The 50,915-nt window shown below is 71.2% G+C and carries 48 protein-coding genes and 7 pseudogenes; 31 read left to right on the top strand and 24 right to left on the bottom strand.

Going from position 1 to position 50,915, the window contains the following annotated elements:
* Positions 1 to 160 precede the first annotated feature (160 nt).
* Both AMK21_RS32840 and AMK21_RS32835 read left to right on the top strand, forming a co-directional pair.
* Positions 161 to 865, top strand: a complete 705-nt coding sequence (locus tag AMK21_RS32840; RefSeq protein ID WP_073882801.1) for a TetR family transcriptional regulator — start codon at positions 161 to 163, stop codon at positions 863 to 865.
* A 169-nt stretch (positions 866 to 1,034) separates the two neighbouring features.
* A complete protein-coding gene (locus tag AMK21_RS32835; protein WP_018513521.1) occupies positions 1,035 to 1,400 on the top strand; it encodes a Zn-ribbon domain-containing OB-fold protein in 366 nt (121 codons plus the stop codon).
* A 66-nt stretch (positions 1,401 to 1,466) separates the two neighbouring features.
* Here the strand turns inward: AMK21_RS32835 and AMK21_RS32830 are convergent, their stop codons facing one another.
* Entirely contained in the window at positions 1,467 to 2,162 is a 696-nt protein-coding gene (locus AMK21_RS32830; RefSeq protein WP_073882805.1) for a type 1 glutamine amidotransferase domain-containing protein, read from the bottom strand.
* A 372-nt stretch (positions 2,163 to 2,534) separates the two neighbouring features.
* On the opposite strand from AMK21_RS32830, the gene AMK21_RS32825 reads away from it, so the two are divergent.
* The 5 genes from AMK21_RS32825 (at position 2,535) to AMK21_RS32805 (ending at position 7,638) form a co-directional block, all read left to right on the top strand.
* Positions 2,535 to 3,380, top strand: a complete 846-nt coding sequence (locus tag AMK21_RS32825) for an inositol monophosphatase family protein (protein WP_073882800.1) — start codon at positions 2,535 to 2,537, stop codon at positions 3,378 to 3,380.
* A 97-nt stretch (positions 3,381 to 3,477) separates the two neighbouring features.
* Entirely contained in the window at positions 3,478 to 4,893 is a 1,416-nt protein-coding gene (locus tag AMK21_RS32820) for a phytoene desaturase family protein (protein WP_073882799.1), read from the top strand.
* 138 nt (positions 4,894 to 5,031) lie between these two features.
* Positions 5,032 to 5,568, top strand: coding sequence for an O-acetyl-ADP-ribose deacetylase (locus AMK21_RS32815; protein WP_018513514.1), 537 nt, complete (start codon positions 5,032 to 5,034; stop codon positions 5,566 to 5,568).
* Between the two features lie 76 nt (positions 5,569 to 5,644).
* Positions 5,645 to 7,117, top strand: coding sequence for an AlkA N-terminal domain-containing protein (locus tag AMK21_RS32810; protein ID WP_073882798.1), 1,473 nt, complete (start codon positions 5,645 to 5,647; stop codon positions 7,115 to 7,117).
* 14 nt (positions 7,118 to 7,131) lie between these two features.
* Entirely contained in the window at positions 7,132 to 7,638 is a 507-nt protein-coding gene (locus AMK21_RS32805; protein WP_073882797.1) for a methylated-DNA--[protein]-cysteine S-methyltransferase, read from the top strand.
* A 54-nt stretch (positions 7,639 to 7,692) separates the two neighbouring features.
* On the opposite strand, the gene AMK21_RS32800 is transcribed toward AMK21_RS32805, so the two are convergent.
* Positions 7,693 to 8,277, bottom strand: coding sequence for a TMEM165/GDT1 family protein (locus tag AMK21_RS32800; RefSeq protein ID WP_073882796.1), 585 nt, complete (start codon positions 8,275 to 8,277; stop codon positions 7,693 to 7,695).
* 396 nt (positions 8,278 to 8,673) lie between these two features.
* On the opposite strand from AMK21_RS32800, the gene AMK21_RS32795 reads away from it, so the two are divergent.
* A complete protein-coding gene (locus AMK21_RS32795; protein WP_073882795.1) occupies positions 8,674 to 9,078 on the top strand; it encodes a (2Fe-2S) ferredoxin domain-containing protein in 405 nt (134 codons plus the stop codon).
* A gap of 18 nt (positions 9,079 to 9,096) precedes the next feature.
* Here the strand turns inward: AMK21_RS32795 and AMK21_RS32790 are convergent.
* Positions 9,097 to 9,357, bottom strand: a pseudogene (locus tag AMK21_RS32790) (NAD-dependent deacetylase); the annotation flags it as partial.
* A 64-nt stretch (positions 9,358 to 9,421) separates the two neighbouring features.
* Here AMK21_RS32790 and AMK21_RS32785 point away from each other — a divergent pair.
* Positions 9,422 to 9,622, top strand: a complete 201-nt coding sequence (locus AMK21_RS32785; RefSeq protein WP_073882793.1) for a DUF2191 domain-containing protein — start codon at positions 9,422 to 9,424, stop codon at positions 9,620 to 9,622.
* Between the two features lie 51 nt (positions 9,623 to 9,673).
* On the opposite strand, the gene AMK21_RS32780 is transcribed toward AMK21_RS32785, so the two are convergent.
* Positions 9,674 to 10,180 (bottom strand): NUDIX domain-containing protein, encoded by a 507-nt coding sequence (locus tag AMK21_RS32780; RefSeq protein ID WP_073882792.1) that lies wholly within the window; start codon positions 10,178 to 10,180, stop codon positions 9,674 to 9,676.
* Positions 10,181 to 10,329: 149 nt separating this feature from the next.
* On the opposite strand from AMK21_RS32780, the gene AMK21_RS32775 reads away from it, so the two are divergent.
* On the top strand, positions 10,330 to 11,445 hold the full coding sequence (locus AMK21_RS32775) for a glycerate kinase (protein ID WP_073882791.1): 1,116 nt from the start codon (positions 10,330 to 10,332) through the stop codon (positions 11,443 to 11,445).
* A gap of 129 nt (positions 11,446 to 11,574) precedes the next feature.
* Here the strand turns inward: AMK21_RS32775 and AMK21_RS36765 are convergent, their stop codons facing one another.
* A complete protein-coding gene (locus AMK21_RS36765; protein WP_073882790.1) occupies positions 11,575 to 12,264 on the bottom strand; it encodes a PucR family transcriptional regulator in 690 nt (229 codons plus the stop codon).
* A 260-nt stretch (positions 12,265 to 12,524) separates the two neighbouring features.
* On the opposite strand from AMK21_RS36765, the gene AMK21_RS32765 reads away from it, so the two are divergent.
* The 5 genes from AMK21_RS32765 to AMK21_RS32745 are packed head-to-tail and all read left to right on the top strand — an operon-like array spanning position 12,525 to position 17,415.
* Positions 12,525 to 13,322 (top strand): ABC transporter ATP-binding protein, encoded by a 798-nt coding sequence (locus tag AMK21_RS32765; protein WP_073882789.1) that lies wholly within the window; start codon positions 12,525 to 12,527, stop codon positions 13,320 to 13,322.
* A complete protein-coding gene (locus AMK21_RS32760; RefSeq protein ID WP_073882788.1) occupies positions 13,310 to 14,128 on the top strand; it encodes an ABC transporter ATP-binding protein in 819 nt (272 codons plus the stop codon). Before AMK21_RS32765 ends, AMK21_RS32760 begins: the two co-directional genes overlap by 13 nt.
* Complete coding sequence (locus AMK21_RS32755; RefSeq protein ID WP_073882787.1) at positions 14,125 to 15,015, top strand: branched-chain amino acid ABC transporter permease; 891 nt, start codon at positions 14,125 to 14,127, stop codon at positions 15,013 to 15,015. The genes AMK21_RS32760 and AMK21_RS32755 overlap by 4 nt, the downstream gene beginning before the upstream one ends.
* Entirely contained in the window at positions 15,008 to 16,168 is a 1,161-nt protein-coding gene (locus AMK21_RS32750; protein WP_073882786.1) for a branched-chain amino acid ABC transporter permease, read from the top strand. The genes AMK21_RS32755 and AMK21_RS32750 overlap by 8 nt, the downstream gene beginning before the upstream one ends.
* Positions 16,165 to 17,415, top strand: coding sequence for an ABC transporter substrate-binding protein (locus AMK21_RS32745; protein ID WP_073882785.1), 1,251 nt, complete (start codon positions 16,165 to 16,167; stop codon positions 17,413 to 17,415). The genes AMK21_RS32750 and AMK21_RS32745 overlap by 4 nt, the downstream gene beginning before the upstream one ends.
* Before the next feature lie 230 nt (positions 17,416 to 17,645).
* On the opposite strand, the gene AMK21_RS32740 is transcribed toward AMK21_RS32745, so the two are convergent.
* Both AMK21_RS32740 and AMK21_RS32735 read right to left on the bottom strand, forming a co-directional pair.
* Positions 17,646 to 19,820: a bifunctional serine/threonine-protein kinase/ABC transporter substrate-binding protein gene (locus AMK21_RS32740; RefSeq protein ID WP_073882784.1), complete on the bottom strand. Its 2,175-nt coding sequence runs from the start codon at positions 19,818 to 19,820 to the stop codon at positions 17,646 to 17,648.
* 68 nt (positions 19,821 to 19,888) lie between these two features.
* Positions 19,889 to 20,722 carry a hypothetical protein gene (locus AMK21_RS32735; protein WP_073882783.1) on the bottom strand — a complete coding sequence of 278 codons (834 nt, stop codon included), beginning with the start codon at positions 20,720 to 20,722 and terminating at the stop codon, positions 19,889 to 19,891.
* A 447-nt stretch (positions 20,723 to 21,169) separates the two neighbouring features.
* Between AMK21_RS32735 and AMK21_RS32730 the strand changes: the two genes are divergently transcribed.
* Genes AMK21_RS32730 through AMK21_RS32720 form a run of 3 tightly spaced genes read left to right on the top strand, consistent with a single transcriptional unit; the run spans position 21,170 to position 23,750 of the window.
* A complete protein-coding gene (locus tag AMK21_RS32730; RefSeq protein ID WP_073882782.1) occupies positions 21,170 to 22,351 on the top strand; it encodes a hypothetical protein in 1,182 nt (393 codons plus the stop codon).
* An 11-nt stretch (positions 22,352 to 22,362) separates the two neighbouring features.
* A complete protein-coding gene (locus AMK21_RS32725) occupies positions 22,363 to 22,980 on the top strand; it encodes a DUF1796 family putative cysteine peptidase (RefSeq protein ID WP_073882781.1) in 618 nt (205 codons plus the stop codon).
* Between the two features lie 29 nt (positions 22,981 to 23,009).
* The gene (locus tag AMK21_RS32720; protein WP_073882780.1) at positions 23,010 to 23,750 is read left to right on the top strand and encodes a PIG-L deacetylase family protein; all 741 of its coding nucleotides are present in this window, start codon (positions 23,010 to 23,012) and stop codon (positions 23,748 to 23,750) included.
* 72 nt (positions 23,751 to 23,822) lie between these two features.
* Here AMK21_RS32720 and pssA read toward each other — a convergent pair whose 3' ends face one another.
* The 8 genes from pssA to AMK21_RS32680 form a co-directional block, all read right to left on the bottom strand.
* Positions 23,823 to 24,650 (bottom strand): CDP-diacylglycerol--serine O-phosphatidyltransferase, encoded by an 828-nt coding sequence (gene pssA / locus AMK21_RS32715; RefSeq protein ID WP_032757026.1) that lies wholly within the window; start codon positions 24,648 to 24,650, stop codon positions 23,823 to 23,825.
* Between the two features lie 22 nt (positions 24,651 to 24,672).
* Positions 24,673 to 25,320: a phosphatidylserine decarboxylase gene (locus tag AMK21_RS32710; protein WP_015612499.1), complete on the bottom strand. Its 648-nt coding sequence runs from the start codon at positions 25,318 to 25,320 to the stop codon at positions 24,673 to 24,675.
* 180 nt (positions 25,321 to 25,500) lie between these two features.
* Positions 25,501 to 26,706 (bottom strand): acyl-CoA dehydrogenase family protein, encoded by a 1,206-nt coding sequence (locus AMK21_RS32705; RefSeq protein WP_073882779.1) that lies wholly within the window; start codon positions 26,704 to 26,706, stop codon positions 25,501 to 25,503.
* Between the two features lie 49 nt (positions 26,707 to 26,755).
* Complete coding sequence (locus AMK21_RS32700; protein WP_010058362.1) at positions 26,756 to 27,259, bottom strand: MaoC family dehydratase; 504 nt, start codon at positions 27,257 to 27,259, stop codon at positions 26,756 to 26,758.
* Between the two features lie 2 nt (positions 27,260 to 27,261).
* Positions 27,262 to 28,236: an HpcH/HpaI aldolase/citrate lyase family protein gene (locus AMK21_RS32695; RefSeq protein ID WP_018513489.1), complete on the bottom strand. Its 975-nt coding sequence runs from the start codon at positions 28,234 to 28,236 to the stop codon at positions 27,262 to 27,264.
* Positions 28,233 to 30,245, bottom strand: coding sequence for a protein meaA (locus AMK21_RS32690; RefSeq protein ID WP_073882778.1), 2,013 nt, complete (start codon positions 30,243 to 30,245; stop codon positions 28,233 to 28,235). Before AMK21_RS32690 ends, AMK21_RS32695 begins: the two co-directional genes overlap by 4 nt.
* Positions 30,246 to 30,254: 9 nt before the next feature.
* Positions 30,255 to 31,592: a crotonyl-CoA carboxylase/reductase gene (gene ccrA, locus AMK21_RS32685; RefSeq protein ID WP_073882777.1), complete on the bottom strand. Its 1,338-nt coding sequence runs from the start codon at positions 31,590 to 31,592 to the stop codon at positions 30,255 to 30,257.
* Positions 31,593 to 32,020: 428 nt separating this feature from the next.
* On the bottom strand, positions 32,021 to 32,827 hold the full coding sequence (locus AMK21_RS32680) for a GNAT family N-acetyltransferase (RefSeq protein WP_073882776.1): 807 nt from the start codon (positions 32,825 to 32,827) through the stop codon (positions 32,021 to 32,023).
* Positions 32,828 to 32,981: 154 nt separating this feature from the next.
* Between AMK21_RS32680 and AMK21_RS32675 the strand changes: the two genes are divergently transcribed.
* The gene (locus AMK21_RS32675) at positions 32,982 to 33,737 is read left to right on the top strand and encodes a restriction endonuclease (RefSeq protein ID WP_073882775.1); all 756 of its coding nucleotides are present in this window, start codon (positions 32,982 to 32,984) and stop codon (positions 33,735 to 33,737) included.
* On the opposite strand, the gene AMK21_RS32670 is transcribed toward AMK21_RS32675, so the two are convergent.
* The gene (locus AMK21_RS32670; protein WP_073882774.1) at positions 33,724 to 34,539 is read right to left on the bottom strand and encodes a TetR family transcriptional regulator; all 816 of its coding nucleotides are present in this window, start codon (positions 34,537 to 34,539) and stop codon (positions 33,724 to 33,726) included. The two genes, AMK21_RS32675 and AMK21_RS32670, sit on opposite strands and share 14 nt — an antisense overlap.
* Before the next feature lie 91 nt (positions 34,540 to 34,630).
* A complete protein-coding gene (locus AMK21_RS32665; protein ID WP_073882773.1) occupies positions 34,631 to 36,412 on the bottom strand; it encodes a 3-hydroxyacyl-CoA dehydrogenase family protein in 1,782 nt (593 codons plus the stop codon).
* Between the two features lie 358 nt (positions 36,413 to 36,770).
* Here AMK21_RS32665 and AMK21_RS32660 point away from each other — a divergent pair, with 358 nt between their 5' ends.
* Positions 36,771 to 37,337, top strand: coding sequence for an adenylosuccinate lyase (locus AMK21_RS32660; protein WP_199863334.1), 567 nt, complete (start codon positions 36,771 to 36,773; stop codon positions 37,335 to 37,337).
* A 27-nt stretch (positions 37,338 to 37,364) separates the two neighbouring features.
* Here the strand turns inward: AMK21_RS32660 and AMK21_RS32655 are convergent, their stop codons facing one another.
* Complete coding sequence (locus tag AMK21_RS32655) at positions 37,365 to 38,957, bottom strand: alpha/beta hydrolase (protein ID WP_073882804.1); 1,593 nt, start codon at positions 38,955 to 38,957, stop codon at positions 37,365 to 37,367.
* Positions 38,954 to 39,940: a radical SAM protein gene (locus AMK21_RS32650; protein ID WP_234422117.1), complete on the bottom strand. Its 987-nt coding sequence runs from the start codon at positions 39,938 to 39,940 to the stop codon at positions 38,954 to 38,956. The genes AMK21_RS32655 and AMK21_RS32650 overlap by 4 nt, the downstream gene beginning before the upstream one ends.
* On the opposite strand from AMK21_RS32650, the pseudogene AMK21_RS36500 reads away from it, so the two are divergent.
* Positions 39,930 to 40,551: pseudogene (locus AMK21_RS36500) on the top strand (transcriptional regulator); the annotation flags it as partial. The gene AMK21_RS32650 and the pseudogene AMK21_RS36500 sit on opposite strands and share 11 nt — an antisense overlap.
* On the opposite strand, the pseudogene AMK21_RS32640 reads toward AMK21_RS36500, so the two are convergent.
* Both AMK21_RS32640 and AMK21_RS32635 read right to left on the bottom strand, forming a co-directional pair.
* Positions 40,550 to 40,957 (bottom strand): annotated as a pseudogene (locus AMK21_RS32640) (serine/threonine-protein phosphatase); the annotation flags it as partial. The pseudogenes AMK21_RS36500 and AMK21_RS32640 overlap by 2 nt on opposite strands.
* A gap of 125 nt (positions 40,958 to 41,082) precedes the next feature.
* Positions 41,083 to 41,406: an STAS domain-containing protein gene (locus AMK21_RS32635; protein ID WP_079181318.1), complete on the bottom strand. Its 324-nt coding sequence runs from the start codon at positions 41,404 to 41,406 to the stop codon at positions 41,083 to 41,085.
* Between the two features lie 1,244 nt (positions 41,407 to 42,650).
* Between AMK21_RS32635 and AMK21_RS32630 the strand changes: the two genes are divergently transcribed.
* Complete coding sequence (locus tag AMK21_RS32630; RefSeq protein ID WP_073882770.1) at positions 42,651 to 42,989, top strand: MerR family transcriptional regulator; 339 nt, start codon at positions 42,651 to 42,653, stop codon at positions 42,987 to 42,989.
* Positions 42,990 to 43,355: 366 nt separating this feature from the next.
* Here AMK21_RS32630 and AMK21_RS32625 read toward each other — a convergent pair.
* Both AMK21_RS32625 and AMK21_RS32620 read right to left on the bottom strand, forming a co-directional pair.
* Positions 43,356 to 43,511 (bottom strand): annotated as a pseudogene (locus AMK21_RS32625) (ATP-binding protein); the annotation flags it as partial.
* Between the two features lie 82 nt (positions 43,512 to 43,593).
* Positions 43,594 to 44,133, bottom strand: coding sequence for a TerD family protein (locus AMK21_RS32620; RefSeq protein ID WP_073882769.1), 540 nt, complete (start codon positions 44,131 to 44,133; stop codon positions 43,594 to 43,596).
* Positions 44,134 to 44,748: 615 nt separating this feature from the next.
* Between AMK21_RS32620 and AMK21_RS32615 the strand changes: the two genes are divergently transcribed.
* From AMK21_RS32615 to AMK21_RS32590, 6 genes and pseudogenes are all read left to right on the top strand, one after another.
* Positions 44,749 to 45,081 (top strand): hypothetical protein, encoded by a 333-nt coding sequence (locus AMK21_RS32615; protein WP_073882768.1) that lies wholly within the window; start codon positions 44,749 to 44,751, stop codon positions 45,079 to 45,081.
* A 171-nt stretch (positions 45,082 to 45,252) separates the two neighbouring features.
* Positions 45,253 to 45,579, top strand: a complete 327-nt coding sequence (locus AMK21_RS32610) for a hypothetical protein (RefSeq protein ID WP_143194912.1) — start codon at positions 45,253 to 45,255, stop codon at positions 45,577 to 45,579.
* 298 nt (positions 45,580 to 45,877) lie between these two features.
* A pseudogene (locus AMK21_RS36495) lies at positions 45,878 to 46,000 on the top strand (ribonuclease BN); the annotation flags it as partial.
* A gap of 186 nt (positions 46,001 to 46,186) precedes the next feature.
* The gene (locus AMK21_RS32600) at positions 46,187 to 46,696 is read left to right on the top strand and encodes a VanZ family protein (RefSeq protein WP_234422116.1); all 510 of its coding nucleotides are present in this window, start codon (positions 46,187 to 46,189) and stop codon (positions 46,694 to 46,696) included.
* Positions 46,697 to 46,721: 25 nt separating this feature from the next.
* Positions 46,722 to 47,075, top strand: a complete 354-nt coding sequence (locus AMK21_RS32595; RefSeq protein ID WP_079181317.1) for a hypothetical protein — start codon at positions 46,722 to 46,724, stop codon at positions 47,073 to 47,075.
* 120 nt (positions 47,076 to 47,195) lie between these two features.
* A pseudogene (locus AMK21_RS32590) lies at positions 47,196 to 47,549 on the top strand (transcriptional regulator); the annotation flags it as partial.
* 689 nt (positions 47,550 to 48,238) lie between these two features.
* Here the strand turns inward: AMK21_RS32590 and AMK21_RS32585 are convergent.
* Positions 48,239 to 49,047, bottom strand: a protein-coding gene (locus tag AMK21_RS32585; RefSeq protein ID WP_199863333.1) for an IS5 family transposase whose coding sequence is annotated in 2 segments (ribosomal slippage) — positions 48,239 to 48,708 and positions 48,708 to 49,047 — 810 coding nt in all. Because the reading frame shifts where the segments join, the coding sequence is not laid out codon by codon here.
* A 126-nt stretch (positions 49,048 to 49,173) separates the two neighbouring features.
* Here AMK21_RS32585 and AMK21_RS32575 point away from each other — a divergent pair.
* The 3 genes and pseudogenes from AMK21_RS32575 to AMK21_RS32565 all read left to right on the top strand — a co-directional run.
* Positions 49,174 to 49,947, top strand: a pseudogene (locus AMK21_RS32575) (ISAzo13 family transposase); the annotation flags it as partial.
* A gap of 38 nt (positions 49,948 to 49,985) precedes the next feature.
* Positions 49,986 to 50,291, top strand: a complete 306-nt coding sequence (locus AMK21_RS32570; protein WP_199863332.1) for a transposase — start codon at positions 49,986 to 49,988, stop codon at positions 50,289 to 50,291.
* The coding region (locus AMK21_RS32565) for an IS3 family transposase (RefSeq protein WP_073882762.1) at positions 50,288 to 50,915 on the top strand (628 nt) is incomplete at its 3' end. The genes AMK21_RS32570 and AMK21_RS32565, both read left to right, overlap by 4 nt.

Here is a 50,915-nt window from a genome sequence, read left to right as displayed (position 1 = left end):
TCAAGCTCACGCCGGCTCTCCTGCCTACCTGGGTGTGGTTTCTAAGAGTGACTTTATGGCACTGAGTACCCTCTGTAAAGGTACTCAGTGCCAAAATCCGCCTTCCGGTGCTACGTTTCGCCGCATGAGCGAGGCACGCGGACCCGAGAAGAAGGCACCCATGCGGGAGGTGCTCGCCCAGGCGGCCTTCCAGCTCTTCCTGGAGCGGGGCTTCGAGCGGACGACGGTCGACGACATCGTGGCGCGGGCCGGGGTGGGGCGGCGCTCCTTCTTCCGGTACTTCCCCTCCAAGGAAGATGTGGTCTTCCCGGATCATGAGCGCTGCCTCGCCGAGATGACGGAGTTCCTCGCCGCCGTGGACGACGGTGATCCGGTGGGCGCGGTGTGCGACGCGGCTCGGATCGTGCTGCGGATGTACGCGGCCGACCCCGAGTTCTCCGTACAGCGCTACCGGCTCACCCGGGAGGTGCCCGGACTGCGGACGTACGAACTCTCCGTGGTGCGCCGCTACGAGCAGACGCTCGCCGGTCACCTCCGGGGCCGCTTCGGAGCGGACGGTGACGGGGAGCTGCGTGCCGAGGTGATCGCCGCCTCCGTGGTCGCCGCGCACAACAACGGGCTGCGGCTGTGGCTGCGCTCGGGCGGGGCGGGGGATCCCGAGGCGGCCGTGGACCACGCCCTCGACCTGGTGCGGGACGTGTGGGGGCGGCCCGCCGAGCCCTCGCCCCCGCTGGGGGAACCGGTGCCGGCCGGCGGCATCACCACCGGATCCGGCGACAACGAGGTCATCGTCATGGTGGCCGCTAAAGGCACCCCCATGTGGCGCGTCGTGCAGCAGGTCGAGGCGGCCGTCGGCGAGAGCTGAGCGGTACCGGCGGGCGGACCGAGCCGCGTCTGCGGCAAGAACTGGGTAATAATCGGCACTCAGTGCCTTTACTCTCCGGCACTCAGTGCCATATGGTGCGGACGCGCCGTCAGCCAGGTGCGGCGCGTCCGAGTCGAGCGCAGGGGGTCGATCCGTGTCTCAGGCAGGAATGGGCACCGTCCAGAAGGCGCACGAGGAGTGCGGCCTCTCCTACAACCGCTGCCGCTGGTGCGGCACCGCCTCCTTCCGGCGGTTGCTCTGCCCGGTGTGCGCGTCCAGCGAACTGGAACCGGAACGCACCACGGGCCACGGGGTGGTCGTACGGACCGCCGTGGTCCACCGCTACACCGAGGCGGCGCGCAACGAATCCCTGGTCCGCTTCCCCGAGGGCTTCGTCTTCCGCTGCCAGGTCGTCGGCGCCGCACCGCAGATGGTGACGGTCGGCGCCCGCGTGAAGCCCCTCGCGGGGGAGGAGCCGGACTCGGGGGCCGTGGTCCTGGAGCTCTGCGAGCCGCCGGGGCAGCGGGACTGGTGACGCCCGCGTACGTGGCCCTACCAGCCGCACCGGGGCCGGGGCGCGGGCGTCACGGGGGCGTCCCGGTCAGCCGATCCGCTTGAGCAACTCCTCGGCCAGCGGTGCGGAGGACGCCGGGTTCTGACCGGTCACCAGGTTCCGGTCGGTGATCACGAACGGCGCCCAGGGCTCACCCTCCTGGAAGTCCGCGCCGAGCGCCACCAGCCGGTCCTGGAGCAGCCACTTCGCCTTCTCCGCCAGGCCCGCCTGGGTCTCCTCGGCGTTGGTGAAGCCCGTCAGCCGGTATCCGGCGAACGCGTTGGCGCCGTCCGGGCCCGTGGCGGCGAGCAGCGCCGCCGGGGCGTGGCAGACGACGCCGAGCGGCTTGCCCGACGCCAGGGTCTCGGTGAGCAGGCGCCCGGAGACCGGGTCCACCGCGAGGTCCTCCATCGGGCCGTGGCCGCCCGGGTAGAAGACGGCGTCGTACGCGTCCAGGTCCACGTCCTCCAGCGCGAGGGGCCGCCGCAGCTCCTCGAACGCCTCCAGCCCCGCCGCCACCTTGTCGGCGCCCTCCTGGCCACCGTTGACGTCGGGGGCCAGGCTGCCGCGGTCCACGGTCGGGACGACGCCGCCCGGGGTGGCGACGACCACCTCGTGACCGGCGCCGGTGAACACCTGGTACGGGGCCACGGCCTCCTCGGCCCAGAAGCCCGTCGGATGGGCCGTGCCGTCCGCCAGGGTCCAGTGGTCCGCGCCGGTCACCACGAAAAGGATCTTTGCCATGTCGTACATCTCCGTTGGTCAAGGTGGCTGACCAGGCCGACGGTAGGCCCGGTCCGGCCAGGATCCGCGCCCCGCCGACGTGTGCCGGAAAGAGGCTTCCGACGGGTCGGCGGCGATCGGCCGTCCGGCGGATCGCCTGCCCCCGGCGGCCCGTCCGAATCATCCGGGGACGACCGGCGCGCCTCGGCGCCCCCCGCAGGGTCAGGGCGTGGTCCGCCGGGCCCCCCGGCGAGCTTCAGCTCGGAAGAGGGTGTGCGAGAGCGGCATATGAGCACTGTCGCCGCAGCTCACCCGCTGCAACGGATCGCTCACCCCCCGTGGCCCGAATGCTCCGGTCCGAAGGGCCCCGGCCGACCGTGCTTAGCTGGAGCCATGATCGATGACTTCCTGTACGGAACCGCCGGGCACACCGGACCGCTCGCCGAGGTCGAGGCGGCCGTGCGCGCCGCGGCCGCGGCCGAGATCATGCCGCGCCACCGGAAGCTCGCCGCCCACGAGATCATCGAGAAGAGCGGCCCGCACGACCTGGTCACCGCCGCGGACCGGCTGGCCGAGGAGCACCTCACCGCCGCCCTCACCGAGCTGCTGCCCGGCTCGGTCGTCGTCGGCGAGGAGGCCGTCCACGCCGACCCGGCGGTCTACGACGCCCTCGGCGGCGACGCCCCCGTCTGGATCGTCGACCCGGTCGACGGCACCCGGCAGTTCGTCCGGGGTGAGGCCGGTTTCTGCACCCTGGTCGCCCTGGCCCTGCACGGCGAGGTCCACGCCTCCTGGACGTACGCACCGGTCCTGGGCGAGATGGCCGTCGCCGTACGCGGCAGGGGCGCCACGCTGAACGGCACGCCGGTGCGCTCCGGCGTGCCCGCCCCCGGCGCCGTACTCAACGTGGCGATGTCGCATCCCGACTACACCACCGAGGCGCAGAAGCGGGCCCTGCTCGGCCTGCGCACCGAAGGCATCGCCCCCCGCCCCTGCGGCTCGGCCGGGCTCGAGTACCTCGCGGTCGCCCGCGGTGCCCAGGACGCCGTCGCCTTCAACTGGGAGCTCGCCTGGGATCACGCGGCGGGCCTGCTCCTGGTCACCGAGGCGGGCGGCGCCCAGGCGACCCTGTCCGGCGCCCCGTACCGGATCGCGGGCGGCAACGACCTGCCGTTCACGGCGGCCCGCGACGAGACCACCGCCCAGCGCGTCCTGGCCGCCCTGAGGGCGGGCGGCTGACCCACCCCGGGCCGGGCCCCGGGGTCCCCGCGTCCACGCTGTCGGTGCGCCCGAATACCCTGGGGGTCCGCCTGCCGGCCGACGAAGGAGTCCCAAGGTGCCGTCGATGCTCGATGCGGTCGTCGTGGGGGCCGGGCCCAACGGGCTGACCGCCGCCGCCGAACTGGCCCGCAGGGGCTTCGCCGTGGAGGTCCACGAGGCGCACGACACCGTCGGCGGAGGCGCCCGTACCGAGGAGCTGACGCTGCCGGGGTTCCGGCACGACCCCTGCTCCGCCGTGCACCCGCTCGGCATCGGCTCGCCCGCGTTCCGGGCGATGCCCCTGGCCCGGCACGGCCTTGAGTGGCTGCACCCCGAGGTCGACCTCGCCCACCCCTTCCCGGACGGCACCGCCGCCGCGCTCACCCGCTCCGTCGGCGAGAGCGCGATGACGCTGGGCCCCGCCGACGCGGGCGCCTACCGCCGCCTCGTCGCCCCCTTCGTCGGCCGCTGGGACACCCTGGCCGCCGACTTCCTGCGCACCCCCTGGGACGGCCTGCCCCGCGACCCCTACCGGCTGGCCCGCTTCGGCCTGCTCGGCCTCCAGCCCGCCACCTGGGTCTCCCGGCGCTTCCAGGGCGAGAAGGCCCGCGGCCTCTTCGCCGGGCTCGCCGCCCACGCCATAGCTCCCACCAGCGGCTTCGCCACCTCGGCGATCGCCCTCGTCTTCGCGCTCGCCGCCCACGAGAACGGCTGGCCGGTGCCGCGCGGCGGCTCGCAGGCCATCGCGGACGCCCTCGCCTCCTACCTCCGGGAACAGGGCGGCGCCATCCGCACCGGCAGCGAGGTCAAGCGGCTTGACGAACTCCCGCCCGCCCGCGCCTACATCTTCGACACCTCACCCTCCGCGCTCGCCCGCATCGCCGGCCTCGGCTCCGCCTACAGCCACTACCGCTACGGCGCCTCTGCCTTCAAGATCGACTACGCGCTCTCCGGCCCCGTCCCCTGGACCGCCGAGGCCGCCCGCCGCGCCGGCACCGTCCACATCGGCCCCGACGCCCGCACCATCGACACCGCGCTGAAGGCCGCCGTCGAGGGCCGCGACCCCTCCGTCCCCTTCCTCATCACCGCCCAGCCGAGCCTCACCGACCCGACCCGCGCCCCCGAAGGACACCACGTCTTCTGGGTGTACGGGCACGTCCCGGCCGGCTGGGAGGGCGACGCCACCGAGGTCATCGAACGCCAACTGGAGCGCTTCGCCCCCGGGTTCCGCGACCTGGTCCTCGCCCGCGCCGTCTCCGGACCGCCCCAACTGGCCGAGCGCAACGCCAACTACGTCGGCGGCGACATCGCCTGCGGAGCCTTCTCCGGCCTCCAGACCCTGATCCGCCCCAAACTCGCCCGCGTCCCCTACGCGACCGCGCACCCGGCGGTCTTCCTCTGCTCCTCGGCCGCCCCGCCCGGACCCGGTGTGCACGGCATGTCCGGCCACCACGCCGCCAAGGCCGTATGGCGACAGCTGCGCGCCGCCTGACTCAGCCGCCGAGCCAGTTACGGGAGGCCGGATCCCAACGCCGCTGCGCCGCACCGCCGACCGGGCCCGGCGCCGTCCCGCGGGCCCGGTCGGCGAGAGCGGGCGGCGCGGGCGTGCGGAGCGCGGCATGATGTCCGCATGAGCACCTCCGTCACCCCCGCGGTCCGCCTGGTCCGCGGTGACATCACCGACCAGTCCGTCGACGTCATCGTCAACGCCGCGAACTCCTCGCTCCTCGGCGGCGGCGGGGTCGACGGGGCCATCCACCGGCGCGGCGGCCCCGAGATCCTCGCCGCCTGCCGGGAGCTGCGCGCCTCGCAGTACGGCAAGGGCCTGGCCACCGGCCGCGCCGTCGCCACCACCGCCGGACGCCTGGCCGCCCGCTGGGTGGTCCACACGGTCGGGCCGGTCTTCTCCGGAGCCCAGGACCGCTCCGCACTGCTCGCCTCGTGCTACCGCGAATCCCTGCATCTGGCCGCCGAGTTGGGCGCCAGGACCGTCGCGTTCCCGGCGATCTCGACGGGTATCTACGGCTGGCCGATGGACGACGGCGCGCGGATCGCCGTGCGCACGGTGCTCGCGGAGACCGTGGCCCCGGTCGAGGAGGTACGGTTCGTGCTCTTCGACGCGCACGCCTACGTGGAGTTCGAGGAAGTCCTCGCGATGCGCGGCTGAGTCCCGGCGGGAGGGGCGAGGTGCGTGTCGGATTTCCGCCAGCCAGGCCCCTGACCGGTGACCCATTCTTGGAACCATGCACACCGACACCGAGCGCTGCGTGCGGGCCGTCCAGTCCAAGGACGCCCGCTTCGACGGCTGGTTCTTCACCGCGGTCCTCACCACCCGGATCTACTGCCGCCCCAGCTGCCCCGTCGTACCACCCAAGGTCCGCAACATGACCTTCTACCCGAGCGCCGCCGCCTGCCAGCAGGCCGGGTTCCGGGCCTGCAAACGGTGCCGCCCCGACACCAGCCCCGGTTCCCCCGAGTGGAACGTCCGCGCCGACTCCGTGGCCCGCGCCATGCGGCTCATCCGGGACGGCGTCGTCGACCGCGAGGGCATCCCCGGCCTCGCCGCCCGGCTCGGCTACTCCGCCCGCCAGATCGAACGCCAGCTCCTCGCCGAGCTCGGCGCCGGACCGCTGGCCCTGGCCCGCGCCCAGCGGGCCCAGACCGCCCGCCTCCTCATCGAGACCACCACCCTGCCCCTGGCGGAGGTGGCGTTCGCCGCCGGGTTCTCCTCCGTCCGCACCTTCAACGAGACCGTCCGCGAGGTCTTCGCCCTGGCCCCTGGCGAACTGCGCACCCGCGCGGCCCGCGGCCCCCTCGCTCCCGCCACCCCCGGCGTGATCGCGCTCCGCCTCCCCTACCGGGCCCCGCTCAACCCCAGCAACCTCTTCGGCCACCTCGCCGCCACCGCAGTCCCCGGCATCGAGGAATGGCGGGACGGCGCCTACCGCCGCACGCTGACCCTCCCGTACGGCCATGGCATCGTCGCCCTCACCCCGCAGCCCGGCCACATCGCCTGCCGGCTCTCCCTCACCGACCCCCGCGACCTCACCCAGGCCATCAGCCGGTGCCGCTGGCTCCTGGACCTGGACGCGGACCCGGTCGCCGTCGACGACCGGCTGCGCACCGACCCGCTGCTCACCCCGCTGGTCCACGCCGGGCCCGGCCGCCGGGTGCCGCGTACGGTCAACGGCGCCGAGTTCGCCGTCCGCGCGGTCCTCGGCCAGCAGGTCTCCACCGCCGCCGCCCGCACCCACGCGGCCCGCCTGGTCACCGCGCACGGCGTGCCCGTCGACGACCCCGAGGGCGGGCTCACCCACCTCTTCCCGACCTCCCAGGCCCTGGCGGAGCTCGACCCGGAGTCGCTGGCCCTGCCCCGGACCCGCCGCACCACGCTCACCACCCTGGTCGCCGCCCTCGCCGACGGCACGCTCCGCCTGGGCACCGACACCGACTGGCAGCGGGCCCGCGCCGAACTCTCCGCACTCCCCGGCTTCGGCCCCTGGACGGTCGAGGTCATCGCCATGCGGGCCCTCGGCGACCCCGACGCCTTCCTCCCCACCGACCTCGGCATCCGCCGGGCGGCCGAGCGACTCGGCCTCCCGGCCACCCCCGCCGCCCTCACCGCCAGGGCCGCCGACTGGCGCCCCTGGCGCGCGTACGCCGTCCAGTACCTCTGGACCGTGGACGACCACCCCATCAACCACCTGCCCACCTGACGGAGGAAGTTTCCATGCACGCCAAGCAGCACACGGTCGTCGACAGCCCCTACGGCCCGCTGACGCTGGTCGCCACCGACGGCATCCTCTCCGCCCTCTACATGACCGACCAGCGCCACCGCCCACCCGAGGAGACCTTCGGGGTCCCGGACCCGGAACCCTTCCCCGAGGTGATCCGACAGCTCACGGCGTACTTCGCCGGGGAGCTCACCACCTTCGACCTCCCGCTCCACCTGCACGGCACCCCGTTCCAGCGGAGCGTCTGGGCGGAGCTGAGCAAGATCCCTTACGGCGAGACGCGTACGTACGGCGAACTGGCCGAGGAGCTCGGCAAGCCGGGCGCTTCGAGGGCGGTCGGCCTGGCCAACGGCAGGAACCCGGTCGGCATCATCGTGCCGTGCCACCGGGTCATCGGAGCCTCGGGCGGCCTCACCGGATACGGCGGCGGCCTGGACCGCAAGCAGCGGCTGCTCGCCTTCGAGAGCGGTGGCGGACGGGACGGGGTACAGGCACTGTTCTGAGCGGGCTCCCGGGGGGCGTACCGGCACCGGCACGCCCCCTAAGCGTCACCGCCGTCAGCCGGTGAAGATCTCCACGCCCGTCCAGATCGCCAGGCCCAACATGCAGATCCCGCCGATGCGCTGCACGGTCTTCAGCGGTACGCGCTTCGCGATGAACTTCCCCGCGAGCAGCGCCAGGGCCGAGACGGACATCAGGGCGGCGGCCGACCCGATCGCGGTGGACCAGGCCCCGTTGCTCGCGGCCAGGTTGGCGGTGGTGATCTGGGTCAGGTCGCCCCACTCGCTGATGAAGACCGCCATGAACGCGGTCGAGTAGACCGGCCAGAAGCCGGTCACGGTCTTCACCTCGGCGTCGTCATCGTCGTCACCGCCGCTGCCGCGCAGCAGGATGAACGCGCCGAACGCGAAGAGCGTGGCCGAGACGAGCTTGACGGTCCAGTCGGGCAGCAGCCCGATCAGGCTGCCCGCGCCCACGGCGATGGCGACATGCACGATGAACGCGGACGACGTGCCGAACCACACGTAGAGCGGGCGCATCCGCGTGCCCATGGCCAGCGACGCGAACATCGTCTTGTCGGGGAGCTCCGCGAGGAAGATCAGCCCGAAGGCGGTGATGATCGCCAGAGGGTCGAGGTGCATTCCGGGTGGCTTTCTGTGCGAGCCGGGCCCCGGATCTTCGCGAAGCGCCGCTCGGGCTGTTCGGAGGACCACTCGGCCCGGCATGACGGCAGCGCCCACAGGGCGTGGACGTGTCATACAGAACCGAAGGTCTCGCCCGCCCGTGAGAAACCCTGTCCAGGTCTCACGGGCCCGGCCACCGGGAACCCGAGGGCTCCAGTGTGTCGACGACCGGTTCGCGGGGCTACTCCCCTTCGCAGCCATCAACATTACCCCACCGGGTCGGCCGGAGGTACGGGTGCTCGAAGCGGGGGAGCCTCGGTAGAGTCGCGGTGATCACGCGTGGCCTCCGCTGCCAAGCGGTGGTCGCCACGCTCGTCTTCCCTCTTCCCCCTCCCGCCGACCGGAAGTGCCCGCATGAGCCGCCGCCCCCGCAAGGACGTGCCCGCCCGGAACGTCCCCCGGCCCACCGTGAGCGTCTGCCGGGGCTGCTGCTGCGGCACCCAGAAGATCCCGGGCGTCGACCACGCCGCCCAGCTGGCCCGGCTCCGCGCCGGCCTGGAGGGCGCCGCCACCGTGCGGGCCGTGGAGTGCCTGGACGCCTGCGAGCAGGGCAACGTGATCGTCGTCCAGCCCTCCGCGGACGGCCGCCGCGCCGGGGGCCGTCCGGTCTGGCTGGGCCTGGTCAACGACGAGCACGCGGAGCAGGACGTCATCACCTGGGCGACGGCCGGCGGCCCGGGACTCGCGGACGCCCCCGACATCCTCGACCTTTACGTGTTCCAGCCCTCGCGCCGGGTCCGGGCGGGGCTGGACGGCTGAGGACTCAGGTGGGCCGGCTCAGCCCGCGGCCAGATCCGCCAGCGGCTTCGGCAGTGCCGTACCGATCGGTTCCCGGACGACCTCGTCCGCGAGTGCGTCGTACGGGGTCGGCTCCGCGTTCACCACGATCAGCCGCGCCCCGTGCTCGGCCGCGATCCCGGCGAGCGAGGCGGCGGGCTGCACCTGGAGCGTCGAGCCCACCGCCACGAAGACCTCGCACGCCCTGGTGACCGCCATCGCGTCGGCCAGCACCCGCGGGTCCAGCCGTTCGCGGGTCATGCGCCGAGCCTACGGATGCCAAAACGCCCCCCGCGAACGCGTTTCGCCGGGGTACAGTCCGGTCATGGCCAAGGTGAGCGTCAGTCTGGACGCCGAACTCGTCGTCGAAGTCATGGTCCTCGCGGGTGTGGGCAGCCCGCAGGACGCGGTGGAACTCGTGGTGCGCGACTTCATCGCCCGCGGCCACCGCACCGAGGCGCTGGTGGCCGAACGCGAGGAGTCGGCGCGGGACGTGGAGATCAAGCCCGAGGCCCAGCAGGGCTGACGCCTCCTGCCCGAGCCTCGGGCCCCGGTGGGGCTGCGGCCTCCACGCCTTCTACATCCCCTCCACGACCGGCTTCCCGTCCTCCAGCTCCACCGTGCCGGCACCGGAATCCAGCACGTCCAGGGCCGCCCGCACCCGCCCCTCCAGCTGCCCGAGCAGGTGGACGGGCAGCTCGTCCCGGGCGACCAGCTTCCAGGAGAGCAGCTCCTCCTCCTGGAGCCGGATCGCTGCGAACTGCTCCGGGGTGAGCACCCCGCCGTCGTACAGGTACGCCACGATCGGCGGCCGGCCAGGTCCCCGCGTCCAGTCGATGGCGAGCAGCCGCCCCGGTGCCACGTCGAGCCCGATCTCCTCCACCGTCTCGCGCCGGGCGCCCTGCCGGGGGCCTTCGCCCGTCTCCGACTCGACGGTCCCGCCGGGCAGCGCCCAGCCCTTGCGGTAGTTCGGCTCGACGAGCAGGACCCGTCCCTCGGCGTCGCGGAAGAGGCACGCGGCTCCGGCCAGGACCTTGGGGAGCCCGGCGATGTACGTGGCGTAGTCGGCATCGGTAGTCGTCACGGCGGACAGCGTAGTGGGGGAGCGGGGGGAGGGGCGGGGACGGGCGGTTCCGAACGGCCATGGGCAGATCAGGGGTCGTGCGGATAGGGTCGGGGCGGCGCGACTGCCTGTTCGAAAGCAAGGGATGCAAGGTGACGGACGGAGCAGATGTGGAGACCGCCCGCGTGCTCGTCGCGGCGGACAAGTTCAAGGGCTCGCTCACGGCCGTAGAGGTCGCGGAGCGGGTGACGGCCGGGCTGCGGCGCGTCGTCCCCGGCGTACGGGTGGAGAACCTGCCCGTCGCGGACGGCGGCGACGGCACGGTCGCGGCGGCGGTGGCCGCCGGGTTCGAGCGCCGCGAGGCGCGGGTGACCGGACCCCTCGGGGACCCGGTGACGGCGGCGTACGCGCTCCGCGAAGGCACCGCCGTGGTGGAGATGGCCGAGGCCTCGGGTCTCCAGCACCTGCCCGACGGGGTGTTCGCCCCGCTCACGGCCACCACGTACGGCTCGGGCGAGCTGCTGAGGGCCGCCCTCGACGCGGGGGCGACGACCATCGTGTTCGGGGTCGGCGGCAGCGCCACCACGGACGGCGGCGCGGGCATGCTCGCCGCGCTCGGGGCCCGCTTCCTGGACGCGGACGGCAAGCCCGTCGGCCCCGGTGGCGGAGGGCTCGCCGAGCTCGCCGAGGCCGACCTCTCCGGGCTCGACCCGCGCCTCGCGGACGTCGACCTGATCCTGGCCAGCGACGTGGACAACCCGCTGACCGGGCCCAAGGGCGCCCCCGAGGTGTACGGGCGACAGAAGGGCGCGAGCGAGGAGGACATCGCGGTCCTCGACGCGGCCCTGGCGCACTACGCCTCGATCCTGGGACCGGAGACGGCGGCCCTGCCCGGCGCCGGAGCGGCCGGAGGCATCGGCTACGGGGCGCTCGTCGCCCTCGGTGCCCGCTTCAGGCCCGGCATCGAGGTCATGCTCGACGTCCTGGGCTTCGCCCCGGCTCTCGCCCGCGCCACGCTGGTCATCACCGGTGAGGGCTCGCTGGACGAGCAGACCCTGCACGGCAAGGCCCCGGCGGGGGTCGCCGCGGCGGCCCGGCAGGCCGGGATCGAGGTCGTCGCGGTCTGCGGCCGCCTCGCGCTGTCGCAGGAGGCCCTGAGCGGGGCGGGCATCGCGCGCGCCTACGCCCTGGCCGAGCTGGAACCGGACCCGGCCGTCTCGATGGCCCAGGCCGGACCGCTGCTGGAGCGGGCGGCCGAGTCGATCGCGCGGGACTTCCTGAGCTGACCAACTTCCTGAGCTGACCGCCGGATCGGGGCCGGTCGTACGGAACGAACGTATGACCGGCCCCGAATTCTCACGCGTTGCGGGCTTCCCGGCCGCCTCCTCCTGCGTTGTGGGCCTCCCGGCCGTCGCTCACGCCCGCGCCGCCGGCAGCCGCAGCGCGTCCAGCGCCAGCACCGTCTCGACCAGCTCGCGCGGGTGCGACAGTGATCGTGAGGTCAGCCGTTCCAGTCGCCGCAGCCGGTTGAACACCGTGTTCCGGTGGCACCGCAGCCGCACCGCGGCCCGCCCCACCGACCCCCCGCACTCCAGCCACGCCTCCAACGTCCCCACCAGCAGCTCCCGTTCCGCCGGAGCCAGCACCAGCAGCGGGCCGAACACCTCCGCGACCAGCCGGGCGGACAGCTCCGGCACGCTCGCCACCAGGGCCGTCGGCAACCGCTCGTCCAGCGCCACGATCTCGCGCGCCCCCGGACCGCAGGTCAGCAGCGCCGCCCCCGCCAGCCGGCGGGCGCTCCCCAGCTCCGCCAGACCGCCCACCACCGGACTGACGCCACCGGGCCCCGCCCCGGCCTCCCCGAGCCGTGCGACCGGTCCGGCGAGGCCTTCCGGGCCCAGCAGGACGACCCCCACCTCCCCGCACCAGTACCACCGCACCCCGTCCGCATCCGGGACGGCGGCGGGCGCGTCCAGCACCACCACCGCGTAACGCCCCCGCTCGGGCAGCCCGAGGCCCTGCGCCGCGCGCCGCACCTGGTGCGGCTGGGCGGCCCCGGCCAGCAGCGGGCCGAGCAGCGCCGCGGCGCCTGCGTCCCGCCGCATCCCCGCCCCCCTCCGTCGGACCGGTCTCCCCGGTGACCGACGAGGATGCCACCGGCCGCGCGGGCGGGAGCCCGCCCGTCACCTCCTCTGTGCGTGTGCACAACGAGGCCCTTCGATCGCTGGTCACCCGCATCGAGTCCGCCCCGCCCCGTGGACGCGCGCTCCGGCCGGTGCTGGTCTGTGGCACCACACCAAGCCACACCCCCACAGACGAGCACCACCCATCAGCACGACACGAGAAGGCGGAAGGAGGAGGACGCATGGCAACGCTAGAGATCCGCGCACTGTCCGTCGGCTACGGCCCGGTCCGCGCTCTGCGCGACATCTCCGTCGATGTGCCGGACGGCGCGATCACCGCCGTACTCGGCGGCAACGGCGCGGGCAAGACCACGCTGCTGCGGGCCGTATCGCGGACCCTCGGCTTCCACCGCGGTACGGGCACCGGCACCATCCGGTTCGACGGCCGTCCCCTGGAGGGGCTGCGGCCCGCCCAGGTGGTGGCAGCCGGAGTGGTCCAGGTACCGGAGGGCCGGCAGGTCTTCGCCCGGATGACGGTGGCCGACAACCTGCGCGCGGGCGCTCTCGGGGCGCGCGGCGGGCGCAAGCAGACGAGCGCCGCACTGGCCCGCGTCCACGAACTGTTCCCGGTCCTCTCCGACCGCGCGCACCAGCGGGCCGGGCTCCTCTCCGGCGGTGAGCAGCAGATGCTGGCGATGGGCCGCGCCCTGATGGCGGGGCCCCGGCTGCTCCTGCTGGACGAGCCCTCACTCGGCCTCGCCCCGCTGATGGCGGCCCGGATCGCGGAGACCGTGCAGGAGATCAACGCGAGCGGCACCTCCGTCATGCTCGTCGAGCAGAACGCGGCCATCGCGCTGCGCCTCGCCTCGACGGCGTACGTCCTGGACGTCGGCGAGGTCGCCCTGCACGGGCCGGCCGCCGAACTGGCCGCCTCCGACGAGGTGCGCCGCCGCTACCTCGGCGTGGTCGACGAGGAGGCCGCCGCCGACGGCGACGTGGAGTCCCGCAGCCGGCGCACGCTGAGCAGGTGGTCCGCGTGAAGACCGCGCCCACCACCGCCACCGGCGCCGCCACCACCGAACCGGCCGCCCTGACCGTCTCCGACGTGACCGTACGGTTCGCCGGGCTCACCGCCCTCGACAGCGTCTCCTTCACCGTGGAACCCGGCAGCGTGCACGCCGTCATCGGCCCCAACGGCGCCGGCAAGTCCACCTGCTTCAACGTCCTCTCCGGCGTCTACCGCGCCTCCGCCGGCACCGTCCACCTCGGCACCACCGAGCTCACCGGACTCCCGCCGCACACCATCGCCGCCCTCGGCGTCGCCCGCACCTTCCAGAACATCGCGCTCCCGCCGCACGCGACCGTCGCCGACAGCCTGCTGCTCGGCCGCCATCGGCTCACCCGCTCCGGGTTCCTCGCCACCGGCCTCAGGCTGCCGTCGGCCGCCCGCGAGGAGCGGCGCCATCTGGACCGGGTCCGCGAGATCGCCGGGTTCATCGGCCTGGAGGCCGCGTTGGAACGCCCGGCGGGCTCGCTCCCGTACGGGCAGCAGAAGCTCGTCGAGCTCGGCCGCGCGCTGTGCATGGAGCCCCGGGTGCTGCTTCTCGACGAGCCGATCGCGGGCATGACCGCTGACGAACGCCGCCGTACCGCGGCCGTCGTGGCCAACGTCCGCGACAGCCTCGGCATCTCCATCGTGCTGGTCGAGCACGACATGGGGGTGGTGATGCGGCTGGCGGACGCGGTGACCGTACTCGACTTCGGACGCAGGATCGCGGGCGGCACCCCCGCCGAGGTCCAGAACGACCCGGCCGTCGTCCAGGCCTACTTGGGAGCACCGGAATGACCACGTTCATCGAACTTCTCCTCGGCGGCCTGTCGATCGGTTCGGTCTACGCCCTGATCGCCCTCGGCTTCGTCGTCATCTTCAAGGCCACCGAGGTCGTCAACTTCGCCCACGCCTCACTGCTGCTGGCGGGCGGCTATGTCACCGCAGTCCTCCACGACGACATCGGGTTCTGGCCCGCGCTGCTCGTCGGGATCGCCGGGGCGGCGACCGTCGGGGCGGCCATCGAGTTCTTCGTGATGCGCCGCTACCGGGGCAGCGACCACAGTGTCCTGGCCATCGTCACCATCGGCGTCGACATCCTCCTCATCACCGAACTCACCCGCCGCATGGGCACGGACGTCCTCGCCCTCGGCGACCCGTGGGGCGACGAGGTGGTGAACATCGGCGGGATCACCCTTGCCCAGACCAGGATCGCCGCGTTCCTCGCCGCCGGGCTTCTCATCACCGTGTTCCTGCTGGCCTTCCGCTACACCTCGTGGGGTGTCTCGATGCGGGCCGCCGCCGAGAACCCGCAGACCGCCGCCCTCATGGGCATCAAGCTGGGCAGGGTCTCGCTCGCGGCCTGGGCCGTCGCCGGTGCCCTCGCGGCCGTCGCCGCCCTCTTCCTCACCGTCTTCCCGACCCCCGGCCTGGAGCGCGCCACCTCCCTCGCCGCGCTCAAGGCGTTCCCCGCCGCGATCCTCGGCGGACTCGACTCCACGACCGGGGCGCTCGTCGGCGGGCTCATCGTCGGTGTCACCGAGTCGCTCGCCACCGGCTACCAGAGCGACCTCTCCTTCCTCGGCCGGGGCATCGGCGATCTGGCGCCCTACCTGGTGATGGTCGCGGTCCTGCTGATCCGGCCCGCGGGACTCTTCGGCACGAAGGAGCTCGCCCGTGTCTGACACCACCGTCGAAGCGGCCCCCGAGGCGACGACCGCCTCCGCCCCCAAGGCCGGTGGCGCGGAGACCTTCACCGACCGGCTGCGCCGGCCCCGTACGTACGCCGTCCTCATCGCCTCCGTCCTGCTCCTCGCCCTCCCGTTCTACCTGGACCGCTTCTGGCTCCAGGCCGGACTGTTCGCGATGGCGGCGGCGATCGGTGCGATCGGGCTCAACATGCTCACCGGCGCCACCGGCCAACTCTCCATGGGCCACGCGTTCTTCCTCGCCGTCGGCGCGTACGGCTACTGCATCCTGGCGGGGGAGTCCAGCACCGAGAACGGCCACACCCTGACCGGCCTCGGGCTGCCCACCTGGCTGGCCGCGATCCTCGCCGTCCTGCTCGCAGGAGCCGCCGGCGGGCTGTTCAGCCCGATCGCCGGCCGACTGCGCGGCGCGTACCTCGGTATCGCGACCCTCGCGCTGATCTTCATCGGACAGCACGTCCTGTTCAACGCGGGCTCCCTGACCGGGGGTTACAACGGGCGGGCCGTACCGCCGCTCTCCCTCTTCGGGTTCACCTTCGACGACACCGAAGTCGTCGTCGCGGCGGTCCCGTTCGGCTCCTCGGAGAAGCTCTGGTACGTGGGCCTGGCCGCCCTGCTGCTGAGCGCCCTGTTCGCCCGCGGAGTGCTCCGGGGCAGGCCGGGCCGGGCGATGAACGCCATCCGCGACCACCGGATCGCGGCGGGCGTGATGGGCGTACCGGTGGCGCGCTACCGGGCCGGAGTCTTCGTCCTGTCCTCCATGTACGCGGGCCTGGCGGGCGTCCTGCTCGCGCTGGTCTTCCAGCGGACCGTGCCCGAGTACTTCGGCATGATCCTGTCCCTCGAATACCTCGCCATGATCGTCATCGGCGGGCTGGGCAGCGTCGCGGGAGCCGTCGTCGGCGCCTTCTTCGTCTCCCTGCTCCCGCAGGTGCTCAACCACTACAGCGACTCCCTCCCGCTGGTCTCCGCCCCCGGTACGGGCGGTCTGGCACCCGGTGAGGCGTCCCGCTACCTGTACGGCGCCGCGGTGGTCGCGGTGGTCCTGTTCCTGCCCGGCGGCCTCGCCCGCCTCGGCATCGCACTCCCGCGCGTCACCCGCCCGAAGAAATCAGGGGAGAAGAAATGAAACTCAGAGCGCTCACGGCCGTGGTCGCGGCCCTCACCGTCACCCTCGTCGGGTGCAGCGGCAAGGCGACCGAAGGGAAGGGTGACCAGCAGGACAAGGCCGGGATCAAGACCGGTCCCGGCGTCACCTCCTCGACGATCTCGCTCGGCGTCCTCACCGACATGACCGGTGTCTACGCCTCGCTCGGCAAGAGCGTGACCCAGGCCCAGCAGCTGTGGGTGAAGGAGATCAACGCCAAGGGCGGCATCTGCGACCGGAAGATCGAGCTGACCGTACGGGACCACGGCTACGACCCGCAGAAGGCCATCGCCGGCTACACCGAGCTGGAACCGAAGGTGCTCGGCTTCACCCAGTTCATCGGCTCCCCGTTCGTCGCCGCCGTCGAGCAGCGCATCGACGGCAAGGACAAGGGACTCGTCCTGCCGCAGGCCTGGTCGGCGAACCTGCTCGGCTCCCCGTACATCCGCGTCGTCGGCGCCACGTACGACGTGGAGACCATCAACCTGATCGATCACCTGCTCAAGGAGAAGCGGATCGCCGAGGGCGACAAGATCGGTCACGTGTACTTCGAGGGCGACTACGGCGAGAACGCGCTCACCGGCTCCAAGCACGCGGCCAAGGAAGCCGGGCTCACCGTCGTCGAGCAGAAGATCAAGCCGACCGACAACGACATGACGGCCCAGGTCGCCGCCCTCAAGCAGGCCGGTGTGAAGGCCGTCGTCGTCAGCGCGGGCCCGCGCCAGGCGGCCTCGCTGGTCGGCGTCGCGGCGGCCACCGGCTTCAACGTCCCCGTCGTCGGCAACAACTCGGCTTACGCGCCACAGCTGTTGAAGACCCAGGCGGGCCCGGCCCTGCTGAAGGACTACTACATCGCCTCCTCCACCCTGCCCATCGGCGACCCCGGCGACGGCCCGTCGCTGCTGGCGAAGCAGTACGCGTCGCAGTACCCGAACGACGTCCTCGACAACGGCGTCGTCGCGGGCTGGACGGCGGCCTCCATCTTCGGCGAGGCGCTGGACAAGGCGTGCGACAACAAGGACCTCACCCGCGAGGGCGTCGACAAGGCGCTGCTCACGATCAAGGGGTACGGAACCGAGTTCGGGGTCACCCACGACTTCTCCGACCCCGCGGCGCCGTCCACCCGGGAGAGCGTCATCATGAAGCCGGACGCCTCGGTCCCCGGCGGACTGAAGGTCATCAGCCCGGCGTCGGTCTCCGATGCGGCGAAGTCCTTCACGATGAAGTGACGCTCTGAGCAAGTGGACTGCCCGGCCGTGGACAGCGGCCGGGCCCACCCTCTCGCCCTGCCCGGCTGGTGTACGCCTCCACTTCGGAGAGCTGCGCGGCCGGCCGGCCGGTGTTACGGAGGTAACCCGGCCCCCTTCAGGGTGTTGTACGTGGTGTTGCCGGTGGACCCCGGCACGCTCAGGGTCCGGGTGCGTGTGGCCCAGGCGGCCGCCGGGGGCTGCCGACGTGATCAGACCTCGCGGCCGTCCATCCCGATGTAGCGGAAACGCCCCCGCTCCACGCGGTAGATGAAGACCCCGGTGCCCGCGTACATCCCGTTGGCGGGCTCGAACGCGTAGCTCTTGGACACGCCCTTGTACCGCGTCGACCGCAGCACGGGCAGCATGTCCTGCCGCGTCACGCTCTCCCGGCCCAGCCCCTCCGCACAGGCCGCGATCAGCCCGACCGCGTCGTACGCCTCGGCGGCCAGCAGCGGCGGCGCACCGTCGAAGCGCTTGCGGTACGCGGCGGCGAAGGGGTGCACGGAGGGTACGGAGGCGGGGTCGGCGGCCGTCGACACGACCAGCCACCCCGCCGCGTCCTCGCCCGCCTCCGCCAGGAACCGGGGATCGTGCACGGCCTGGGTGCCGATCTTCGGCCCCCGGAACCCCGCCTTCGTCAGCGCCCGCGCCAACCGGCCCGCGTCCCGCCACCCGCCCCCGTACACCACCGCCCCCGGCTTCCTCGCGACGATCCGCTCCGCCGCGGCGTCCAGATCACGGGTGCCCTCCCGCACCGTCTCCGCGAGGACCGTCCGGCCGTTGCCGCGCAGCCCCGCGTCCAGGAACCGCGTGGTCTGGCGGCCGTACTCGGTCCCGTCGCCGACCAGAGCCACGGCGTCGATCTCGTACGCGCCCAGGAACTGCGCCACCGGCAGCATCTGCATGTCGTTGCGCGGCCGGGCACACAGGAAGATCCGGTTCAGGTTCCGGATGTCCCCGTCCACCACACTGAGCAGCGGCAGCGCCGCCTCGTCGTAAGCGACCAACGCCTCGCGCGCCGCGTCCGCGCCGGTCGCCCCGATCGCCGCCACCAGCAGCGGATCCTCGGCGAACCGCCGTACCGCCGCCGTCGCCCGCGCCTCCACGCCGCCGTCGTCGGCCGCGACCAGGCGCAGCGTGAACGGCGCGCCCTCGCGGGCGTTGTGCTCCTCGACCGCCAGGAGCGCCGCCCGCTCCTGGCCCTTGCCGATCGCCGCCGAGTGGCCGCTGAGGTCGGCCTGCAGCCCGATGTGCAGCTCCGGCCGTCCGGTCGCCGTCCGGTCGCCGTCCCCCTTGCCGCTCCCGCCCGGGTCCTTCTCGTTCCCGAACGCGGTGGCCAGCCAGGCGGTGGTCCCGCCCGCCGCCGAGAGGACCGCGCCCCCGGTGACGTACGCGAGGAAGCGCCGGCGCCCGGGGGAGGCGGGGACGGCGGTGGTGTCCCGGCTCCCGGCGCCGGTCGCGCCCGTCTCCACCGTGGACCCGGCGTCCAGGCTCGTCGCCTCGATGTCGGGCAGGGCGAGCATCCGCGCCGAGCGCTCGGCGATGAGGTGGGTCACCGCGCCGGGCAGCCAGCTGCCGCCCGAGGTGTCCTCGGCGAACGCCCGCCGGATGTCCCCGGCCGTCGGCCGCCCCTCCGGCTCCTTCGACAGGCACCCCTCCACCACCGGCCGCAGCCCCGGCGGCAGCGCGCCGAGATCCGCCGGGTCGTGCACCGTACGGAAGAGCATCGCCTCGACCGGGCCGCTGCCGAACGGCCGCCCGCCGGTCGCCGCGTACACCAGGACACAGCCCAGCGAGAAGATGTCGCTCGGCGGGCCGATCCGCCGCCCCTGCGCCTGCTCGGGGGAGAGGAAGCCCGGCGATCCGACGATCGCGTCCGTCGCCGTGAGGACGGTGTCGTCCAGGGCCCGCGCGATTCCGAAGTCGATCAGCCGGGGACCGTCCAGACCCAGCAGAACGTTCCCGGGCTTCACGTCCCGGTGGACGAGCCCCGCCCCGTGGACGGCCTCCAGCGCCTCCGCCAGCATCGAGCCGAGCGCCCGCACGCTGCGCTCGGGCAGCGGCGCCCCGCCGCCCACGGCCTCGCTCAGGGCGGGACCCGGCACGAACCCGGTGGCCAGCCACGGCGCCGCCGCCTTGGTGTCGGCATCGACGACCGGCACCGCCCACCGGTTGCGCACCTGCCGGGCGATCGCCACCTCACGCCGGAACCGGGTGCGGAACCCCGTGTCGTCCGCGTACTCGGCCCGGATCAGCTTGATGGCCACCAGCGCGCCGCCGGGCGACCGGCCCAGCAGCACCACGCCCATGCCCCCGGCGCCGAGCCGGCCGAGGATGCGGTACCCGGCGATCCGCGCCGGGTCGGTGGAGCGGAGCGGTTCCATGAGCGGCTACATCCCTGAATCGTCTCGCGCACCCGCAGGCACTTTCTCCGACAGGACCGTTTCCGCGATCACTTCAGTTCCAGCTCCACGCGGTAGAGCACCTTGGCGCCGCCCTCGGCGGCGATCCGCAGCAGGTCCGCGTTCTGGTAGCCCTTGGCGCCCTTGACCGAGACGGCCGTGGTGACCGGCCCGATCCGGGACTTGGACCAGACGTAGTCCTGGGTCCCGCCCGAACCGGGACCGGTGTACCTGCCCGCCTCGAACAGCGAGGCGTCCGCGTTGCGCACGTCCTTCTGGTCGAACTGCAACGACATCAGCCCGCTCAGCCGCTGCCCGCCGCCCAGCTCCTGCGCCGGGCAGCGGAAGCTCTCCTGGGCGGTGTCCTTGATCTCCCGGTCCGCGCCCCCGACGGTCTTGTGCACCGTCACGGTCACCGCCCCCTGGATCCGCCCCTTGCCGTCCTGGGCCGGGATGTCCAGCCGCCGGGTGAAGGTGTCCAGCACCCCGGCGGGCAGCGCGGTCCGGCTCCAGACACAGGAATCGGCCAGCACCGGCCACGTACCGCCGCTCTCGTACGGTGTTGCCCGCACCATCCCCGCCGCCCAGTCGGCCTCCCCGAGCGCGGCGTCACGCGTCAGCCTGCGGGCATCCGCCGCCGTCCTCGGCACCCGGGCCGGGTCCGGAGTGAACTCGTACGCGCTGGGCAGCGCGCCCGGCTCCTTGGTCTCCTCCGGCTTCTCCGGGTCCGGCGACGTGGACGGCCCCCCGGCCTGCCGCACGGAGCTCGACGGTTTCGGATCCGGGTCCTCCCCGGTCTCCGCCCCCGAGCTCCCGCAACCCGCCAGAAGGACCCCCGCCGCCGCGACCGCCACCACACGTGCCCCGTCGCGCCTGTGCTTCATCGTCGGACCCCCCGTCGTCCCCCGTTCCGCGCCCCCGTCCGAGTGGTCGGGGCGTCGGGTGCGAGGCGATTCTAGAAGCCCGGCGCGCCGGGTTGACGGGAACCCCGGTACTCACGTCCCTGCCGGAACTTCTCAGCCACCGGGAGGGGTTCGCCTCTGGTGCGGGGGAGCGGGCCGTGGTATCCGCCGCCGGCTGTGATGCCCGGTGGCTGAAATCAGGCCACGGCGGGCGGACGGAACTCCTGTACGGCACGGGCGGCAGCGGGCGCTCGGGCGCCGCGTGACCACCCTGTGCGGGTTCCGTGTTCGGCGGAAAATTGGTCTGGACCACATGAGGGGCCGGTGGTTAGCTCGACTCCGGACCCGGGGCCACCGGGCTGCGGGCCGTTCCGAGTTCCGGTCCGCGTATCCGCTGCTCGCCCGCGTCCTGCTGAGGGGATCCATCCCGTGATCGACATCGTGGCCGTGCTCCGGGCCGAGGACGCCGTACTGGACTTCCTCTCCGTGCTCACCGCCCCCGAGTCCATCCACCGGCAGGACGAGGGCCATGAGGTCCATGTCCTGCTCGGCGACACGGCCGAGCACCTGGTGCTCCCGGCGGGCCTGCCGCTCGCCGAGCGCCTCGCCGCCGTCGCCCGGCACATCCGGCCCGTCGACGAGAGCGCCCTATCGCCGGGGCCCCAGGCGTTGGCCACACTGATCGAGGCCGCGGCCCGGGGAGCCGAGGCCCGGCTCTGGACCCACTCGCCCGCCGACACCCGGCGCAGCAGGGGCCGCCTCGGCCGGGACGCCGCCGCTGCCGTCGCCCCGGGCGGGCCGCCCGTACTGCACGCCGTCGGCCACTCCCCGTACCTCCAGTTCATCAGCGACCTCGACCGGCCACTGGACCGCGCCGAGGTCGAGGCCAAGCTCGCCTTCGTCAACCGGCACTGCGGCCACCTGCTGCGCACCGAGTCCGCCGAATACGTCGTACGGACCGGCCGGGTCCATGCCACAGAGCGGTTCTTCGCCGCAGGAACGGCCGAGGAGCGCGAGCGGCTGTTCGCGCTGCTGGCCAGCCTCGACGAGGACGCGGCCTCGGTGCCCGACCCGTGGGAGTTCGCCACCTCCGCGTACGAGGCGGAACGGCTGGACTCGACCGTCGCGTGGATCGCCGGGCACTGTCCGCCCGGCAGCGGTCCCCTCGTCGAGGTCGGCGCCTGCGAAGGGGCGCTCACCGCCCGGCTCGCGGAGAAGGGCTTCACCGTCCACGCGACCGAACCCAACCCCGCCTTCCGCCGACGGCTGACCGAGGCCGTCGGCGACACCGTCCGGGTCCACCCCGCCTCCCTGGAGGAGTTGGCCGCCCGGCGCGAACTGCCCGCAGTGGCCTACCTCCTGATCGAGATGCTCTACTACGGCCAGGACCTCGCCCTGCTGGACCGGCTCCCGGCCGGCCTGGTCTTCGTCGCCCTCGAACCCGAGACGCTCGCCACCCGGCTTACCCCCTGGCTGGAGAGCGCCCCGCACTGGGAGAAGGCCGGCGAGACCCCGCTGGTCGCCCCCGCGCTGGAGACGGTCTGCGGCGGCCGCGCCTACCTCAGCAAACGCGGCAGCGTCGGCGTCCTGCTGCGGCGCACCGGCGCCTGACGGAGTCCGCCATGTACGACGTCTGCGTCGGGCTCGGCTACCACTGCGAGTCCACCTACCAGCTCCGCCGCGTCACCGGCCGGGACCGGGCCCACTTCTTCGACTGGCTCGACCTCGACCTCGACGCCGTGGTGGAGACCATCGCGGCCGACTTCGCCAACGTGCTGCGCCCCGGTCTGAGCGAACCCTTCAGCAACGGCCTGTGCGTACGGGACCGGGGTTCGAACATCCGCTTCTTCCACGACTTCCACGCCCCGGACGGCACCCGGCTGACCCCGGCCCTCATCGCGGAGCGGCATCCGGGCGTCCGGGAGAAGTTCGCGTACCTCGCCGACCGCTGGCGGGCCCTGACGGCCTCCCGCTCCCGCGTCCTGTACGTGCACCACGACGCGTTCGACGAGAGCGGCCCCGGCGACCTGGCGGCCCTGCACGGGCTCCTGCGCTCCCGCTACCCCGACCACGCCTTTGGTCTGCTCTGGCTCCGCCGTACGCCCCCGGAGGCCGCCGTCCTCCCGCCCGGGATCACCTGGTCCACCGTCGAGGCCCGGCCCGGTCGCTGGGAGGGCAGCGACGCGGCCTGGGACGCCGCCCTCGCCCCCCTGGACATCCCCCGGGCCTCCGCGCCCTGAGACCCACCCCCCATCCCTCCGGAGGAACCGTGCCCGTACCGCCCCCCTGGCGCACCCTCGTCGTCTCCCCGCACTTCGACGACGCCGCGCTCTCCCTCGGCGGGCTCCTGCCCGCCCTGCCCGGCCCCCTCGCCGTCGTCACCGTCCACGGCGGGCCCCCGCCGCCCGGCGCCTCCGTCTCCTGGTGGGACAGCGTCTGCGGCTTCACCACCGCCGCCGAGGCCCACCGGGTCCGCAGCGCCGAGGACGCCCGCGCCTGCGCGCTGCTGGGCGCCGAGCAGGTCCTGATCGACCACCCGGACGGCCCGTACGTCACCGAGGGCGATGGTCCCGACGCCCTCGACGCCCTCCTGGGCACCCTCGCCCCCACCACCCGGGTCCTTCTCCCGCTCGGCACCAACCAGCCCGACCACGAGGCCGTACGGCTCCGCGCCGAGCACGCCCTCGCCGCGGCCGGCGCCCCGGCCCCCCGGGTCTACGCCGACCTGCCCTACACCGGGCACCTGCCGGAGTGGGGCGCCCCCGAGGCGTCCGGGGCCCTGGCCGCCAGCCAGAAGTGGGGGACCGCCTACCAGGAGCTCACCCGCCGCCACCGGGTCTCCGTCGAGCACGCAGTGGTGCTCTCCGACGAGCAGTGGGCGGTCAAACGCGCGGCGGTCCTCAGCCACGCCTCCCAGCTCGCTGCCCTCGCCCCCGACCACGGCACCTTCCTCGCCCGTACGGGCCCCCTGCGCGCCGAACTGGTCTGGAGCCTGGAGCCGAACGGCTGAGCGTCCGGGAACGCACGAAGGCCCGGACGCCGGGGAGCATCCGGGCCTTCGCCCTGTTCTGTGTCCGTACCGCTACGGGAGCTGCGCCGCCCGCGCCTCGCGCCGGTTGTCACGGAAGGTGTTGACCCGTCGCGCCGTGGCGAAGAGCGGGATCACCGCACCGAGGACGACCTGGAGCGCACAGCCGGTCTGGAGCAGCAACTGACCGCCCGGCGCGTCGAACGCCCACGCGGCGAGCAGCCCCATCGCTCCGACGATCCAGCTGAGCATCGCCACCGCGAGGATGCCCCGCGGCTTGGGGTACTCGACCCGGCTCACCATCAGCCACGCCACCCCGATGATCGCGAGCAGCGTCGGGACGAAGGGCAGCTCCAGGAGCACGATCGAGACGACCGTCAGCGCTCCGAAGGGGCTCGGCATGCCCTGGAACATGCCGTCCTTCAAGGTCACACAGGAGAATCTGGCCAGCCTGAGCACCACCGCCAGCAGCACGACGATCGCCGCCAGTGCCGACACCCGCTGGTGGGCGTCGTCCGCGACCATCCCGTACACGAGCACGAAGTAGGCCGGGGCGAGCCCGAAGCTGATGAGGTCGGAGAGGTTGTCCAGCTCGGCCCCCATCGGCGAGGAGCGCAGCTTGCGTGCCACGAGCCCGTCGAAGAGGTCGAAGATCGCCGCCATCAGCATGAGGATGACCGCGGTGGCCGCCGAGTGGCGGGCCATCCCCGTCTCCTCGCTGCCCGTGAGGTGCGGGATGAGGATCCCGGTGGTGGTGAAGTACACCGCCATGAATCCGCACGTGGCGTTACCGAGGGTGAGCGTGTCCGCTATCGACAGCCGCATCGAGAGCGGCATGTCCTCCGCGCCGTCGGCGTCGCTCTCCTCGTCGGCCTCGGGCACCCAGCCGACCTTGGTGTCCGGATCAACTACGGTCAATTCGAGTCACCCCCGCGGTGGTGGCCTGGCCGACCTCGACCGCGACATCGATACCTTCCGGAAGGTAGATGTCGACGCGCGAGCCGAAGCGGATCAGGCCGATGCGCTCGCCCTGCTCCACCTTCGTACCCTGGGGGAGGTACGGCACGATCCGACGGGCGACCGCTCCTGCGATCTGCACCATCTCGATGTCGCCGAGCTCGGTGTCGAAGTGCCAGACAACGCGCTCGTTGTTCTCGCTCTCCTTGTTGAACGCCGGGACGAACCCGCCCGGGATGTGCTCGACCGACGTCACGGTGCCCGCCAGCGGTGCGCGGTTGACGTGGACGTTGAGCGGGCTCATGAAGATGGCGACCCGGGTGCGCCCGTCCTTCCACGGCATGATGCTCTGCACCACACCGTCGGCCGGGGAGATGACCCGGCCCTCGGCGATCTCGCGCTCGGGGTCACGGAAGAACCACAGCATGCCCGCCGCGAGCGCGGTGGTGGGCACGGCCACTGCCGCCCAGCGCCCGGACTTGCGGGCGCGGGCCAGGCTGAGGGCTGCGGTGGCGACGGTCGGGAGGAGCCACGGCGATGCTCCGCGGGCGATGCGGACCCCGCCGCGGGGTGCGGAGGTAGGGCTGTCGGGCATGGATGACCTTCGTAGCGGATGATGCCGCGCTGGCAACGGGGGACGGCGGCTTTCCGGCGATGCTATCGGTTGCCGGGCGCAACTGGGCAAGCCAGCAGCCGAGTCGGACTGCCGAATGGCACCCGCCGAGGGTGACCAGGTGTGATGTTCTTCGCCACCAAATCACCTCGAAAGGGACAATCAGCCCTGGAATCGGTACTCCTCCAGGAGGCGCCGGCCAATGATCATTTTCTGGATCTCGGCGGTACCTTCACCGATCAGCAGCATCGGGGCCTCGCGGTAGAGGCGCTCGATCTCGTACTCCTTGGAGAAGCCGTAACCGCCGTGGATACGGAAGGCGTCCTCGACGACTTCCTTGCAGTACTCGGAGGCGAGGTACTTCGCCATCCCTGCCTCCAGGTCGTTACGCTCCCCGGAGTCCTTTTTGCGTGCCGCATTCACCATCATCGCATGGGCGGCTTCGACCTTGGTGGCCATTTCAGCCAATTTGAACTGGATCGCCTGGTGCTGCGCGATCGGCTTGCCGAAGGTGTGGCGCTGCTGGGCGTACGAAACGCCCAGCTCGAATGCACGCTGAGCGACGCCGCAACCACGCGCGGCGACATTCACCCGGCCGACCTCGACACCGTCCATCATTTGGTAAAACCCCCGGCCGGTCGTGCCCCCCAGGACCCGATTGGCCGGAATGCGCAGGTCGTCCATGATGAGCTCGGTCGTGTCGACACCCTTGTAGCCCATCTTGTCGATCTTCCCGGGAATGGTCAGGCCGGGCCGGACCTCTCCGAAGCCGGGCTCCTTCTCGATCAGGAAGGTCGTCATCGACTTGTGGGGCGCGGTGCCCTCGGGGTGGCCTTCGTCACTTCGGCAGAGAACGGCCACCAGATTCGACGTTCCGCCGTTCGTCAGCCACATCTTCTGGCCGTTGAGAACGTACTCCTCGCCGTCCCTGACGCCCTTCGACGTGATCGCCGAGACGTCGGAGCCGAGCGCCGGCTCCGACATCGAGAACGCGCCCCGCACCTCGCCGAGCGCCATGCGCGGCAGGAAGGTGTCCTTCTGCTCCTGGGTGCCGTGCTGCTTGAGCATGTAGGCCACGATGAAATGCGTGTTGATGATGCCGGACACGCTCATCCAGCCACGGGCGATCTCCTCCACGCACAGCGCGTAGGTGAGCAGCGACTCTCCCAGACCCCCGTACTCCTCGGGGATCATCAGCCCGAACAGGCCGAGTTCCTTGAGCCCCTCCACGATCTCCGTGGGGTACTCGTCGCGGTGCTCCAGCTGGGTCGCGACCGGAATGATCTCCTTGTCGACGAAATCCCGGACCGTGGAGAGGATTTCCCGCTGGATGTCGTTCAGACCGGCGGTCTGGGCGAGTCGCGTCATGGCTGCTTCTCCTGTGGCTTCACGCGGATGGCCTTAAGGCTTCACACAGTTACTTGGCGGGCGTCGGGCGGCCGGGCTGCTCTCCGCCGCGCTCCTTGATGTACGTCTCGGTGGGGACCATCACCTTGCGCCTGAACACGCAGACCACGGTGCCGTCCTGCTTGTAGCCCTTGGTCTCCACGTACACGATCCCGCGGTCGTTCTTGGACTTCGACGGGGTCTTGTCCAGTACGGTCGTCTCGCCGTAGATCGTGTCACCGTGGAAGGTCGGAGCGATGTGCTTGAGCGATTCGACCTCCAGGTTGGCGATCGCCTTTCCGGAGACGTCCGGCACCGACATGCCGAGCAGCAGCGAGTAGATGTAGTTGCCGACGACGACGTTCTTCCCGAAGTCGGTCGTCTTCTCCGCGTAGTTGCTGTCCATGTGGAGCGGGTGGTGATTCATGGTCAGCAGGCAGAAGAGGTGGTCGTCGTATTCGGTGACCGTCTTCCCCGGCCAGTGCTTGTAGACCGCACCGACCTCGAACTCCTCAAAAGTGCGTCCGAACTGCATGATCAGGCCTCCGGGGCTTCGAACTTGGAGGTGCGCTGCATTCCGGCGGCCCGGCCCTTGCCCGCGATGACCAGGGCCATCTTGCGGCTGGCCTCGTCGATCATCTCGTCGCCGAGCATCGCCGAGCCCTTCTTGCCGCCCTCCTCGGAGGTGCACCAGTCATACGCGTCGAGGATCAGCTCGGCGTGGTCGTAGTCCTCCTGTGAGGGCGAGAACACCTCGTTGGCCGCGTCGACCTGGCCGGGGTGCAGCACCCACTTGCCGTCGAAGCCCAGGGCCGCGGCGCGGCCGGCCACCTCGCGGTAGGCGTCCACGTCGCGGATCTGGAGGAACGGGCCGTCGATCGCCTGGAGGTCGTGCGTACGGGCCGCCATCAGGATGCGCATCAGGATGTAGTGGTAGGCGTCCGCCGGGTAGCCGGGCGGCTGCTGGCCGACGACCAGGGTCTTCATGTTGATCGAGGCCATGAAGTCGGCCGGGCCGAAGATCAGCGTCTCCAGGCGGGGCGAGGCGGCGGCGATGTCGTCGATGTTCACCAGGCCCTTGGCGTTCTCGATCTGTGCCTCGATGCCGATCTTCCCGACCTCGAAGCCCATCGTCTTCTCGATCTGGGTCAGCAGCAGGTCCAGCGCCACGACCTGCTGGGCGTCCTGGACCTTCGGCAGCATGATGCAGTCGAGGTTGGGGCCCGCGCCCTCGACGACCGTGATGACGTCCCGGTACGTCCAATGCGTCGTCCAGTCGTTGACCCGCACGACCCGGGTCTTGCCGCTCCAGTCACCGTTGTTCAGCGCGTCCACGATGGTGTGGCGGGCGCCCTCCTTGGCGAGCGGCGCGCAGGCGTCCTCCAGGTCCAGGAAGACCTGGTCCGCCGGGAGGCCCTGGGCCTTCTCCAGGAAGCGCGGGTTGGAGCCCGGCACGGCCAGACACGAACGCCGGGGGCGCAGCCGGTTCACGGGGGTGGTGGGCGTGGTCATGCGGAGACCTCCAGAGGGTCGAGCTTGTTCGCTTTCCGGATCTCGTCGACGATACGGCCGATGATCTCCGTGATGCCGAAGTCCTTCGGGGTGAAGACGGCGGCCACACCGGCTTCGATGAGCGCCGCGGCGTCCGCCGGCGGGATGATCCCGCCCGCGATCACCGGAATGTCGGGCGCCCCGGCCTCGCGCAGCCGGTGCAGCACGTCGGGCACCAGCTCCGCGTGCGAGCCGGACAGGATGGAGAGCCCCACGCAGTGCACGTCCTCGGCGAGCGCCGCGTCGGTGATCTGCTCAGGGGTCAGCCGGATCCCCTGGTAGACCACCTCGAAGCCGGCGTCCCTGGCCCGTACGGCGATCTGCTCGGCGCCGTTGGAGTGCCCGTCCAGGCCCGGCTTGCCGACCAGCAGGCGCAGCCGCCCCACGCCCAGGTCGGCGGCGGTACGGGTGACCTTCTCGCGAACCAGCGCGAGCGTGCTGCCCGGCTCTGCGGTGACCGCCACCGGGGCCGAGGAAACCCCGGTGGGTGCGCGGAACTCGCCGAAGACGTCCCGCAGCGCCCAGGACCACTCGCCGGTGGTGACGCCCGCGCGGGCGCACTCGACGGTGGCCTCCATCATGTTCTCGGTGCCCGCGGCGGCCTTCTTCAGCGCGGCCAGGGCCTCCGTCGCCCGGGCCTCGTCGCGGTTGTCCCGCCACTCGTGCAGGGCGGCCACGACCCGGGCCTCGTTCTCGGGGTCGACGGTCATGATCGCGCCGTCGAGGTCGGAGGTGAGCGGGTTGGGCTCGGTCGTCTCGTAGATGTTGACGCCGACGATCTTCTCCTCGCCGCCCTCGATCCGGGCCCGCCGCGCCGCGTGCGAGGAGACCAGCTCCGACTTCAGGTAGCCGGACTCGACGGCCGCCATCGCGCCGCCCATCCGCTGGATCCGGTCGATCTCCGCGAGCGACTCCTCGACCAGGGACTCCACCTTGGCCTCGATGACGTGCGAACCGGCGAAGATGTCCTCGTACTCCAGCAGATCGCTCTCGTGCGCCAGTACCTGTTGGATCCGCAGCGACCATTGCTGGTCCCAGGGCCGGGGCAGCCCCAGCGCCTCGTTCCAGGCCGGGAGCTGTACGGCACGGGCGCGGGCGTCCTTCGAGAGGGTGACGGCCAGCATCTCCAGGACGATGCGCTGGACGTTGTTCTCCGGCTGAGCCTCGGTCAGGCCGAGGGAGTTGACCTGGACGCCGTAGCGGAAGCGGCGCTGCTTGGGGTCGGTGATGCCGTACCGCTCGCGGGTGACACGGTCCCAGATGCGTCCGAAGGCGCGCATCTTGCACATCTCCTCGATGAAGCGGACGCCCGCGTTCACGAAGAACGAGATCCGGGCGACCACGTCACCGAACTTCTCCTGCGGCACCTGCCCCGAGTCGCGGACCGCGTCGAGCACCGCGATGGCGGTCGACATGGCGTACGCGATCTCCTGGACCGGGGTGGCCCCCGCCTCCTGGAGGTGGTAGCTGCAGATGTTGATCGGGTTCCACTTGGGGATGCGGTTGACCGTGTACGTGATCATGTCCGTGGTCAGCCGCAGCGAGGGCACCGGCGGGAAGACGTGCGTCCCGCGCGAGAGGTACTCCTTCACGATGTCGTTCTGCGTGGTCCCCTGGAGCTTGTCGGGGTCGGCCCCCTGCTCCTCCGCGACCACCTGGTAGAGCGCCAGCAGCCACATGGCGGTCGCGTTGATCGTCATCGAGGTGTTCATCTGCTCCAGGGGGATGTCCTGGAACAGCCGACGCATGTCACCGAGGTGCGAGACGGGCACACCGACACGGCCCACCTCGCCGCGGGCGAGAATGTGGTCCGGGTCGTATCCGGTCTGCGTCGGCAGATCGAAGGCGACCGAGAGACCCGTCTGGCCCTTGGCGAGGTTGCGGCGGTACAGCTCGTTGGACGCCTCGGCGGTCGAGTGACCGGCGTACGTCCGCATGAGCCAGGGCCGGTCCTTCTGACGTTCGGTCATGGGAGAACCTCAGACGTTGCGGAAGCGGTTGATGGCGTCGATGTGCTGCTCGCGCATTTCCTGGTCGCGCACGCCCAGACCCTCGCGGGGGGCCAGGGCCAGGACGCCGACCTTGCCCTGGTGGGCGTTGCGGTGGACGTCGTGGGCGGCCTGGCCGGTGTCCTCCAGGGAGTAGACCTTGGAGAGCGTCGGGTGGATCTTGCCCTTGGCGATGAGGCGGTTGGCCTCCCACGCCTCGCGGTAGTTGGCGAAGTGGGAGCCGATGATCCGCTTGAGCGACATCCACAGGTAGCGGTTGTCGTACTCGTGCATGTAGCCCGAGGTGGAGGCGCAGGTGGTGATGGTGCCGCCCTTGCGGGTGACGTAGACCGAGGCGCCGAAGGTCTCGCGGCCGGGGTGCTCGAAGACGATGTCGATGTCCTCGCCGCCGGTGAACTCTCGGATGCGCTTGCCGAAGCGCTTCCACTCCTTCGGGTCCTGGGTGCGCTCGTCCTTCCAGAACTTGTAGCCCTCGGCGTTGCGGTCGATGACCGCCTCGGCGCCCATCGACCGGCAGATGTCGGCCTTCTCGGGGCTGGAGACCACACAGATCGGGTTGGCGCCGCCTGCCAGCGCGAACTGGGTGGCGTAGGAGCCGAGGCCGCCGCTGGCGCCCCAGATCAGCACGTTGTCGCCCTGCTTCATGCCCGCGCCGTTACGTGAGACGAGCTGGCGGTACGCGGTGGAGTTGACCAGGCCCGGAGAGGCGGCCTCCTCCCAGCTGAGGTGCTGGGGCTTGGGCATCAGCTGGTTGGACTTGACGAGCGCGATCTCCGCCAGGCCGCCGAAGTTCGTCTCGAAGCCCCAGATGCGCTGCTCGGGGTCGAGCATCGTGTCGTTGTGGCCGTCGGAGGACTCCAGCTCCACGGAGAGGCAGTGCGCGACGACCTCGTCACCCGGGTTCCAGGCGTTCACGCCGGGGCCGGTGCGCAGGACGACGCCCGCCAGGTCGGAGCCGATGACGTGGTACGGCAGGTCGTGGCGCTTGGTGAGCTCGCTGAGCCTTCCGTACCGCTCCAGGAAGCTGAACGTCGACACCGGTTCGAAGATCGAGGTCCAGACGGAGTTGTAGTTCACCGAGCTGGCCATCACGGCGACGAGGGCCTCGCCGGGGCCGAGTTCGGGGACCGGGACCTCGTCCAGGTGGAGCGACTTGCGGGGGTCCTTGTCACGGGATTCGAGCCCCGCGAACATCTCCGCCTCGTCCTTGTGCACGGTGATCGCGCGATAGGACTCGGGGAGGGACAGGGCCGCGAAGTCCGCGGCCGTGCTGTCCTGCGATTGGATCGCGTCCAGGATTTCCTTCACGGTGTTGCCTCCGGTGATGCGGCGTCGAGGGAACGCTTGAGGGGCCCTGCTGGCAGGGGTGCGGTGCGGTGTGGAGGTGTTTGCCGTCGGTTCGGCGGGTGGAGCTTCGGCTTTGCTCGGGTGGAGCAGAAGGGTGCCTGTGACGCAGGCGTCCGGGCGCGCAGCACGGTGGTTGCGGGGACAGCCGGCGTACGTGAGATCCCAGCACGCCGGCCGCCCGGACACCTTCAACGTATGGCACTCTGTGACACCTGACAAGGCACCCAGTGCCAACAATTTCTCTCACTTGTCATCTCGTAGGCACGCATGAGCAACACGATGGGCGTTACGAGGCGTTCTGTCCTGCTGGCGCGCGGCAAGAGGGCGCGTCGGGGGCGGTCATGACCGGGGTCATGACCGCCCCCGCTCCGCCGGACACCCCCTACCCCCTACCGCACCGGTCGGTACACATACGGCGTCGTCGTCCCCAGCTCCGTGAAGCCGAGCCGGCCCAGGATCGGGGCGGACATGTCGGTCGCGTCGACCTGGAGGTGGCGGTAGCCGCGCTCGGCGGCGATCCGCGCCCGGTGGGCGACCAAGGCCCGGTAGATGCCCTTCCCGCGCCACGCGGCCACCGTCCCGCCGCCCCAGAGCCCCGCGAAGCCCGTGCCCGGGTACAGCTCCATCCGCCCGGAGCACACCGGCTCGCCGCCGGCGTCCACGGCCATCACCGCCACGAAGTCCTCGGGGGCTTCATCGAGCCGCCGCAGCACCTGGTGGAGGAGGCGGGTCCCGTCGGTCCCGAACGCCCGCTCATGGGCCCTGGCCATCAGCTCCGCCCCCGCCGCGTCGGTCACCGGCCGCAGGGTGATCCCCTCGGGCAGCTCGACCGGCCCGGCCAGCAGGGCGGCGGGCGCCACCAGCAGGGTCTCCGGCGGCTCCGGCACGAACCCGGCCGCCCGCAGCCGGTCGCCCAGGTCGGCGGGGCGGTCGTGCGCGTAGAGCTTCCACTCGAACTCCGGCAGACCGATCGCCGTGCAGTGCCCGATCTGGGCGGCGATCGCCGCGTCCGCCCCTGCCGCGTCCAGCCCCGGGTCCGACCACACCACCCCGTTCCAGTCGTCGGGGCCGCCCACCTGGCGTACGACGGGGCCGGTTCGCTCGACGCGTACGCCGGGCCCGTCCGGGCGGGCCCGCTCCCTCATCTCGCGGTCGAACAGGTCACGGGTCTCGATGGCGTTCTCGCTTGATCGCATCCGCGCACCTCAGCACAGCGGTGATCGGCAGACCAGCGGATTTCGGCCGACGCGCGCGCGATGGCCTGGCCCGCACGCGTCGAAAGCCCAGCTCGGGGCAGGTGGGCGAGACCAAGTGATCTTGAAGTGGTCAGGAAGCAGGGGTGGCGCACCGATGGGCATACCGATCCGTAGAGACAGCATGCGAAAGCGCCGGGGCCCCTTCGACCTCCGCCGCACCACCTTCGGCTTCGCCCTGATCGCGCTGATCCTCGCGGGCGGTGGGATGGCGATGCGGGCCGCCTGGCGGAGCGCCGGCCGCCACCCGCTCGCCGCCGTAGCCCTGATCGTCCTGGCCCTCGTGGCCGCCCTCGTGGTGCTGCGCCGCCGCCGTCGGGCCCGGCGGATCGCGGAGACCGTCACGGATGCCGCGTACGGGCTCGTGGAGGCGGGCATCGCGGAGCTGGACGCCGCCGAAGCCGCGCGTCCCGAGCCTCTGGAGGCCGCCGCCCCGGTCGACTACGCGGAACTGGACCCGTACGCCTTCGAGGAGGCCGTGGCCGGACTCTGCCGGCGCGACGGGTGCGCGGACGCCGAGGTGGTGGGCGGCGCCGGGGACCTGGGCGCCGACGTCGTGGCCACCACACCGGACGGCCGCCGCCTGGTCGTCCAGTGCAAGCGGTACGGGCCGGAGAACCGGGCCGGATCGCAGGAGCTCCAGCGCTTCGGCGGTACCTGCTACGCGGTGCACGAGGCGGACCTCGCGCTCGTCGTGAGTACGGGCGGCTTCACCGAACCCGCGCTCGACTACGCCGAGCAGTGCGCCATCCTCTGCTACGGCCCCGATGAGCTGGCCGCCTGGAGCGAGGGCGGCGCACCGCCGCCGTGGGTCTTGGTCGAAGAGCCGGCGTCCGGGCTCAGCGCTCCTTGAGGGCCTGCTGGATCGTCCGCATGACCTCGTCCAGCGGAGCGTCCGTACGCGCCACCGCGACGAGCACCTCGCCCTCCGTGGCCACCGTCGCCGCCGGGGCCTTGGCGGGCTGGGACTGGGCGGTCCGGCCTGCCCCGATGCCGGTGCCGAAGGTGTCGCGCACGATGGCGAAGGCCCGGTCGAGCTGGGCCTCCACATCGCCCTGGCCGTCCGCCCGGAGCCAGCGGCGCAGCACGTGGTTGTGCGCGGTGACCACGGCGGACGCGGCCACCTCCGCCAGCAGCGGGTCGTCGTTGCCCACGTGGTGGTCGCGCTCGTCGAAGTGGCCCAGCAGATAACGGGTGAACAGCCGCTCGTAGCGGGCCACCGAGGCGATCTCGGCCTCCCGGAGGGTCGGCACCTCGCGGGTCAGCTTGTAACGGGCCACGGAGACTGCGGGCTTGGCCGCGTACATCTTCATGACTTCCTTGATGCCGCGGCAGACCGTGTCGAGGGGGTGCTCGTGCGCGGGCGCGGCGTTCAGGACGGCCTCGGCCCTGACGAGGGTGTCGTCGTGGTCCGGGAAGATGGCCTCTTCCTTGGAGCGGAAGTGCCGGAAGAAGGTCCGCCGGGCGACGCCCGCGGCGCCCGCGATCTCGTCGACGGTCGTCGCCTCGTAGCCCTTCGCGGCGAAGAGCTCCATCGCGGCTGCGGCCAGTTCGCGGCGCATCTTGAGCCGTTGGGCCGCGGCGCGCGTTCCCGCGGAGGTCTCCGGGGCGTCGGGCGCGGCGGTGGCACGGGGTGACTCGGCGGGCTGGGACATGGCATGAACGTAACGCATCCGTGCAGGAGAGCGCGCCTTCGGGGGCGGGGAGCCGGAGGGTCCCAGCAGCCCGCCCCACCCGGCTCCCGGATCAGCGACGGGCATATTCGCGGAAGCCCCGGCCCGTCTTGCGGCCGAGGCAGCCCGCGGCCACCAGGTGCTCCAGCAGCGGTGCCGGAGCGAGCCCCGGGTCACGGAACTCCTTGTGCAGCACCTTCTCGATGGCGAGGGAGACGTCCAGCCCCACGACGTCCAGCAGTTCGAACGGACCCATCGGGTAGCCGCCGCCCAGCTTCATCGCCGCGTCGATGTCGTCCAGCGAGGCGTAGTGCTCCTCGACCATCTTGATCGCGTTGTTGAGGTACGGGAACAGCAGCGCGTTCACGATGAACCCGGCCCGGTCCCCGCAGTCCACGGGGTGCTTGCGGATCTTCGTGCAGACCGCGCGGACCGTGGCGTGGACGTCGTCGGCTGTCAGGACCGTACGGACGACCTCGACCAGCTTCATCGCGGGCGCCGGGTTGAAGAAGTGCATCCCGATGACGTCCTCGGGCCGCCCGGTCGCCCGGGCGATGGCGATGACGGGCAGGGACGAGGTGGTGGTGGCGAGGACGGCGCCCGGGCGGCAGACCTTGTCCAGGGTGGCGAAGAGCTGCTGCTTGATCTCCAGGTCCTCGGCCACCGCCTCCACGGCGAGGTCGACCTGGGCGAACGCGTCCAGCGACCCGGCGGCCGTGATCCGCGCCAGCGTCTCGTCCCGCGCCTCGGCGGTGAGCCGCCCCTTGCTGACCGAGCGCTCCAGCGACTTCGCGATCCGGGCCTTGGCGAGGTCCGCCTTCTCCTGGCCACGGGCGGCCAAAACCACGGTGTACCCGGCCTTGGCGAAGACCTCGGCGATGCCGGAGGCCATGGTGCCGGAGCCGGCGACCCCGACGGAGGCGATCTCGCGCCCGGTACCGGTGGTTGCTTCCGGTGAAGGGGTCAGGGGGTCGGCCACGACACTCTGGCCGCCCGGAGCGTCGTACGTGTAGAAGCCGCGCCCGGCCTTGCGCCCGGTCAGGCCCGCCTCGCTGAGCTGGCCGAGGACGGGGGCGGGCGCGTGGAGGCGGTCGTGGGAGGCGGAGTACATGGCCTCCAGGACGGTGCGGGCGGTGTCGATCCCGATCAGGTCCAGCAGGGCGAGGGGCCCCATGGGCAGCCCGCAGCCCAGCTTCATCGCGGCGTCGATGTCCTCGCGGGACGCGTAGTTCGCCTCGTACATCGCGGCGGCCTGGTTCAGATAGCCGAAGAGCAGCCCGTCCGCGACGAACCCGGGCCGGTCGCCGACGGCGACCGGCTCCTTGCCCAGCTCCCGGGCCAGCTTGGTGACGGCCTCGACGGCCGGCGGCGCGGTGAGCACCGAGGAGACGACCTCGACCAGCTTCATCGCGGGCGCCGGGTTGAAGAAGTGCAGGCCGAGCACGCGCTCGGGGTGCTGCGACTCGGCGGCGAGCCGGGTCACCGACAGGGCGTTCGTCCCGGTGGCGAGGATCGCGGTGGGTGAGACGACGGCGTCCAGCTCCCGGAACACCTGCTGCTTGATCTCGTACGTCTCCGGCACGACCTCGATGACCAGCTCCGCCCCGGCGGCGGCTTGGAGGGTGTCGTACGTACGGAACCGGGCGAGCGCGTCGGCCCGCTCCCGCTCGGTGATCCGCCCGCGCCCGACGGCCCGTGCGGTGGAGGCTTCGAGGGAGGTGACGGCCTGCCGGGCGGCCGCCTCGCTGATGTCGATACCGATGACCTCGCGGCCCGCGAGAGCCAGGACCTCGGCGATGCCGGTGCCCATGGTGCCGAGGCCGACGACGGCAATGGTGGAGAGCGGGGTGTCCATCACGGGACTCCAGGGTGAGTGACGACTGTGGGAGCAGGCGCGCGCGGCGATGAGGGAGCGGCGCGTGTACATGCGCGGATGCGTGTCGTGAAGCGCGGTGGCGGGGCGCTGGAAGCACGCCCGGCCGTAAGAGGTGACGGACTCTGTCCCGGAGTCGCGTCGCACTGGAACTGCCGAACCGACAAGCACTCCGGGTGGCTGCGTCACCAGGCCACCGGAGTCGCGGGGAGTGTGTCCCGCTCAGATGAGATTAACCGGCCAGTAACGAGCGCGCCACCCCTGGGTCCTTGTGCGCTGGACCACATCGCCTTTCCCGGCCCATCTCACACGCAGCGTGTTCATCGATACGCTGAGCGTCATGGATGAGGAACTCCGTTCGCTCCTGGACCGGTCACGGGAAGAGGCGGCCGGGTCCGCCGCGTACGACCTGCTCGTGGCGACCGACGACAACGAGGTGCTGGCGCGGGTCCTGGTGGAGCCCGGGCGCCCCCTGTGGGCCCGTGAGATCGCCGCCTTCCGGCTCGGCTGCGTGGGCGACCGGCGGGCCTTCGAGGCGCTGGTGCTCCTGCTCAACCACCGCGACCCCGAGCGCTGCGTCTCCGCCGCCCACGCCCTGGCGCAGCTGAAGGACCCCCGCACCCCCCGCGCCGCCGCCGCGCTCGCCACCAACACCCTGCGCACCGCCTACGCCCTGCACCCGGTCCGCCTGCTCACCACCCTGCGGGCCCCCGAGGCGGTCCCCGCCCTGGTCGCCACCCTCCACCGCCTGCTCGCCCCGGGGGAGCCGCACTGGCGGGTGGCGCTGGCCTGCGTCGAGGGCCTCGGCCGGCTCGGCGACGGCCGCGCCCGCCCGGTCCTCACGGCGGCCCTCCCGCATCCACGGCTGGGGGCGGCGGCGGAGGAGGCGCTGGGGCGGCTGCCGTAGAGGGTCCGGGGGCCCGTCTTCCATTGACTAGTGGCGCGGCCCCAGCAGCCCGTGCAGGCGGCTGCCCGCGCTGTTGTCCACCGACTGGGCCGCCGCCTTCGCGGCGGGCAGCGGCTTCGGGTCCGGGAGGGCCGCGCAGACCGCGTCCGCCTCGCCCTCGCCCCGGCCGCGCGGGACGGTCCCGTCGGTCAGATAGGCCGTCAGGTGCTTGTCCAGGCAGGCGTTGCCGCTGAGCGTGATGCCGTGGTTGCCGCCGCCCTCCTCCACCACGAAGCTGGACCCCTTCAGCTTGCGGTGCATGCTGACCGCGCCCGCGTACGGGGTCGCCGCGTCGCCCGTCGCCTGGAGGATCAGGGCCGCCGGGAGGCGGTCGTTGGCCACCTGGACCGGGGTGAGCGGCGCCACCGGCCAGTCGGCGCACGGCGCGTTGTACCAGGTGTTGTTCCACGCCATGAAGGGCGCCTTGTCGTGGATCCGGCGTACGTCGTTGCGCCAGGTGCTCCAGTGCCGGGGCCAGCCGGCGTCGCGGCACTGGACGGCGGTGTAGACGGAGTAGCTGTTGTCGCCGCCCGTGCCGGTCGCGCCGAAGTTCTCGTACGCCTCGACCAGCGCCTCGGTGTCCTGGTCGTTCACGTACGCGGCGAACGCCTCGGCGAGGTAGGGCCAGTAGCCGTTGTAGTACCCGCCGGGCAGGAACGTGTCCTCCAGCTCGCTCGCCCCGACCCTGCCGTCCACCGGCTCCGCCGCGACGGCCGCCCGCATCCGGTACCAGGCGGCCTCGACCCCGGCCGGGTCGGTGCCGAGCCCGTACGTCGCGTCGTGCTTCGCCACCCAGGCCGCGAACGCCTTGTGGCGGTCGTCGAAGGCGTAGTCCTGGTTGAGGTTGCCCTGGTACCAGACGTCGTCGGGGCCGACGACCGAGTCCAGGACCAGGCGCCGCACCCGCTCCGGGTGCAGCTTCGCGTAGACCGCGCCCAGGTAGGTGCCGTACGAGTAGCCGAAGTAGTTGATCTGCTCCGAGCCCAGCGCCCGGCGGATCGCATCGAGATCCTTCGCGGCGCTGACGGTGTCCATGTACGGCAGCACGTCGCCGTGCTTCTCGCCGCAGGCGCGGGCGAAGGCGGCGGCCCGGTCGCGGTTGATCCGCTCGTCCCGGTAGGAGGCGGGCACCGAGTCCGGGCGCACCGGGTCGGAGTGGCCGGGCAGGCAGTTCAGCTTCGGGGTGCTCTTCCCGACGCCGCGCGGGTCGAACCCGATCACGTCGTACTGCGACGCCACCTTCTTCGGCAGCGCCGAGGCCACGAACCCGGCCATCGACAGGCCGCTGCCGCCCGGCCCGCCCGGATTCACCAGCAGCGGGCCCTGGAAGGTCTTCGCGGTGTGCGGGATCCGGGACAGGGCGAGGGTGACCCGGCGGCCCGAGGGGTCGGCGTGGTCCAGCGGGGCGTCGACCTTCGCGCACTGGAGCGTGGGATGGTTCTCCGTCGGACAGTCGGTCCACGCGAGCTCCGGGGCGGGCGGCGCGCCCGTCCCCGAGGCGGCGGCCGGGGCCGGAGCGGCGGCCAGCAGACCGGCGACCGTCGCACCGGCGGCGACCAGAATTCCTGCACGTTTCGTCATGGTGCCTCCCGAGGTGGAGGGGACGCGGCGGCGGATGACCGGTCCCCGCCGCATGCTCCCCGAGATCCACCGGCCGGGGGCCGTTTCCGCGCGGAGTTGACCCGTACGGTCACGCGATCGGGTCTGCGGGAGGTGGTGAGGGGCGTGTTTACGGCGTCAGAGCAGGGTGAGTGCGTCGGTCCCGGCTCCGGCTCCTCCGGTGTCCGTACCGGGGTGATCCGGCGGGCCTCGCCCCGGTGCGCCGGGCCGATCCCGAACTCGTCCGCCAGTTCGTGCACCTGACGGGTGATCCGGCGCTGATACCAGGTGGGGGCGTACGCCCCGTCCGCGTACATCCGTTCGTACCGCGGCACCAGATGCCGATGGTGGAGCCCGAGCCACCGCAGGTACCACTCGCGTGCGCCGGGGCGCAGATGCAGGACCAGCGGGGTCACCGAGGTCGCCCCGGCCGCCGCGATGGCCGAGACGGTTGCGCGCAGCTGCTCGGGGCTGTCGCCGAGGAACGGGATGACGGGGGCCATCAGGACCGAGCAGCCGATCCCGCTCTGGGTGAGGGCGTGGACGACGTCGAGGCGGCGCCCGGGGGAGGGGGTGCCGGGTTCGACCGTGCGCCAGAGCTCGCGGTCGGTGAAGCCGACCGAGACCGAGACGCCGACCTCGGTGACCTCGGCCGCCTGCCGCAGCAGCTCCAGGTCCCGCAGGATCAGGGTGCCCTTCGTCAGGATCGAGAAGGGGTTCGCCCGGTCGCGCAGGGCGGTGATGATGCCGGGCATGAGCTGGTACCGGCCCTCCGCCCGCTGGTAGCAGTCGACATTGGTGCCCATCGCGATGTGCTCGCCCTGCCAGTGCCGGGAGGCCAGCTCCCGCTGGAGCAGCTCGGCGGCGTTGATCTTGACGACGATCTGGGAGTCGAACCCGATGCCGGTGTCCAGGTCCAGATAGCTGCGCGTCTTGCGGGCGAAGCAGTACACGCAGCTGTGCATCCCATCCTGGAACGCGCTGGACCCCCGGTTCTGGGATCACGCCGCGCAGCTGTCCCCGGCGGAGCTCGCCCGTGTCCTGGGCACCTACGCAACCCGGGTGATGACGCCCCCGGGTCGACCGCCGTCACCAGCCTGGAACTGATGACCGCGCTGCACCCGCCGACCCACGCCGTACGAGACGAGGAGACCGGCGCCCTGCGGCAGGCCGACACCAAGACACCCGGCTCGCTCGGCACGACCCGGTGGACTGCGCACCGCCTGAGGCCCCCGACGGACACCCGGTGCTCAACGCGCTGAACCTGCCGCGCTTCCACGTGCGCGGCCCGTCGGAGAAGCTGTTCGAGGAGGCCTACGACTGGGCGCAGCCGATGACCGACGAGGAGTGCACCCTGCGCTACCTAGTCGGCCTGGACGTGAACATGGCCTTCGCCGCCGGCGCGAACGGGCTGACCGTCGGTCTCGGTGAGCCGACGTACGTCAAGAACCCGGTGTTCGACCCGAAGCCGTCCGGCTCGTGGCTGGTCGACCTCTCCCACGTCGACCTGTCCCGCGTGAAGGCCGGCAAGGAGTGGGTAGAGCTGGACGGCAGCCTGCTGCCCTCCCCGTTCACGCATGCGCGGCGTCCTCGACCTGAATCAGCACATCCTCGGTCACTCCATGGAGAAACAGCTCCAGCACACCGATGGTGTCACCGCGGTTGGTGACCGGAGCCAGCACCCGGAAGCCCTCCGTCCCCTCCGGGACGTGGACGACTTTCTGGGTGCGGAGGACGTCGTCGTAGATGCCGCTGCCGGCGAGGGGGACCTGTTCGGCGCGGTCCTCCTGGGGCTCGGCGGCTGCGGCGGTGTCGTTGACCCGGAGCAGGCGTCGGCCGACGACGTCGACGAAGAGGAACGACACGTAGCGGGCACCGAACCGGGTCCGCAGATTGCGGGCTACGACATCGAGGGAGTCGACCGGCGCGGCGTCCTCCGCGGCCGCCAGTACTTCGGGCAGGGCGATCCGGTTCCGCGCCACAACAGCCTCCAGCGTTCAGGGGTTTGCGCCCGCCAGAGAGTTCGTGCCGGGTTCGAACAGCTTCACGACACTACCTGCCCCTGCCTCATGCCCCGGGTTTGCGGTGGGGACGGTGGTGGGCGGTGTCAGGCGGTGCGGGCGGCGTCCAGGGTCGGGTAGAGGTTCAGGACGTGGTCGATGCCGTAGACGCCGAAGAGGTGGGTCAGCCGGGCGGGCAGGTTTGCTATGCGCAGGTGGGTGCGCTGGTGGGTGGCCAGGATCAGGGTGAGGACGGTGGAGTCGATGAACGTGATGCCTCCGGCGTCCAGGATCACTCCGCCGTGTTCGTTGACGGCGGTGTCGATCTGTTCCTGCAGCCAGGGCGCCGTGCCGTAGTCGAACTCGCCTTGGGGCGCGATCACGGGCAGGGGCCCGGCACCTGGGTGCCGGGGGCTCGCAGGAGACGTCATGGGGCAAGTATGCCGCCGTGACGTCACTGGGAGCGTCCGAAGTGCCTGGTCCTGGCCCTGCTGCTACGAAGCGACGCCCGCCGGGACGGCCGGGCGAGGGCGCCAACCCAACGCGACCAGCCCCACGACGCGACGGGACGGACACCCGTGCCGCCCAGGGCCTGCGACACCGCCTGAACCCCAGCCCTTCCCCTGTGAGCCGCCTGCGTTCGATTACCTCCTCACGGGCCACGCGAAAACCTGTGGTGGCTGGAGTAGACATTGGGTGGCAGTGTGGTTATGGTTTCTCTCGTAGCCCAGAGGACAGCAGGGCCCGGCAGACACGAACTGCCGGGAGCATCACCGCAGTACACGTAGTTCCGTAGTTGCAGGATGTTGGACGGTTCGGTGGTGGAGTTCCGAAGCCAGAGCAGGTGCAGGACGGCGACGGAACTGGCCCCGGACCGGGTGGCCCGCAGGTTTCAGGGGCCGCCGTGAGGCTGTACCGCAGTACACGCAGTGGCACCACACAGCAGCAGGACAAAGCAGCACCTCGGTGAAGGCGTCTGGCTGTGGGCGTACGCACCGGGAGGTTCGGCAGTGGGGTTCTAAGCCAGAGCGGTTGCAGGACGGGCGACGGGGCTGGCTGCCGAAGGAGTGGCGCTTTCACAGGCCACCGAGCAGTTCGGTTCGGTGGTGGAGTTTCGAAGCCAGGGTTGTTGCAGGACGGCGACGGAACTGATCCCAGACCGGGTGGCCCGCAGTGATCAGGGGCTGCCGCACGTAGTGGCATCACACAGCAGCAGGACCAAGAGCAGTACCTCGGTGAAGGCGTCTGGCTGTGGACGTACGCACCGGGAGGTTCGGCAGTGGGGTTCTAAGCCAGAGCAGTTGCAAGATGGGCGACGGGGCTGGCTGCCGAAGCGGTGGCACTGTCGGTCCACCGAGCAGTACGCAACACCTAGTAGTACGCAGTGAAGCAGTACCAGTAAGTGATTCAGAGGGTAAGAACGGAGGAGTTGAGCGCCATCAGGATCGCCCGGGCGGAAGTACGGGGCCCGGGTACCGCAGGACATCGTGAGTGAGGTGGTCTCCGGTCAAGCAACCGCGATCCCCGCACGTCCCTTTCCCTCCCGGGTGGACGAGCGGATCAAGAAAGGCCGGCACAGCTGTTCACAGCCGGCCGATGGTGTAGCAGTTCCTTCGGGGCCCTGGTGCCAATGGCACCAGGGCCCCTCCGACGCGTGTTCCACAGGAAGGTACAGATGACAGCAGACGACTCGTTCGGCCGCCTCGACGACGACGACTACCCCGCCTACACCATGGGCCGGGCAGCCGAGATGCTCAACACCACACAAGGATTCCTCCGCGCGATCGGCGAGGCCCGCCTCATCACCCCGCTCCGCTCGCCGGGCGGCCACCGCCGCTACTCCCGTTACCAGCTGCGCATCGCGGCCCGGGCCCGTGAGCTCGTCGACGGCGGTACCCCGATCGAGGCCGCCTGCCGCATCGTCATCCTCGAGGACCAGCTCGAAGAAGCCCAGCGCATCAACGCCGAACACCGCCAAGGCCTCAAGTCGGCCAGCACACCGCCTGCGGCCTGAAACTCGGACTCTGCGTGCCCGCCGGAATACCGGCGGGCTTCACGCGTACCCGCCGGTGATGAACACCTTGCACAATTGCGACGCGAGCGTGGCGGCCGCGGTGACGCCGATGCCCCTCGATCACCGCATCCCGGCCTCGGACAGGTGCTTCACCCGCTCCTGCGTCAGCGCGAGGATACGACCGGCAGCCCTATCGCGCGTCGCTGCTTGTTCTCGGCAGCCTTCCGGGCGGCCGCTTCCCGACTGCTTCAAAAGGGCGCGGTCGCCCACCACCAGCTCGGGCCGTCACGGTGATGCCCTGACTCACCAGCTGTCCGCGTACTTGCCTGGGTGCGCCACCGCGTACGAAGTTGTGTGCACCACTACTTAGGCCACGTCGGTGTCCCGCGCGATGGCCTGGAGGCGGTTCTTGAGCCGATAGCTGTTGCCGTTGATCGGGACGACCTCGCAGTGGTGGAGGAGTCGGTCGAGGATGGCGGTGGCGAGGACCTCGTCGCCGAAGACCTGTCCCCACTCGCCGAAGGAAGGCTGCGGCGGACGCAAAGAGATCGAGTCGCCGCTCAGGTGCTGATGGCGAGCGGGCCGCTGTTTTGGTGGTCTGGGTTCAGTCGGAGGCGTGGACGGTGCCCATGACATCGCCGAGCGTCGCCGGGTCGATGTCGAAGCCTTGGTAGATTTCGCGGAGTTCCCAGGTGCCTGCGCCATCGTGGATGAATTCGGCGACCGTGGCGGCTCGTGCGGCGGGGATGCTCGCGAAGGTGTGCACCAGCAGGTCGTTGTGGCTCTGTCTGATACGCACCCGTGCGTGTGGGATGTCGCCGAACGTCAACGCGCCTGACGACTGCTGGATGGCGACCCCGACCACCACGCGCGCGTAGCGCGGGGCGAGGCGGTCGAGCTCCAGGGTCATGATCTCGTCGAAGCCGAAGCCTTGACCGGTTTCGCTATGGCGGTCCAGCGTGATCGTGCCGTCTGGTGACCGGCTGCCGAAGCGCACCAGATACTCCGGTCCTCCGGGGCTGGGCGCGGGGTCCGTGAAGGCGGCGGCGACGATGTCGAGGTCGTGCGCGATACCGCCAAGGGCGCTGGGATCCCAGGCGATGGAAACCTCGACCTTTGTGAGCCCCGTGTGGAGAGCGCTCATCAGCTGAACCTGGTCCTTTCATCGGGCCTTTGGCGAGAATCGGCCACCACGTAATCACAGAGTCACCCCGGCTGTGAACTGGACGTTGAGCCAGAGCCCGTTGCGTCATCGGTGCCTGTCAGCGGGCGCCCTGCCGCGGCGCCGTGCCGGTCGACTGGATTCGCCGCGCGGTCGTGAACCGCGAGGTTCCGTTCACAGGCGGCACTGGCGGGCAATTGCCCGGCTGTCCGGGAGGACGGACGATGTCCTGGACGTCATGAAACCTTGACAGGAATTTCAGACGTCATGAAACCTTGACGATTCGCCCCTGTGTCATGCATGGTTGACATATTGGTGGTGCTGTCTGGAGGGCGTGACATGAGATGGGTCTACCCCGAAGGCGCGGCCCCGAATGCGTCCCACGAAGGTTTCTGTGTCGCGGTACTGGGTGACGGCAGTGAGCCGCCGCCGATCCGGGGGAACCTCCCTCTTCCCCATAGTGCCGGGGACGCTGGGCCCCAGAGCTTGTGGGCCGAGTACGACGGCGCCGGCGGGCGCCCCCGAGCCGTCGCCGTCCGCGCCGGCTGTGCATGCGGATGGCGCTCAAAGGAGATGTTCCCTCTCTTCCCTGGGGACGTGAACGCGACCGAGGCAGGAAAGGACGGGGAGGGCGGTCCGCTCACCGTCTGGCAGCGCCACATCAGCCACCTCCTGGACGGCGCCGTACCCGCCGACGTACGCGCACAGATCGACACACTGCGCGAAACGATCGCCCAGCTCGCCCTCACCCGCCCACTCGCTGCCGTGGCCGCCGCCGCGCAGGTCGAACGGACCGGGGCCGCCTGCCTCCAGCATGTGGTAGCCACCGCGACCGCGACCGGCCGCAGCTGGGGAGAGATCGGCTCCGCCATGGGCATCACCCGGCAGGCCGCGCACAGCCGCTTCGCCAAGACCTCACGCCGGGGCTGACAGCCGACCTGCCGCACCCGCCCGCCGGTGCCCCACGTCAGCCTCGCCATTCAACCGCTGTTGCGGCCTCGAACGCCCGGTATGCATCGCGGCCGCCGGACACTCCCGCGCGTCGGGCCTCCGACGCGCGAGCCCGCTCGCTCAGGCACCACCAGACCCAGGGAAACCTGTATGACAGCAAGGGAGACCTGTATGACAGCAACAAGGATCTACGACGCGATCGGCGCCGCCGAGGATGCGACGTGGAAACAGCCCGACGCGGACGCCGTGCCGTCACATGCGATGACCTTCATCGCACCGGACGGGACGGAACTCGTATGCCTGGACGTGCCCGGCTCGCTGCCGACTCCGCGACCGGGAGAGGAAATCCGACTGCACGACCGGGAAGTGATGGTCGACCATGTAACCACCGCCTACGGACGCGACAAAGCCACCGGACGGGTGGAGGTCATCACTCTCGTGCTCGTCACGGCCGGTGCAGGCCCAGAAATGCGCTGACCGCCCCACAGCCGACACGTCCTCAAGCGGCCAGGGCCTCAACCGCACCGAGAAAAAATGCGCCGTGAGCTTGCGGCGTACGCGACATCACGGGCAGACGACCGCGCCGGTGCCGCGGCTTCGTGCTACCGGACGGGACGGCGACCGGAACGCCGGGACCAGCGCACGCCTTCCGTACACCCGCGCATCCGCCTCATCCACGCCCACAGCCTGCCCCGCCCCCTGCCCGGCGCACTCGCGTTCGCATGAACCCCTGACCGCCCTTACCCTCTATGTCAGCCTGGGGTGAGACGTCCCGCACGTCGGCACCTGCTATCGGCTGTACGGATCGCTCGCCGGGACCATCGTCTTCCTCGTGTGGCTGTGGCCGCTCCGCCTGGCTCTCCTCGCCGGTGCCCAGCTCAACGCCGAGCTGGTCTAAGCGCCGCCGGACACACCGATATCCTGGGACCGGACCCGGCCCCGCGTAGCGGGCCTGCCGCGTGACGTCGCGGATATCGAACGTCCAAGCAAACCAATGTGGCTAGGAGCCCTGTTAATGGTGCGGATGGTGCTGCGTAGTGAGACTGCGGCGGAACCAGGGGGCCGGGGTCCCGGGAAGCCTCCCATGTCTGTGATCGGCCGGGTACTGGCCATGCTGCTGGCCTTCGCGGCGATGGTGGGATTCGCGGTGGTGCTGGCCAGGCTGACGCTTCAACCGTCTTTGGCGTCCGTGCCGTTGACGCACAGCAACCTGCGCCCTGGTGACTCCATCCGTGCCTATCTCGGTCAGCCCGCGTCCTTTGACACGGTCAAGCAGCTCGGCGGCAATATCGTGATGGGTGTGCCGTTCGGTGTGCTGCTGCCGGTTCTGGTGCCCCGAACCCGAGGGCTGGTTCGGGTGGGAGTGGTCACCGCTCTCGTGATGCTCCTCGTGGAACTCGTCCAGGGCGCCCTGATCATCGGGCGTACCTTCGACATCGATGACGTTCTGCTCAACACCTCAGGGGCTCTTGTGGGTTACCTGCTGTTCGGCCTCTGGCTGGGCCGTGCAGTACATCCCAGGCGCCGCCACTGGTGGCACCGATTCACCAGACGCCCGGAGACTGCCGCAGACCCGGCACAAGAGGGCGTCTGAACCCGTTGGTGAGGTAGCCGATCCCATGGAACCTGTTCTTCCCACGCCTGAGCAGGCCGTTCACGTATCCGAGCATCCACGCTACTTCGTCATCGTGGTCGAGGGCGACGTGGAGAACCCGGAAGCAGTCCATGAGCTGGAGCAAGCTCTCCAGGCGGGTCAGGATTCGGGAAAACAGATCGTGGTCGATCTGTCCGGGGTCGGGTTTTTCAGCGGAGACGTTCTCAACGCTCTGCTTGCTCCCGACCGCCGGGGCGGGAGCCTTCCCTGGCTCACGGGGCCGCTGAGCCGTGGCACACTGCACCGGCTGGAGCTGACGGGAACAGCTCCGTACTTCCAGGTCTTCCCGACGCTGCTTGACGCGACCGGCGAGGCATGAAGCATCGGGGCCGACGCCGGTGGACGCTGTGGTGTGGGCGTCGCCGCCTTGACGCCGAGACTGTCAGAGTCAGCCTGACCGAGACGCCTCCTCTGACCGTCCCCGGCCGACACCAAGACGCCCGGGTCGCTCGGCAGCGACCCGGTGGACTGCGCACCGCCCGAGGCCCCCGACGGGCACCCGGTGCTCACCGCGCTGGATCTGCCGCGCTTCCACGTGCGGGGCCCGTCGGAGAAGCTGTTCGAGGAGGCGTATGACTGGGCGCGGCCGATGACCGATGCCGAGTGCACCCTGCGCCATCTGGTCGGCATCGACGTCAATGTGGCCTTCGCCGCCGGAGCCAACGGCCTGAACGTCGGCTTCGGCGAGCCGACCCGGGTCAAGAACCCGGCGTTCGACCCGAAGCTGCCCGGATCCTGGCTGGTCGACCTCTCCCACGTCGATCTGTCTCGCGTGAAGGCCGGTAAGGAGTGGTCCGGGGGCCGGCTCCTCCGGCGGCTTTGTCACGCCGGAGGAGCCGCAGCTGGTCGGCCCCCATCGGCGGGAGACGAGAAAGGGCCGTCCCGAGCTGTTCTTCAGCTCTCCCTGATCCATACGGTCAAACACCCACGCTTCGCCACTCCTCGCATCCCGCGATCTGCGCACGAAGGTTTGGAACGGCCTGACCTGCAATTTTCCAACCGGAACCTATGAGTGGAACAGGTCCGGGCTGTGGTTGTCCCGGCTGTTCCACTGGAATGCGTTCGCCAGGAGGACGTCGCGGCCCGCGTAGCTACACGCCTCGCGCGGGGGTCGTTTCTGAAACCGGCCCCGATCCCACGCCTGTTGGAACCGGTGCCGCTCTGCCAGGAGCTGGGCGAGCGGGAGCGATCTCCAACGTCGTGTGCCGGTTGGAACGCCGGGAGGGCAGTTGGAACTCGCCGGAAAACAGGCTGCCGGTGGGGGTGCCGGACCGGCGAGGAGTGTTCGCCGGTCCGGCAGTGCCCGATCATGCCGCAGGTACCGGTCCCGGGGCACGGGAGGGCACCGGTCCTCGGTCAGCGTGGCGCCGGTACCGCGTACTGACGCGGCGCTAAGGGATTGCAGATCATTAACACGTTGTTTTGATCTTGTTGTCCTCAGGGGTCGGGCCTTGACCCAAGGCCGGGTAGTTACTGATCGTTTCAGAATGAAGTTCTGAGTCGTCTCAAGCAGATGATGCTGCAGGCGAGTTGGAGTAGTCCGAGGTGGAGGTCGGCGCGTATCTCGTAGCGGATGCGCAGTCGCTTGAACTGGTGGAGCCAGGCGAAGGTCCGCTCGACTACCCACCGGGTCTTGCCCAAGCCCGAGCCGTGCGGGGTGCCGCGCCGGGCGATCTTGGGTGTGATCCCACGTGCGCGGACGAGACGCCGGTATTTGTCGTAATCGTAGCCGCGGTCGGCGAACAGCCGCCGGGGTCGGTGGCGTGGCCGGCCGCGCAGTCCGCGAATGTGGGGTATGGCGTCCAGCAGGGGCATGAGCTGGGTGACGTCGTGACGGTTTCCGCTGGTCAGAGAGACGACGAGCGGAGTGCCGTGCCGGTCGACGATGAGGTGGTGCTTGCTGCCGGGCCGCGCGCGGTCGACCGGCGAAGGTCCGGTGTGAGCCCCCCTTTGAGCGCCCTGACGTGCGAGCCGTCGATCGCGGCGTCGTCCATCTCCAGCAGGCCCTCTCTGCGTAGTTCCGCGAGAAGTACCTCGTGCAGGCGGGGCCACACACCAGCCTCGGTCCAGTCCCGCAGACGTCGCCAGGCCGTCACCCCACTGCAGCCCACCAACTCTGCGGGAACGTCCCGCCAGCTCACGCTCGTGCGCAGCACGTAAACGATGCCCCGCAGAGCAGCACGGTCATCCACCGGCAACCGACCCGGATACCGATGCCGCCGCGCTGGCCGAGCCGGAAGCAGCGGGGCGACACGTTCCCACAGATCATCAGGGACAAGGTCAGCAGACACACAGCAGATCTTGCCGATGGCTCCGGCAACTGACAACTAGCCAGACAAAGTTCATTCTGAAACGATCAGTTAGGGCTTGCCGGGAAACAAGCCGTCGCTTCCGTGGTCGAGCGTCGTTGTTGTGGTATGGGCATTCCGGAGGGGGCCGCGACCGAGCTGGCGGCGAAGTTCGAGGCGCTGTTTCCGCACCTGGACGAGCGGCAGCGTCGGCTGGTCATAGGAGCGGAGGCACGGTCGCTGGGCCATGGGGGGATCTGTGTCGTTGCCCGTGCCGCCGGGGTGCGTGAGGGCACGGTGTCACGCGGGGTGTCTGAACTGGAGTCCGGCGAGGCGCCGTTAGGGCGCGTGCGCCGGCCGGGTGGAGGCCGCAAGCGTGCGGTGGACCTGGATCTGGGCCTGCGGCCCGCGCTGCTGGCCTTGGTGGAACCGGATGTACGCGGGGACCCGATGTCGCCGCTGCGCTGGACGACGAAGTCGACCCGGCAACTGGCTGCCGAGCTGACCCGGCAGGGCCACCGGGCCTCGGCGGACACCGTGGCGGCCGTGCTGCGTGAGGAGGGCTTCAGTCTCCAAAGCAACGCCAAGACGGTCGAAGGTGCCCAACACCCGGACCGCGATGCGCAGTTCCGCTATATCAACGACCAGGCCAAGGACTTCCAGGCCGCCGGAGACCCGGTGATCAGCGTGGACACCAAGAAGAAGGAGTTGGTCGGCAACTACAAGAACGCCGGCCACCAGTGGCGTCGCGAAGGTGATCCGGTCCGGGTTCGCACCCATGACTTCCCCGACGCCGATCTGGGTAAGGCGATCCCGTACGGAATCTACGACCTGACTGCGGACGCGGGCTGGGTCAACGTCGGCACGGGCCTTGACCCCGGGTTTTGGACACCGGAGACACTTGGATCTTGATGGTCCAGGAGAACGGAGTCCCCGTGGGGATGAAGCACTACCCCGCCGAGTTCAAGGCGGACGCCGTCGCGTTGTACCGGTCGAGGCCGGGAGCGACGATCAAGTCGGTCGCCGCTGATCTCGGGGTGAACACCGAGACGCTGAGGAACTGGATCCGGGCCGCCGACGGCCGCCGACCTGGCGCCCATTCCGCCCCGCCGGCCACCTCGCAGGCCGTCGGCGACGCCGTTCAGGCGGAGCTGGCCGCCGCCCGCAAGAGGATCCGCGAGCTCGAAGAAGAACGGGACATTCTCCGCAAGGCGGCCCGGTATTTCGCGACGGAGACGCGCTGGTGAATCGCTACCAGTTCGTTGACGATCACCAGCGCCGTCACGGCGTGAAGCGGCTCTGCGACACCCTCGGCCTGGCCCGTTCGAGCCTCTACTACTGGCGTCGCACCGCGGCAGCACGGGCGGCCCGCCAGGCCGTCGAAGCCGGGCTCGCGGCCCGGATACGCAAGGCCCACCAGGACTCCGACGGCACCTACGGAGCCCCCAGGATCACCGCGGAGCTCCGTGACGAGGGCGGCCCGGCGGTCAACCACAAGCGGGTCGCCAGGATCATGCGGACCATCGGGCTCGAGGGAGTCCGTCTGCGCCGCCGGCACCGCACCACCGTCGCGGACCAGGCCGCGTCGAAGGCACCCGACCTGATCGGACGCGACTTCACCGCAGCCGACGTCAACAGAAAGTACGTCGGCGACATCACATACCTGCCGGTCAGCGGCGCGAAACCGCTCTACCTCGCGACCGTCATCGACTTGTGCTCGCGCCGGCTGGCCGGGTGGGCGATCGCCGATCACATGCGAACCGAGCTCGTCATCGACGCCCTGGCGGCAGCCGAGCGGACCCGTGGAAACCTGGCCGGAGCGATCATGCACACAGACCACGGATCCCAAGGCGGATTCAATCCGTCGTCGC

The sequence above is a fragment of the Streptomyces sp. CB00316 genome (assembly GCF_001905595.1).
Classification (GTDB): domain Bacteria; phylum Actinomycetota; class Actinomycetes; order Streptomycetales; family Streptomycetaceae; genus Streptomyces.
This window is presented reverse-complemented; position numbering and strand designations above follow the sequence as displayed.

Bases quoted from the DNA above. Each gene is read 5' to 3' on its own strand.
- AMK21_RS32840 (WP_073882801.1), top strand. From the start codon at position 161: ATGCGGGAGGTGCTCGCCCAGGCGGCCTTCCAGCTCTTCCTGGAGCGG.
- AMK21_RS32835 (WP_018513521.1), top strand. From the start codon at position 1,035: ATGGGCACCGTCCAGAAGGCGCACGAGGAGTGCGGCCTCTCCTACAAC.
- AMK21_RS32830 (WP_073882805.1), bottom strand. From the start codon at position 2,162: ATGGCAAAGATCCTTTTCGTGGTGACCGGCGCGGACCACTGGACCCTG.
- AMK21_RS32825 (WP_073882800.1), top strand. From the start codon at position 2,535: ATGATCGATGACTTCCTGTACGGAACCGCCGGGCACACCGGACCGCTC.
- AMK21_RS32815 (WP_018513514.1), top strand. From the start codon at position 5,032: ATGAGCACCTCCGTCACCCCCGCGGTCCGCCTGGTCCGCGGTGACATC.
- AMK21_RS32810 (WP_073882798.1), top strand. From the start codon at position 5,645: ATGCACACCGACACCGAGCGCTGCGTGCGGGCCGTCCAGTCCAAGGAC.
- AMK21_RS32805 (WP_073882797.1), top strand. From the start codon at position 7,132: ATGCACGCCAAGCAGCACACGGTCGTCGACAGCCCCTACGGCCCGCTG.
- AMK21_RS32800 (WP_073882796.1), bottom strand. From the start codon at position 8,277: ATGCACCTCGACCCTCTGGCGATCATCACCGCCTTCGGGCTGATCTTC.
- AMK21_RS32795 (WP_073882795.1), top strand. From the start codon at position 8,674: ATGAGCCGCCGCCCCCGCAAGGACGTGCCCGCCCGGAACGTCCCCCGG.
- AMK21_RS32785 (WP_073882793.1), top strand. From the start codon at position 9,422: ATGGCCAAGGTGAGCGTCAGTCTGGACGCCGAACTCGTCGTCGAAGTC.
- AMK21_RS36765 (WP_073882790.1), bottom strand. From the start codon at position 12,264: ATGCGGCGGGACGCAGGCGCCGCGGCGCTGCTCGGCCCGCTGCTGGCC.
- AMK21_RS32765 (WP_073882789.1), top strand. From the start codon at position 12,525: ATGGCAACGCTAGAGATCCGCGCACTGTCCGTCGGCTACGGCCCGGTC.
- AMK21_RS32755 (WP_073882787.1), top strand. From the start codon at position 14,125: ATGACCACGTTCATCGAACTTCTCCTCGGCGGCCTGTCGATCGGTTCG.
- AMK21_RS32745 (WP_073882785.1), top strand. From the start codon at position 16,165: ATGAAACTCAGAGCGCTCACGGCCGTGGTCGCGGCCCTCACCGTCACC.
- AMK21_RS32740 (WP_073882784.1), bottom strand. From the start codon at position 19,820: ATGGAACCGCTCCGCTCCACCGACCCGGCGCGGATCGCCGGGTACCGC.
- AMK21_RS32735 (WP_073882783.1), bottom strand. From the start codon at position 20,722: ATGAAGCACAGGCGCGACGGGGCACGTGTGGTGGCGGTCGCGGCGGCG.
- AMK21_RS32725 (WP_073882781.1), top strand. From the start codon at position 22,363: ATGTACGACGTCTGCGTCGGGCTCGGCTACCACTGCGAGTCCACCTAC.
- AMK21_RS32710 (WP_015612499.1), bottom strand. From the start codon at position 25,320: ATGCCCGACAGCCCTACCTCCGCACCCCGCGGCGGGGTCCGCATCGCC.
- AMK21_RS32705 (WP_073882779.1), bottom strand. From the start codon at position 26,706: ATGACGCGACTCGCCCAGACCGCCGGTCTGAACGACATCCAGCGGGAA.
- AMK21_RS32700 (WP_010058362.1), bottom strand. From the start codon at position 27,259: ATGCAGTTCGGACGCACTTTTGAGGAGTTCGAGGTCGGTGCGGTCTAC.
- AMK21_RS32695 (WP_018513489.1), bottom strand. From the start codon at position 28,236: ATGACCACGCCCACCACCCCCGTGAACCGGCTGCGCCCCCGGCGTTCG.
- AMK21_RS32690 (WP_073882778.1), bottom strand. From the start codon at position 30,245: ATGACCGAACGTCAGAAGGACCGGCCCTGGCTCATGCGGACGTACGCC.
- AMK21_RS32680 (WP_073882776.1), bottom strand. From the start codon at position 32,827: ATGCGATCAAGCGAGAACGCCATCGAGACCCGTGACCTGTTCGACCGC.
- AMK21_RS32675 (WP_073882775.1), top strand. From the start codon at position 32,982: ATGGGCATACCGATCCGTAGAGACAGCATGCGAAAGCGCCGGGGCCCC.
- AMK21_RS32670 (WP_073882774.1), bottom strand. From the start codon at position 34,539: ATGTCCCAGCCCGCCGAGTCACCCCGTGCCACCGCCGCGCCCGACGCC.
- AMK21_RS32665 (WP_073882773.1), bottom strand. From the start codon at position 36,412: ATGGACACCCCGCTCTCCACCATTGCCGTCGTCGGCCTCGGCACCATG.
- AMK21_RS32660 (WP_199863334.1), top strand. From the start codon at position 36,771: ATGGATGAGGAACTCCGTTCGCTCCTGGACCGGTCACGGGAAGAGGCG.
- AMK21_RS32655 (WP_073882804.1), bottom strand. From the start codon at position 38,957: ATGACGAAACGTGCAGGAATTCTGGTCGCCGCCGGTGCGACGGTCGCC.
- AMK21_RS32650 (WP_234422117.1), bottom strand. From the start codon at position 39,940: ATGCACAGCTGCGTGTACTGCTTCGCCCGCAAGACGCGCAGCTATCTG.
- AMK21_RS32635 (WP_079181318.1), bottom strand. From the start codon at position 41,406: ATGACGTCTCCTGCGAGCCCCCGGCACCCAGGTGCCGGGCCCCTGCCC.
- AMK21_RS32630 (WP_073882770.1), top strand. From the start codon at position 42,651: ATGACAGCAGACGACTCGTTCGGCCGCCTCGACGACGACGACTACCCC.
- AMK21_RS32620 (WP_073882769.1), bottom strand. From the start codon at position 44,133: ATGAGCGCTCTCCACACGGGGCTCACAAAGGTCGAGGTTTCCATCGCC.
- AMK21_RS32610 (WP_143194912.1), top strand. From the start codon at position 45,253: ATGACAGCAAGGGAGACCTGTATGACAGCAACAAGGATCTACGACGCG.
- AMK21_RS32600 (WP_234422116.1), top strand. From the start codon at position 46,187: ATGTCTGTGATCGGCCGGGTACTGGCCATGCTGCTGGCCTTCGCGGCG.
- AMK21_RS32595 (WP_079181317.1), top strand. From the start codon at position 46,722: ATGGAACCTGTTCTTCCCACGCCTGAGCAGGCCGTTCACGTATCCGAG.
- AMK21_RS32570 (WP_199863332.1), top strand. From the start codon at position 49,986: ATGAAGCACTACCCCGCCGAGTTCAAGGCGGACGCCGTCGCGTTGTAC.